This window comes from Rhodanobacter sp. sgz306013 (assembly GCF_057031145.1).
On record NZ_JBXCIJ010000004.1, the window covers coordinates 395,284 to 451,108 of the forward strand.

The 55,825-nt window shown below is 68.9% G+C and carries 51 protein-coding genes (2 of these 51 running past the window's edge); 29 read left to right on the forward strand and 22 right to left on the reverse strand.

Annotated elements, in window-relative coordinates:
- The 6 genes from AC2EWF_RS14760 to AC2EWF_RS14785 all read left to right on the forward strand — a co-directional run.
- Window positions 1–291 carry the 3' portion of a chemotaxis protein CheW gene (locus tag AC2EWF_RS14760; protein ID WP_483640135.1) on the forward strand. It extends 255 nt beyond the left edge of the window, so 291 of the gene's 546 nt are visible here — the last part of the coding sequence; the start codon falls outside the window, past its left edge; its stop codon occupies window positions 289–291.
- Window positions 292–418: 127 nt separating this feature from the next.
- Window positions 419–2,449, forward strand: a complete 2,031-nt coding sequence (locus AC2EWF_RS14765; protein ID WP_483640136.1) for a methyl-accepting chemotaxis protein — start codon at window positions 419–421, stop codon at window positions 2,447–2,449.
- Window positions 2,450–2,521: 72 nt separating this feature from the next.
- Window positions 2,522–8,455 (forward strand): Hpt domain-containing protein, encoded by a 5,934-nt coding sequence (locus tag AC2EWF_RS14770; protein ID WP_483640137.1) that lies wholly within the window; start codon window positions 2,522–2,524, stop codon window positions 8,453–8,455.
- Window positions 8,448–9,989, forward strand: a complete 1,542-nt coding sequence (locus tag AC2EWF_RS14775) for a chemotaxis protein CheB (protein ID WP_483640138.1) — start codon at window positions 8,448–8,450, stop codon at window positions 9,987–9,989. The genes AC2EWF_RS14770 and AC2EWF_RS14775 overlap by 8 nt, the downstream gene beginning before the upstream one ends.
- Window positions 9,986–10,486, forward strand: a complete 501-nt coding sequence (locus tag AC2EWF_RS14780; protein WP_483640139.1) for a chemotaxis protein CheW — start codon at window positions 9,986–9,988, stop codon at window positions 10,484–10,486. Before AC2EWF_RS14775 ends, AC2EWF_RS14780 begins: the two co-directional genes overlap by 4 nt.
- Before the next feature lie 29 nt (window positions 10,487–10,515).
- Window positions 10,516–10,650 (forward strand): MFS transporter, encoded by a 135-nt coding sequence (locus tag AC2EWF_RS14785; protein ID WP_483640140.1) that lies wholly within the window; start codon window positions 10,516–10,518, stop codon window positions 10,648–10,650.
- Window positions 10,651–10,669: 19 nt separating this feature from the next.
- Here the strand turns inward: AC2EWF_RS14785 and AC2EWF_RS14790 are convergent, their stop codons facing one another.
- A complete protein-coding gene (locus AC2EWF_RS14790) occupies window positions 10,670–11,404 on the reverse strand; it encodes a 16S rRNA (uracil(1498)-N(3))-methyltransferase (protein WP_483640141.1) in 735 nt (244 codons plus the stop codon).
- A 143-nt stretch (window positions 11,405–11,547) separates the two neighbouring features.
- Here AC2EWF_RS14790 and AC2EWF_RS14795 point away from each other — a divergent pair, with 143 nt between their 5' ends.
- Window positions 11,548–11,874 carry a hypothetical protein gene (locus tag AC2EWF_RS14795; protein WP_483640142.1) on the forward strand — a complete coding sequence of 109 codons (327 nt, stop codon included), beginning with the start codon at window positions 11,548–11,550 and terminating at the stop codon, window positions 11,872–11,874.
- Between the two features lie 27 nt (window positions 11,875–11,901).
- Here AC2EWF_RS14795 and AC2EWF_RS14800 read toward each other — a convergent pair whose 3' ends face one another.
- The gene (locus AC2EWF_RS14800; RefSeq protein WP_483640143.1) at window positions 11,902–13,266 is read right to left on the reverse strand and encodes an adenosylmethionine--8-amino-7-oxononanoate transaminase; all 1,365 of its coding nucleotides are present in this window, start codon (window positions 13,264–13,266) and stop codon (window positions 11,902–11,904) included.
- 65 nt (window positions 13,267–13,331) lie between these two features.
- Here AC2EWF_RS14800 and AC2EWF_RS14805 point away from each other — a divergent pair, with 65 nt between their 5' ends.
- The 6 genes from AC2EWF_RS14805 (at window position 13,332) to AC2EWF_RS14830 (ending at window position 18,029) form a co-directional block, all read left to right on the forward strand.
- On the forward strand, window positions 13,332–14,123 hold the full coding sequence (locus AC2EWF_RS14805; protein ID WP_483640144.1) for a type II secretion system protein N: 792 nt from the start codon (window positions 13,332–13,334) through the stop codon (window positions 14,121–14,123).
- Window positions 14,120–14,896 carry an inositol monophosphatase family protein gene (locus AC2EWF_RS14810; RefSeq protein WP_483640145.1) on the forward strand — a complete coding sequence of 259 codons (777 nt, stop codon included), beginning with the start codon at window positions 14,120–14,122 and terminating at the stop codon, window positions 14,894–14,896. Before AC2EWF_RS14805 ends, AC2EWF_RS14810 begins: the two co-directional genes overlap by 4 nt.
- A gap of 18 nt (window positions 14,897–14,914) precedes the next feature.
- Window positions 14,915–15,472 carry an ADP compounds hydrolase NudE gene (gene nudE / locus AC2EWF_RS14815; RefSeq protein ID WP_483640146.1) on the forward strand — a complete coding sequence of 186 codons (558 nt, stop codon included), beginning with the start codon at window positions 14,915–14,917 and terminating at the stop codon, window positions 15,470–15,472.
- A complete protein-coding gene (gene cysQ / locus AC2EWF_RS14820; protein WP_483640147.1) occupies window positions 15,469–16,290 on the forward strand; it encodes a 3'(2'),5'-bisphosphate nucleotidase CysQ in 822 nt (273 codons plus the stop codon). The genes nudE and cysQ overlap by 4 nt, the downstream gene beginning before the upstream one ends.
- A gap of 52 nt (window positions 16,291–16,342) precedes the next feature.
- On the forward strand, window positions 16,343–17,149 hold the full coding sequence (gene mazG, locus AC2EWF_RS14825) for a nucleoside triphosphate pyrophosphohydrolase (protein ID WP_483640148.1): 807 nt from the start codon (window positions 16,343–16,345) through the stop codon (window positions 17,147–17,149).
- Between the two features lie 106 nt (window positions 17,150–17,255).
- Window positions 17,256–18,029 carry a DUF4097 family beta strand repeat-containing protein gene (locus tag AC2EWF_RS14830; RefSeq protein WP_483640149.1) on the forward strand — a complete coding sequence of 258 codons (774 nt, stop codon included), beginning with the start codon at window positions 17,256–17,258 and terminating at the stop codon, window positions 18,027–18,029.
- 366 nt (window positions 18,030–18,395) lie between these two features.
- Here AC2EWF_RS14830 and AC2EWF_RS14835 read toward each other — a convergent pair whose 3' ends face one another.
- The 5 genes from AC2EWF_RS14835 to AC2EWF_RS14855 all read right to left on the reverse strand — a co-directional run bounded on the left by AC2EWF_RS14835 (window position 18,396) and on the right by AC2EWF_RS14855 (window position 24,549).
- Window positions 18,396–19,526: an SLC13 family permease gene (locus AC2EWF_RS14835; protein ID WP_483640150.1), complete on the reverse strand. Its 1,131-nt coding sequence runs from the start codon at window positions 19,524–19,526 to the stop codon at window positions 18,396–18,398.
- The gene (locus AC2EWF_RS14840) at window positions 19,523–19,723 is read right to left on the reverse strand and encodes a glycine zipper domain-containing protein (protein ID WP_483640151.1); all 201 of its coding nucleotides are present in this window, start codon (window positions 19,721–19,723) and stop codon (window positions 19,523–19,525) included. Before AC2EWF_RS14840 ends, AC2EWF_RS14835 begins: the two co-directional genes overlap by 4 nt.
- A gap of 51 nt (window positions 19,724–19,774) precedes the next feature.
- The gene (locus tag AC2EWF_RS14845; RefSeq protein ID WP_483640152.1) at window positions 19,775–20,404 is read right to left on the reverse strand and encodes a glutathione S-transferase family protein; all 630 of its coding nucleotides are present in this window, start codon (window positions 20,402–20,404) and stop codon (window positions 19,775–19,777) included.
- 46 nt (window positions 20,405–20,450) lie between these two features.
- On the reverse strand, window positions 20,451–22,934 hold the full coding sequence (locus tag AC2EWF_RS14850) for an ABC transporter permease (RefSeq protein ID WP_483640153.1): 2,484 nt from the start codon (window positions 22,932–22,934) through the stop codon (window positions 20,451–20,453).
- Window positions 22,935–23,847: 913 nt separating this feature from the next.
- Window positions 23,848–24,549: an ABC transporter ATP-binding protein gene (locus tag AC2EWF_RS14855; RefSeq protein ID WP_483640154.1), complete on the reverse strand. Its 702-nt coding sequence runs from the start codon at window positions 24,547–24,549 to the stop codon at window positions 23,848–23,850.
- Here AC2EWF_RS14855 and AC2EWF_RS14860 point away from each other — a divergent pair.
- The 3 genes from AC2EWF_RS14860 (at window position 24,548) to AC2EWF_RS14870 (ending at window position 26,982) form a co-directional block, all read left to right on the forward strand.
- Window positions 24,548–25,165 (forward strand): arylesterase, encoded by a 618-nt coding sequence (locus AC2EWF_RS14860; RefSeq protein ID WP_483640155.1) that lies wholly within the window; start codon window positions 24,548–24,550, stop codon window positions 25,163–25,165. The two genes, AC2EWF_RS14855 and AC2EWF_RS14860, sit on opposite strands and share 2 nt — an antisense overlap.
- Before the next feature lie 88 nt (window positions 25,166–25,253).
- The gene (locus AC2EWF_RS14865; RefSeq protein ID WP_483640156.1) at window positions 25,254–25,985 is read left to right on the forward strand and encodes a response regulator transcription factor; all 732 of its coding nucleotides are present in this window, start codon (window positions 25,254–25,256) and stop codon (window positions 25,983–25,985) included.
- A 13-nt stretch (window positions 25,986–25,998) separates the two neighbouring features.
- On the forward strand, window positions 25,999–26,982 hold the full coding sequence (locus tag AC2EWF_RS14870) for a sensor histidine kinase (RefSeq protein ID WP_483640157.1): 984 nt from the start codon (window positions 25,999–26,001) through the stop codon (window positions 26,980–26,982).
- Window positions 26,983–27,089: 107 nt separating this feature from the next.
- Here the strand turns inward: AC2EWF_RS14870 and AC2EWF_RS14875 are convergent, their stop codons facing one another.
- Entirely contained in the window at window positions 27,090–28,448 is a 1,359-nt protein-coding gene (locus tag AC2EWF_RS14875) for a 3-oxoacid CoA-transferase (RefSeq protein WP_483640158.1), read from the reverse strand.
- A 168-nt stretch (window positions 28,449–28,616) separates the two neighbouring features.
- On the opposite strand from AC2EWF_RS14875, the gene AC2EWF_RS14880 reads away from it, so the two are divergent.
- From AC2EWF_RS14880 to AC2EWF_RS14890, 3 genes are all read left to right on the forward strand, one after another.
- Complete coding sequence (locus tag AC2EWF_RS14880) at window positions 28,617–28,988, forward strand: BlaI/MecI/CopY family transcriptional regulator (protein ID WP_483640159.1); 372 nt, start codon at window positions 28,617–28,619, stop codon at window positions 28,986–28,988.
- A complete protein-coding gene (locus AC2EWF_RS14885) occupies window positions 28,975–30,270 on the forward strand; it encodes a M56 family metallopeptidase (RefSeq protein ID WP_483640160.1) in 1,296 nt (431 codons plus the stop codon). The genes AC2EWF_RS14880 and AC2EWF_RS14885 overlap by 14 nt, the downstream gene beginning before the upstream one ends.
- A 70-nt stretch (window positions 30,271–30,340) precedes the next feature.
- On the forward strand, window positions 30,341–31,399 hold the full coding sequence (locus AC2EWF_RS14890) for an isoaspartyl peptidase/L-asparaginase family protein (RefSeq protein ID WP_483640161.1): 1,059 nt from the start codon (window positions 30,341–30,343) through the stop codon (window positions 31,397–31,399).
- Window positions 31,400–31,481: 82 nt separating this feature from the next.
- On the opposite strand, the gene AC2EWF_RS14895 is transcribed toward AC2EWF_RS14890, so the two are convergent.
- From AC2EWF_RS14895 to AC2EWF_RS14905, 3 genes are read right to left on the reverse strand one after another with little or no spacing between them, the layout of a single operon-like run.
- A complete protein-coding gene (locus AC2EWF_RS14895; protein WP_483640162.1) occupies window positions 31,482–32,072 on the reverse strand; it encodes a response regulator transcription factor in 591 nt (196 codons plus the stop codon).
- A gap of 46 nt (window positions 32,073–32,118) precedes the next feature.
- Window positions 32,119–33,393: an ATP-binding protein gene (locus AC2EWF_RS14900; protein WP_483640163.1), complete on the reverse strand. Its 1,275-nt coding sequence runs from the start codon at window positions 33,391–33,393 to the stop codon at window positions 32,119–32,121.
- A gap of 14 nt (window positions 33,394–33,407) precedes the next feature.
- Complete coding sequence (locus AC2EWF_RS14905) at window positions 33,408–34,955, reverse strand: peptide MFS transporter (RefSeq protein WP_483640164.1); 1,548 nt, start codon at window positions 34,953–34,955, stop codon at window positions 33,408–33,410.
- 220 nt (window positions 34,956–35,175) lie between these two features.
- Here AC2EWF_RS14905 and AC2EWF_RS14910 point away from each other — a divergent pair, with 220 nt between their 5' ends.
- From AC2EWF_RS14910 to AC2EWF_RS14925, 4 genes are read left to right on the forward strand one after another with little or no spacing between them, the layout of a single operon-like run.
- Complete coding sequence (locus AC2EWF_RS14910; protein WP_483640165.1) at window positions 35,176–35,550, forward strand: diacylglycerol kinase; 375 nt, start codon at window positions 35,176–35,178, stop codon at window positions 35,548–35,550.
- Window positions 35,551–35,607: 57 nt separating this feature from the next.
- Window positions 35,608–36,228, forward strand: a complete 621-nt coding sequence (locus AC2EWF_RS14915; protein ID WP_483640166.1) for a LemA family protein — start codon at window positions 35,608–35,610, stop codon at window positions 36,226–36,228.
- Between the two features lies 1 nt (window position 36,229).
- Window positions 36,230–37,111, forward strand: coding sequence for a TPM domain-containing protein (locus tag AC2EWF_RS14920; protein ID WP_483640167.1), 882 nt, complete (start codon window positions 36,230–36,232; stop codon window positions 37,109–37,111).
- Between the two features lies 1 nt (window position 37,112).
- Entirely contained in the window at window positions 37,113–37,616 is a 504-nt protein-coding gene (locus AC2EWF_RS14925; RefSeq protein ID WP_483640168.1) for a TPM domain-containing protein, read from the forward strand.
- Window positions 37,617–37,797: 181 nt separating this feature from the next.
- On the opposite strand, the gene AC2EWF_RS14930 is transcribed toward AC2EWF_RS14925, so the two are convergent.
- Together AC2EWF_RS14930 and AC2EWF_RS14935 are read right to left on the reverse strand one after the other, a co-directional pair.
- Window positions 37,798–40,866, reverse strand: coding sequence for a TonB-dependent receptor (locus AC2EWF_RS14930; RefSeq protein ID WP_483640169.1), 3,069 nt, complete (start codon window positions 40,864–40,866; stop codon window positions 37,798–37,800).
- A gap of 620 nt (window positions 40,867–41,486) precedes the next feature.
- Window positions 41,487–43,445: an alpha/beta hydrolase family protein gene (locus tag AC2EWF_RS14935; protein WP_483640170.1), complete on the reverse strand. Its 1,959-nt coding sequence runs from the start codon at window positions 43,443–43,445 to the stop codon at window positions 41,487–41,489.
- A 143-nt stretch (window positions 43,446–43,588) separates the two neighbouring features.
- On the opposite strand from AC2EWF_RS14935, the gene lgt reads away from it, so the two are divergent.
- A complete protein-coding gene (lgt, locus tag AC2EWF_RS14940) occupies window positions 43,589–44,491 on the forward strand; it encodes a prolipoprotein diacylglyceryl transferase (RefSeq protein ID WP_483640171.1) in 903 nt (300 codons plus the stop codon).
- Window positions 44,488–45,282, forward strand: a complete 795-nt coding sequence (locus AC2EWF_RS14945; protein WP_483640172.1) for a thymidylate synthase — start codon at window positions 44,488–44,490, stop codon at window positions 45,280–45,282. The genes lgt and AC2EWF_RS14945 overlap by 4 nt, the downstream gene beginning before the upstream one ends.
- Here the strand turns inward: AC2EWF_RS14945 and AC2EWF_RS14950 are convergent.
- Window positions 45,260–46,279, reverse strand: coding sequence for a hypothetical protein (locus AC2EWF_RS14950; protein ID WP_483640173.1), 1,020 nt, complete (start codon window positions 46,277–46,279; stop codon window positions 45,260–45,262). The genes AC2EWF_RS14945 and AC2EWF_RS14950 overlap by 23 nt on opposite strands.
- Before the next feature lie 103 nt (window positions 46,280–46,382).
- Here AC2EWF_RS14950 and AC2EWF_RS14955 point away from each other — a divergent pair, with 103 nt between their 5' ends.
- Window positions 46,383–46,871, forward strand: coding sequence for a dihydrofolate reductase (locus tag AC2EWF_RS14955; protein ID WP_483640174.1), 489 nt, complete (start codon window positions 46,383–46,385; stop codon window positions 46,869–46,871).
- 28 nt (window positions 46,872–46,899) lie between these two features.
- A complete protein-coding gene (locus AC2EWF_RS14960) occupies window positions 46,900–47,853 on the forward strand; it encodes a Nudix family hydrolase (protein ID WP_483640175.1) in 954 nt (317 codons plus the stop codon).
- 70 nt (window positions 47,854–47,923) lie between these two features.
- Here AC2EWF_RS14960 and yjgA read toward each other — a convergent pair whose 3' ends face one another.
- Both yjgA and AC2EWF_RS14970 read right to left on the reverse strand, forming a co-directional pair.
- Window positions 47,924–48,457, reverse strand: a complete 534-nt coding sequence (gene yjgA / locus AC2EWF_RS14965; protein WP_483640176.1) for a ribosome biogenesis factor YjgA — start codon at window positions 48,455–48,457, stop codon at window positions 47,924–47,926.
- Window positions 48,454–48,708 (reverse strand): DUF1653 domain-containing protein, encoded by a 255-nt coding sequence (locus AC2EWF_RS14970; RefSeq protein WP_483640177.1) that lies wholly within the window; start codon window positions 48,706–48,708, stop codon window positions 48,454–48,456. The genes yjgA and AC2EWF_RS14970 overlap by 4 nt, the downstream gene beginning before the upstream one ends.
- 119 nt (window positions 48,709–48,827) lie before the next feature.
- Between AC2EWF_RS14970 and pmbA the strand changes: the two genes are divergently transcribed.
- The gene (gene pmbA / locus AC2EWF_RS14975) at window positions 48,828–50,195 is read left to right on the forward strand and encodes a metalloprotease PmbA (RefSeq protein ID WP_483640178.1); all 1,368 of its coding nucleotides are present in this window, start codon (window positions 48,828–48,830) and stop codon (window positions 50,193–50,195) included.
- Between the two features lie 88 nt (window positions 50,196–50,283).
- Complete coding sequence (locus AC2EWF_RS14980; protein WP_483640179.1) at window positions 50,284–50,661, forward strand: DUF4870 domain-containing protein; 378 nt, start codon at window positions 50,284–50,286, stop codon at window positions 50,659–50,661.
- Between the two features lie 54 nt (window positions 50,662–50,715).
- On the opposite strand, the gene AC2EWF_RS14985 is transcribed toward AC2EWF_RS14980, so the two are convergent.
- The 6 genes from AC2EWF_RS14985 to dnaE all read right to left on the reverse strand — a co-directional run.
- On the reverse strand, window positions 50,716–51,612 hold the full coding sequence (locus tag AC2EWF_RS14985; RefSeq protein ID WP_483640180.1) for a polyprenyl synthetase family protein: 897 nt from the start codon (window positions 51,610–51,612) through the stop codon (window positions 50,716–50,718).
- A complete protein-coding gene (locus AC2EWF_RS14990; RefSeq protein WP_483640181.1) occupies window positions 51,596–51,853 on the reverse strand; it encodes an exodeoxyribonuclease VII small subunit in 258 nt (85 codons plus the stop codon). Before AC2EWF_RS14990 ends, AC2EWF_RS14985 begins: the two co-directional genes overlap by 17 nt.
- A gap of 95 nt (window positions 51,854–51,948) precedes the next feature.
- Window positions 51,949–53,253, reverse strand: coding sequence for a tRNA lysidine(34) synthetase TilS (tilS, locus tag AC2EWF_RS14995; protein WP_483640182.1), 1,305 nt, complete (start codon window positions 53,251–53,253; stop codon window positions 51,949–51,951).
- On the reverse strand, window positions 53,250–53,987 hold the full coding sequence (locus AC2EWF_RS15000) for an NYN domain-containing protein (protein ID WP_483640183.1): 738 nt from the start codon (window positions 53,985–53,987) through the stop codon (window positions 53,250–53,252). The genes tilS and AC2EWF_RS15000 overlap by 4 nt, the downstream gene beginning before the upstream one ends.
- An 86-nt stretch (window positions 53,988–54,073) precedes the next feature.
- On the reverse strand, window positions 54,074–55,030 hold the full coding sequence (locus AC2EWF_RS15005; protein ID WP_483640184.1) for an acetyl-CoA carboxylase carboxyltransferase subunit alpha: 957 nt from the start codon (window positions 55,028–55,030) through the stop codon (window positions 54,074–54,076).
- A gap of 314 nt (window positions 55,031–55,344) precedes the next feature.
- Window positions 55,345–55,825, reverse strand: partial view of a DNA polymerase III subunit alpha gene (dnaE, locus tag AC2EWF_RS15010; RefSeq protein WP_483640185.1) — the final stretch only. The gene runs 3,068 nt beyond the window's last position; only the last 481 of its 3,549 coding nucleotides appear in the window; its start codon lies beyond the right edge, outside the window; the stop codon is at window positions 55,345–55,347.

The window sequence follows — 55,825 nt, forward strand, 5'->3', positions numbered from 1 at the left end:
ATGCCGGTGGTGGATTTCGGCCGCTTCCTGTTCGACGAGCGTACGCCGCAGACCGATCGCTCCCGCCTGCTGGTGGTGCGCCAGGGCGGTGGCAGCGTGGCCCTACTGGTCGACGAGGTGTTCGGCCAGCGCACAGTGGATGCGGAGCAGCGGCGTGCGGCAGGTCAGGAAGACGACCCGCGGCTGGCGCGCTTCGCCGAGCAGCGGGTGGGTGAAGGGGAGCAGCAGATGGCGATACTCAGCATGAGCCGGCTGGTGCGGGCGCCCGATTTCCGCCAGGCCGCGGCCTGACCCGCGGCGGCCACATGCAGCAGGTCCGGCGCCGCCAAGGGCCGGAAACTCCAAGATGACAGGTCCAGGACCCGTTCCCGCCCATGCTGGCGGGGCCGTTCCGGTGAAGTAGACGGACGAGGTGAACATGAGCACTACAGGGGGCGTCGGCAAGGAGCGCGGGAATACCGCACTCATTGTCCTGTTGCTGGTCGCGATTGGCTTCGCGGCACTGGATTTCTGGCAGCTCAACGTGAAGAACGGCGAGGATCGCCAGGCGGTCGCGCTGACCACCCAGATCCAGGTGCTGTCGCAGCAGACCGCGAAATTCGCGCTGGAGTCGTCCGACGGCAATGCCGATTCGTACAAGGAGCTGGAAAGCACCCGCAACGCGATCGACTCGGCGGTGCGCAAGCTGAACAAGGGCGACGCGGCCACCGGCATGCACGCCTATGCCGACAACAACACGTCGCCGGTCGGCCGTGCGGCCAGCGCGCTGGACGGCGCCTGGAAGCAGCTCGACGGTGACATCGGCAAGATCCTGCAGAACAAGGCCGTGGTGCTGGATTCCGGCCAGCGCGCGGCCGCCGTGTCGCAGCAGATGCCGCTGCTCAACTCCAGCATGGACCAGGTGGTCAACATCCTGCAGCAGCGCAACGGCAGCGCGGAGCAGATGCTGGGCACCTCGCGCCAGATGCTGTCGGCCGACCGCATCATCCGCCGCGTGCAGGAAGTGCTGCAGGGCGGCGACAACGCCCAGGCTGCGGCCGATGGCCTGCAACGCGACGCCCAGCTGTATGGCAGCGTGCTGCAGGGCCTCATCGAGGGCAATCCGGGCAGCGGCGTCAAGCCGATCGGCGATGCCAATGCACGCAAGATCCTGACCGGCATGCAGGACGATTGGGGCAAGCTGGCCGATCCGCTGGCCAAGCTGGTGTCCGCATCCGGCAACCTCGCCACGGTGAAGCAGGCCGGCAACAAGGCCTCGCTGGATTCGCAGTCGGTGCTGCTGCGCGCGAACGACCTCGCCGAGCAGATCGGCAAGCTGCCGCTGCGCCGCCTGTTCCCGAACGTGTGGTGGGGCCTGCTGGCCGCGATCGGCGCAGTGGCGTTCGCCCTGCTGCTGGTGGTCAGCCTGGTGCGCGACCAGCGCCGCCGCTTCGCCGAATCCACCTCGCTCAACCAGCGCAACCAGGAGGCGATCATGCGCCTGCTGGACGAGATGGGCGCGCTGGCCGAAGGCGACCTGACGGTGAAGACCACGGTGACCGAGGAGATCACCGGCGCGATCGCCGACTCGGTGAACTACGCCATCGACGAGCTGCGCACCCTGGTGACGACGATCAACGAGACCTCCGAACAGGTGTCCTCGTCGGCGCAGGAAACCCAGACTACCGCGCGCCATCTGGCTGACGCAGCCGAGCAGCAGGCGCAGCAGATCAGCACCGCCACCGGCGCGATCAACGAGATCGCCAGCTCGCTGGACCACGTGTCGAAGAACTCCGCCGAATCGGCCGACGTGGCCGAGCGCTCGGTGCAGATCGCCTCGCACGGCGCCGAGGTGGTGCGCGAGACGATTTCCGGCATGGACTCGATCCGCGACCAGATCCAGGAGACCTCCAAGCGCATCAAGCGGCTGGGCGAGTCCTCGCAGGAGATCGGTTCGATCGTGGAACTGATCAACGACATCGCCGAACAGACCAACATCCTGGCCTTGAACGCGGCGATCCAGGCGGCCTCGGCCGGCGAGGCGGGCCGCGGTTTCGCGGTGGTGGCGGACGAAGTGCAGCGATTGGCCGAGCGCTCCACCAGCGCGACCAAGCGCATCGAGACCCTGGTGCAGACGATTCAGTCCGATACCAACGAGGCGGTGAACTCGATGGAGCAGACCACCGCCGAGGTGGTGGCCGGCGCACGCAAGGCGGAGGACGCCGGCAGCGCGCTGGGCGACATCGAACGCGTGTCGCACGACCTGTCCGCGCTGATTCAGAACATCTCCAGCGCGGCGCGTCAGCAGTCGGCGGCGGCGACGGACATTTCGCAATCGATGAACGCGATCCGGGAGATCACCTCGCAGACTTCGCAGGGCGCCAGCCGCACCGCGGATTCGATCGGTACCCTGGCGCAGCTGGCCAGCGACCTGCGGCGCTCGGTGGCGCACTTCAAGCTGCCGGGATGACAGCGATCTTTATGACTGGGGCAGTCTCGATGGTGGCGCGGCCCCGTGCCGCGTGACCGCTGAGGGAAGTGCATGAGACTTCAAGACAACATTGATTTCACGACCCTGCAGTGGGTTCGTCCCGAGCTGGAACAGACGCTCGCGGATGCCCGCGAAGCGCTGGAATCCTACGTCGACAACCCGGGTAGCGATGGGACCATGCGCGCCTGCGCGAGCGGCCTGCACCAGGTGCAGGGCACGCTGCGGATGGTGGAGTTGCCGGGCCCCGCGATGGTGGCCTCGGAGATGGAAGCGCTTGCGATCGCGCTGCTGGAAGGCCATGTCGCGCAGCGCGAGGAAGCCTATACCGCGCTGATGCGCGGCATGATGCAGCTGCCCGACTACCTGGAGCGCCTCGCGGGCGGCCACCGCGACGTGCCGGTGGTGCTGCTGCCGCTGCTGAACGACCTGCGCGCCAGCCGCGGCCAGGAGGCCCTGCCCGAATCCGCGCTGTTCCGCCCCAACCTCGACGCCTTCCTGCCTACCCAGGCGCCCGCCGCGATGAGCGAGGCGCAGGCCGAGGCGCGCCGCGGCGAACTGGTCGAGCTGCGCCTGCAGTTCCAGCAACACATGCTGGCCTGGTTCCGCGGCCAGTCTCAGGCGCAGCCGCTGGCCGGCATGCGCAAGGCGCTGCTGGCGATCGCCGCACGCTGCTTCCACGTGCATGGCCGGCGCCTGTGGTGGATTGCCGCCGGCGTGGTCGAAGGGCTCGAGCGCGGCATGCTCGCGGCGCATGTGGCCGAACTGCGCCAACTGATCGGCAAGGCCGACCGCCACATCCGCCAGCTGATCGAACAGGGCGAGGACAGCCTGCGCGGCGGCGAAGCCGATGAGTTGTGCAACCGCCTGCTCTACATCGTGGCCCAGTCGCGCCAGCACAGCCCGCACATGGAGCTGCTGCGTCGTACGTATGCGCTGGACAGCCTGCTGCCTGACGCCGACGAACTGGAACACGCCCGCGGCTCGATGGCCGGACACAACCGCGCCCTGCTCGACTCGGTGGCCAAGGCGCTGAAGGACGACCTGCTGCGCGTCAAGGAAGCGCTCGACCTGTTCCAGCGCCAGCCAGGCGCCGATGCGGCCTCGCTGGAGCCGCAGTGCGAGCTGCTCGGCCGCGTGGGCGACACGCTGGGCATGCTGGCGCTGTCGGTGCCGCGCCGTGTGGTCGAGGAACAGCGGCGCGTGCTCGACGAGATCGTCAACAAGCTGCGTGCGGTCGACGAAGACGTCCTGCTCGACGTGGCCGGCGCGCTGCTGTACGTGGAAGCCTCGCTGGACGACCACATCGAGAGCCTTGGCGCGGGCGAGGAGCCGCATGACGGCGCCGTCGCGCCAGGCCTGCCGCGCAGCGAGGTGCAAGGCATCCTCAGCACGGTGATGCAGGAGGCGATCCGCAACACCGAGAAAGTGAAGGAGGCCATCGTCGCCTTCGTCGAATCCGGCTGGGAGCATGACGGGCTGACCGCCGCTCCGGCGCAGATGAGCGAAGTCGCCGGTGCCGCACGCATGCTTTCTGCCGAGCGCCCGGCCGAGCTGGCCGAGGGCATCGGTCGCTTCATCCACAACGAACTCCTGGCCGACCGCCGCGTGCCGAGCAGCGCGCAGATGGACCATCTGGCCGACGCGCTGGCGGCGCTGGAGTACTACCTGGAGGCGGCGCGCGAGCATCGCGGCGGGCTGGCGCACATCATCGACGTGGCCGAACACAGCCTTGGCCAGCTCGGCTACTGGCCGCTGCCGGCCGAGCGGCCGCTGGCGGCCGCGCCGGCCGACACGGCGGCGGTCGAGGCGCCGGAAGGCGGCGAGGAAGCCTTGTCCGAGCCGGTGAGCCTGTATCCCGGCAGCGACGCCAGCCAGCTGTTCGTCGCGCCGGAAGCACCGCGCGAGGCGCCGGCACATGACGTCGACGGCCTGCGCTACGCGCAGACCGAAGCCACCGCGCCGCCATCGGCCGGCAACGATACCGACTGGATCGAGATCGAGGAGGAGGTCGAGGAACAGGTGCCGGCGAACGCCGCGCACGCTGTCGCGTTCCGTTTCGACCACCACGCCGAGGGCATCGACGACGACATCCGCGAGATCTTCCTTGAGGAGATGCAGGAGGAGATCGACAACCTGCGTGCTGCCGAAGGCAGCTGGCTTGCCGATCCCGCCCGGCTGGACGCGCTGACCCCGATCCGTCGTTCCTTCCACACGCTCAAGGGGTCCGGCCGCCTGGTCGGCATCTCCGCGCTGGGCGAGTTCGCCTGGCGGGTGGAGGACATGCTCAACCGCGTGCTCGACCACACGATCGAGCCGCATGCCGGCGTGCAGGCGCTGGTGCGCCACGCCATCGATGCACTGCCGCAGCTGCTGGCCTCGCTGAAGGGCGAAGGCGCGCCGCACGCGCCGGTCGAGGCGATCCAGCAGACCGCCAGCCGACTCGCCGCCGGCGATGCGTCCGCGCGTGTCGAAGACCATGCGCCGGCCGCGATGGAAACCGTGCGCCGCACCGTGCGCCGCCGGGTGCCGCGCCTCGACGCCGCCGTCGCGGCGATTCCGACCGCAGGCCTCACCGACACGCACAGCGTCCCGGCGCCGGAACCGGCCGAGCCGCCGGTGTCCCTGGCCATCTCGCCGCTGCCTTCGGTCGATCCGGTGTTGCTGGAGATCCTGCGCAGTGAGGTTGCGCAGTACCTGCAGGCCATCCGCACCGCGATCCATCGCAACAGCGGCGAATTGCCGGTAGGCGAGGACCTGCTGCGTGCCGTGCACACCCTGCACGGCGCAATTGCGATGGTCGAGATTCCGTTGCTGACCCAGTTGCTGTCGCCGCTGGAGAGCCTGCTCAAGCGCGTGCGCAGCGCCGGGCTCGCGCTGCCGGTGGAGGGTGTGCGCCTGCTTGATCGTTCGGCCGACGTGGTCGACCACGTGATGGCCCAGTTCGACGTGGCCACGCCGCAGCTGCCGAACGTCGACCTGCTCACCACCCAGCTGATCGAATTGCGCGACCGCTATCCGGAGTCGCAGGTGGCGCACGTCGGCATCGAAGCCCATGGCGAAGCAGCACCGTCGCCGGCCGATGCCGCGGCCCCAGCCGACGCCACGGAGCAGCCCGGGGCGCTTGCCGCCGCGGAGCATCTGGCGCCGGTGGCGCTGCCGGAGGATGGCGCGCACGACGACTATGCCAGCGAGCTGATGGCTGCGCTTGGCGCCTTCGAACCACAGGCGCCGGGCCCGGACGAACGCGAAGCATCCGAGCGCGCCGAGGCCGAACACGCCGAAGCCGAGCAGCGTGCCCGCGCGGCCGCGGAACAGGAAGAGGCCGAGCGCGCTGCCGCCGAGCAGGCGGCACAGGCGAAGGCCGAACAGGAGCAGGCCGAGCAGGAGCGCCTCGAACAGGAGCGTGCCGAGCAGGCCCGGCTGGCGCAGGAGCGCGCCACCCGTGAAGCGGCCGAAGCGCAAATGCGCGCGGCGGCGGAAAAGGCCGCGGCCGAGCAGCGTGCTGCGGAAGCCGCAGCGGAACAGGCCCGGCTGGATGCGGAACGCGAGACCGAGGCCGCCCGTGCGGCCACGGTCGATCACGCGGCGCCCGCCGCCGCCATGGCGGCCCCGGATGGTGGGCTGTCGATCGATGCCGACCTGCTCGAGGTCTTTGTCGAAGAGGCGCGCGAGATCCTCGATCACGCCGACGGCGTGCTCGCCCAGTGGCATGCCGAGCCGGCCGCGGCCGGGCATTTGGCCGAGCTGCAGCGCGACCTGCACACGCTCAAGGGCGGTGCGCGCATCGCCGGCCTGATGTCGGTGGGCGACCTAGCCCACGCGATCGAGACGCTGCTGGAGAAGCCGGTGGCCGATGCCGCCCAGGCGATCCCGCTGATCGGCGTGCTGGAAACCAGTTTCGACCAGCTGCACACCATGGTGCAGCATGTGGCGCAGGGACAGACGCCTGCCTATCCGAAGGCTGCGATCGACCAGTTGCTGACGCTGGCCGGCGAGCAGCAGTTCGCCGACGACGCGTCGCTGGCCGCCCGGGTAGCGCCGTCGCGGGCACAGCCCGTCACGCCGCTGCCCGAGCTGCTGCCTGCGGAAGACGGCGTGGACGCACCTTCCGCGCAGGAGCAGATCCGCGTCCGCGCCGAACTGCTCGACAGCCTGGTGAACCATGCCGGCGAGGTGGCGATCTACCGCTCGCGCCTGGAGCAGCAGGTATCCGGCTACCGTTTCAACCTGGTCGAGCTGGACCAGACCGTGCAACGCCTGCGTAGCCAGCTGCGCATGCTGGAAATCGAGACCGAAGCGCAGATCATCGCGCGCTTCCAGCGCGAGCATCGCGAGGCGGGCAGCTCCACCGTGTTCGATCCGCTGGAGCTGGACCGCTTCTCGCAGCTGCAGCAGTACTCGCGTGCACTGGCCGAGTCGGTATCCGACTTGGTGTCGATCCAGGGCATGCTGGACGAGCTGACCCGCCAGGCCGAGACCCTGCTGATCCAGCAGTCGCGCGTCAGCACCGAGCTGCAGGACGGCTTGCTGCGCACGCGCATGCTGCCGTTCGACACGATGGTGCCGAACCTGCGCCGCACGCTGCGCCAGGCTGCCCAGGACGAAGGCAAGAGTGCACAGCTTTACGTGGACGGTGCCCACGGCGAAATGGACCGCAACCTGCTCGACCGCATCAAGGCGCCGTTCGAGCACATGCTGCGCAATGCCGTGGCGCACGGCATTGAGTCGCCGGCCGAGCGGCGCAAGGCCGGCAAGCCGGCCGAGGGCGCGGTGCGCATCCGCGTGGCGCGCGAGGCCACCGAGGTGGTGGTGCGCGTCAGCGACGACGGCCGCGGCCTCGACCGCGAGGCGGTCCGCAAACGTGGCGTGGAGCGCGGCCTGATCCGCGCCGACGCCCGCCTGAGCGACGACCAGGTGCTCGCGCTGATCACCCAGCCAGGCTTCTCCACCGCCAGCACGGTCACCCAGCTGGCCGGCCGCGGCGTGGGCATGGACGTGGTGGCGAACGAGATCAAGCAGCTGGGCGGTTCGCTGGCGATCGAGTCGCAACCGGGGCAGGGCACCACCTTCGTGCTGCGCCTGCCGTTCACCCTCGCGGTGACCCAGGCGATCCTGGTGCGCATCGGCGAGAGCACGTTCGCGATCCCGATGACCTCGGTGCAGGGTGTGGCGCGGATCAGCCCCGACGAGCTGGCCGCCAAGCTGGCCGAGTACGAGCCGGCTTTTGCCTATAGCGGCGAACAGTACGGCATCCACGACTTGGCCGAGCTGCTCGGCCTGCCGCCAGGTGCGGTGCCGGAAGGCGAACAGCCGCCGCTGCTGCTCACCCGGTCCGGCGACCTGCGCGCGGCGATCCGCATCGACGCGGTGCTCGGTTCGCGCGAGATCGTGGTGAAGTCGGTCGGCCCGCAGGTGAGCTCGGTGCCCGGCGTGCTGGGCGCCACCATCATGGGCGACGGCTCGGTGCTGGTGATTCTCGATCTGGCGCCGCTGGTCCGCCACGGCGTGGTGCGTCGCGAACAGCGGCTGGCCGACGGCCTCAGCGCGGTCGAACTGCCGATGGTCGAGGAGCAGCGCGTGCGGCCGCTGGTGATGGTGGTGGACGATTCGATCACCATGCGCAAGGTCACCGGTCGCGTGCTGGAGCGCCACGAATACGAGGTGAGCACCGCGAAGGACGGCGTCGACGCGTTGGAGAAGCTGCACGAGCGCGTGCCTGACCTGATGCTGCTGGACATCGAAATGCCGCGCATGGACGGCTACGAGCTGGCGACCCACATGAAGGCGGACCCGCGGCTGCGCGAGGTGCCGATCATCATGATCACTTCGCGCACTGGCGAGAAGCATCGCCAGCGTGCATTCGACATCGGCGTGGATCGCTATCTCGGCAAGCCCTACCAAGAGGCGGAGCTGCTGACGCAGATCGGCGAGGTGCTGGAGCAGCGGGCAATGGCGCTGCTCGCGCGGGAGCCACACCATGCTTGAAGCGCGACCCGCGGTGGCGCTGCTGTTCGACGATGCCGAGCTGGGGGGCCACCTACGCCAGGTACTGCAGGAACACGGTGCGCGGATCGTGCACGAAGGCACCGTCGCGGGTTTCGACGCCGCGGTGCTGGGGCAGCTCGATCCCGACGTGCTGGTGGTGAATCTCGACGAGGAAGACGATGCGGCCTTCGACCGTCTGGTGGAGTTGGTCGATGGCGAGCGGCCACGCCTGGTATTCAACGACGCCCGCGCCAGCCGTGCGCTGAGCGGCTGGGACCGCGCGCGCTGGGCTCGCCACCTGGCGGTCAAGGTGCTGGCCAGCGGCGACGTGGATCCGCCGCGGCCGCCGGATGCGCAGGCGGTGGAGGCGGCGCCGATGGCGGGGTTCGCGTCAACCGGGACGCAGCCGGTCGAGCCTGATCCCGAGCCCACGTTCGAGTCGGCCAGCAACGAGGCGCCCGTGCCGGACCTGCCGGAACCGGTCGCGTCGTCGTTGCACGAGGATGGCGCAAACGAAGCGCAGAGTCGCGCTGCATCGGTCGATCTGGAGGCCGAGCTGGCCGCCCTGCTCGCCGCCGACGAACCGCTGCCGGACGAAGACACCGCGCCGCCCGCGCCACGCCAGGAACTGCCGCTGCACGACGGCGATTTCAGCTACGCCCTGTCCCTTGACGAAGAGCTGCCCGAGGCGCCGGCCGAAGCCGCGGCGCCGGTGGCGGCGACCAAGGCGCCGGCCGCCCCGGAAAGCTGGGCGCTGGTCGACGACGATGCCGCCGTGCATGCCGAGCCTGTGCCTGCAGGCGCACAGGATTTCGGCATCGAGAAGATGAGCGCCGCCGATTTCCTCGCGCCCGACGTCGAGGCGGCGGCCGAGGAGTTCCAGCCGACGATGAGCCTGGAACTGGTGTCGATAGAAGAGGCGGTGGCGCCGCAGGCCTGGGAGCCGAAGGAAATGCTGCTCGACGAGCTGGGCAGCGTGCCCAGTCGGGTGGTGCTGCTGGGCGCCGCCATCGACAGCCTGGATGCGGTATGCGACTTCCTCGCGACGCTGCCCGCCACTGCGCGGCACACCATCTTTCTGACCCAGCACTTCGGCGGCCAGCCGGTGGCATCCGTACTGCAGCTGCTGGCGGCCCACTCCAGCCTGCCGGTGCGGCTGGCGGCACACGGCAGCCGCGCGCGCAGCGGCGAAGTGCTGCTGGCGCCGGCCGAGAGCCAGGTGCAGCTGCGCCGCGACGGCAGCGTCGAGCTGCGCAACCACGACGATGCGCAGGAGTCGTCGATCGACGCCAGCTTCACCATGGCGGCGAACGTGTTCGGACGCGACGCGCTGGGCATCGTGTTCGCCGGCAACTCCACCGACGCGGTGGCCGGCGCGCAGGCTATCCATGACCGAGGCGGCCAGGTCTGGGTGGAGGCCGCCGACGCCGAGCACCACGCCGACATGGTCAGCGGTCTCTTCGCCGAACGGCTGGTGAGCTATTCCGGAACGCTGCACGAACTGGCGGCGCACCTGATCGAGGTCTATCCATGAGCGATACGTTGCTGCCCCGCGAAATCCGCTGCGTGCTGGTGCCGGCCGGCAACCTGCGCCTGCTGTTGCCCAATGCCACCGTGGCCGAGGTGATCACCCAGCCCGCCCACGAAACGGTGGATGGCGCGCCCGACTGGCTGGTCGGGCGCATCACCTGGCGCGGCTGGCGCGTTCCGCTGGTTTCGTTTGCCCGGCTTGCCGGCGCAGGCGAGGGCGACGCCGAGCTGACCGTGCGCGTGGCCGTGCTGAAGGCGCTGGGCAGCCATCCGAAACTGCCCTTCGTCGCGGTGCTCACCCAGGGCTTCCCGCGCCTGACCACGCTGAACGCCGAGCTGATCATTCCCACCCACGATGGCAATGCGTTGCCGCCCGGCGTGCGCGCCCAGGTGCTGGTGCGCGACGACGTGGCGGTGATCCCCGACCTCGAAGGCATCGAGCACGAATTGGTGCGGCTGCTGGCGCTGGACGAGGAAGCGGAACTGGACGGCGCGGCCTGATGGAGCGCCGGCCGGCACGTTCCGGCAGCGTGCTGTTCCTGCTGGCGGGCCTGATGTTCTTCCTGGCGGCGATGGTGGGCGGGCAGCCCGCGTTTTATGGTGTGGGCGCAGCGTTCATCGGCATCGCGGCCGCGTTCCGGTTCCGCGGCCGCGGCGGGAAATAAGCGCGGCGTTTCTCTCCGCTCAGAAATCCCCGTGCAGCGCCTGCAAGGCGGCCAGCGCCGCCAATCCGGCGGTCTCGGTGCGGAGTATCCGCGGCCCCAGGCGCAGGCCGCGGAAACCGGCGTCGTGCAGCGCGACCGTGTCGCGTTCACCCAGGCCACCTTCCGGGCCCACCACGAGCAGGGCGCCGGAGCCGCCGGGACGCAGCTCCCTCGCAGAAGATTGCGCCTCGGGCAGCAGAGCCAGCCGCAGCGCGCCGTCGTCGGCCAGTGTCGCCAGCCAGGCCGGCAAGGTCTGCGTGGGGAGGATCTCGGGCAGGCTGGCGCGACCGCATTGCTCGCAGGCGCTGGCCGCGACCGCGCGCCAGTGCGCCAGGCGCTTCTCCGCGCGGGCCGGGTCGAGCCTTACCTCCGAGCGTTCGGTGAGCAGGGGCACGATGCACACGACGCCAAGCTCGGTGGCCTTCTGCACGATCAGGTCCATCTTCTCGCCGCGCGCCACGCCCTGGGCGAGGGTCAGTCGCAACGGAGATTCGCGGGGCACGGCCTCACGGCCCTGCACCTGCACGCGGACCTCGCGCTTGCCGACGGCAAGGATCGTGGTGGCGTAGTCCGCGCCGTCGCCATTGAACAGGGTCAGCGGGTCACCCGCCACGAGCCGCAGCACGCGCGCCACGTGTTCGCCGGCCTGTGCCGGCAGGGCTAGCTCGGCGCCGGCGGCGAGTGGCTGGTCAACGTGGATGCGGATGGTGCGCATGCGACGGCTTCACGGCAAAACGCAAGCATAATCGAGCCGTTTCGCAAGCTGAATGCCGATGCGCCGGATGGCCGGCATGGCTTGCCTGCCGTGCAGCGCCGGCGCAGGATGGAAAAGCCACAGGGCGGCAGGAGGTAACCGCCATGCCCAAAACCACCATGTTTTCACTGGCAGTAGCGTTCGGCCTTGGCGTCAGCGCCGTGGCGGCTGCGCAGGCGGTGCAGCCTGCGCCGCCTGCCGAATCGGCGGCCGGGCCGAAGGCCGCCAGCCAGCCGGCTGCGCGGCGGGGCCCGGTGATCAAGCTGGGCGACCGCAACTGCATCCGCGACACCGGCAGCCTGATCCCGGCGAAGCGGGGCCAATGCCTGCAGGGCGTGTTCGGGCGCAGCTACAGCGCGGGGGATCTGCGCAACACCGGCCAGCCAAAGACGGCCGACGCGCTGCGCATGCTGGATCCGGCGATCCACTGATCGGCGCCGCCGGGACGCCGTGCCAATTCAGTCCGCCACGGCGCGCGCGATGCCCGCCGTGGCCACCGCCACCAGGTGGTCGAGCTCCGCCTCGCTGGTCACGTAGGGCGGCATGAAATAGATCACGTTGCCCAGCGGGCGCAGCAGCGCCCCATGCTGCAGGCCGTGCAGGTACACGTGCAGGCCGCGGCGGTCTCCGGCGGGGAACGGGCGGCGCGTGGCCTTGTCGGCGACCAGCTCCACCGCGGCGATCATGCCGGTCTGGCGCACCTCTGCCACGTGCGCATGCTCGCGCAACGGCTCCAGCCGGCGGGCGAGATGGGCGGCCAGTGCGCGGTTGCGTTCCAGCACCGGCTCGTCGCGGAAGATCGCCAGCGTGGCCAGCGCCGCGCTGCAGGCCAGCGGATTGCCGGTGTAGCTGTGCGAGTGGAGGAAGGCCTTGCCGGCGCCGTATTCGGCGTAGAACGCCTGGTACATCGCGTCCGTGGTGAGCACCGCCGACAAGGGCAGGGTGCCGCCGGTAAGGCCCTTGGAGAGGCACATGAAGTCCGGCGAGACGTTCGCCTGCTCGCACGCGAACAAGCTGCCGGTGCGGCCGAAGCCCACCGCGATTTCGTCGGCGATGAAGTGCACGGCGAACTCGTCGCACAGCCTGCGCAAGCCCGCGAGGTAGTCAGGGTGGTACATGCGCATGCCGCCCGCGCATTGCACCAGCGGCTCCACGATCACCGCGCAGGTCTCGTGGGCGTGGCGTTCCAGCAGCGCACGCAGTTCGCCCAGCCGGCGCACCGCGACCTGCGCCGGCGTCTCGCCCGGGGCACCCTCGTAGGCGTCGGGCGAGGGTGCCAGGATCGGCGTGAGCAGCAGCGGCGCATACGTCTTGCGGTACAGCGCCACGTCGCTCAACGACAGCGCGCCCAGGGTCTCGCCGTGGTAGCTGCCGGTGAGCGCGATGAAGCGGGTCTTCTCGCCGTGGCCCTGGTTGAGCCAGTAGTGGAAGCTCATCTTCAGCGCCACTTCGATCGCCGCCGAGCCGTTGTCGGCGAAGAACACCTTGTCCAGGCCGGGCGGCGTGATGCGCACCAGTTCCTCGGCCAGCTCGATCGCGGGTGGATGGGTGAAGCCGGCGAAGATCACGTGCTCCAGCGTCCGCGCCTGTTCCGCCAGCGCGGCGGCGATGCGCGGGTTGGCGTGGCCGAACAGATTGGTCCACCAGGAACTGATGCCGTCGAGGTAGCGCCGTCCCTCGGCGTCGATCAGCCACGCCCCCTCGCCGCGCACGATCGGCAACAGGGGGACGGTCTCGTGGTCGTGCATCTGGGTGCAGGGGTGCCAGATGTGCTTGAGGTCGCGGGCGGCGAGCGTGGCGTTGCGGTGGGCAGGGTTCGTCATCCGGTTATGATCGACTTGCGTTGACGCGCGCTCAAGTGCGCGCAGGAAGCATCCGGATCACTGGCTTGAAAACCCTGAAGAAAATCCTGCTCGCTGCGGCCGTGCTGCTGTTGGCTGCCGCGGCCCTGGTGTGGTGGCTGCCTGCGCGTTGGGCCCTGCCGCTGTTGCAGCCCTCCTTGCACGGCCTGCGCCTGCAGCAGGTGGGCGGCACGCTGTGGGACGGCCGCGCCGGGCAGGTGCTGGCGCCGGACGGCCACGTGCTGGGCCGGCTGCAATGGCAGTTGTCGCATCGCGCCCTGTTCGGACAGGTCGGACTGCAGATCGACTTCGACGGACCGCAATTCGCTTTCCACGGGCGCCTGCAGAAACTGCCCGGGGGCCAGGTGGACTGGAGCGGCCTGCAGGCACGTGTGGACCTGTCCGCGCTGGCCGATCCCCGCCTGCGTCTTCCGCTGGGCCAGCCACGGGGCGAACTCGCCTTGCACGCCGGGCATGCGCTGCTGCAGGGCGGCTGGCCGCTGGAGATGCAGGCCGGCTTGCAGTGGCGGCAGGCCGTGCTGCGCACAAGAGACGGCAACGTGGCGCTGGGCGACCTGCATGGCCAAGCCGCCGCGCAGGACGGGGTGATCCATGCACAATGGCAGGACGACGGCCAGGGCCCGCTGCGTACCATCGGCGAGCTGCAACTGAGCCCGCTGGGCTGGCGCCTCACGGCCGAGCTGCAGCCGCGGAACGACGATCCGGGCTTGCGCCGCTGGCTCGCCGCGCTGGGCCGGCCCGGCACGGACGGCACGGTGCACGTCGACCGCCGCGGTGGCCTGGCCTTCGCATCCAACATGGGGAAAACCGCACGATGAAAGCCGAAACCGCCGCGCTGGCCCTGGCCGCCGCCCGCGAAGCCGCCGCCGCCGCCGCCGAGGTGATCCTGCATTACTGGAAACGCGGGGTGGAGGTGGAGATCAAGGGCGACGCCACGCCCGTCACGGTGGCCGACCGCGAAGCCGAGCAGGCGATCCGCAGGATCCTCGCGGCGGCCTTGCCCGGCGCTTCGATCTACGGCGAGGAATATGGCCTCGACGGAGCCCGCGACGGCCTGCTGTGGCTGGTCGACCCGCTGGACGGCACCAAGAGCTTCGTGCGGCGCACGCCGTTTTTCTCCACCCAGATCGCCTTGATGGACCGCGGCCAGCTGGTACTGGGCGTGTCCAGCGCGCCGGTGTACGGCGAGACGATGTGGGCGAGCCTGGGCGAGGGCGCCTGGTTCGAAGGCGAACGCGTGCGCGTAGCCGACACCTCCGGTTTTGCGCAGGCTTCGGTCTCCATCGGCAACGTCAAGACGCTCACCGCCGACGAGCGCTGGGGCATGCTGGGCGCGATGATCCGCGACTCGAACCGCATCCGCGGCTACGGCGACTTCTGCCACTACCACCTGCTGGCGCGCGGCTGCCTCGACCTGGTGATCGAGTCCGACGTGAACATCCTCGACATTGCCGCGCTGGCGGTAATCGTGCGCGAGGCCGGCGGCGCGTTCACCGATCTGGACGGCCACGCGCTTGCGCTGGACACGCGCAGCGTGCTTGCCGGCGTGCCGGCGATCCACGCCGAGGCACTGCAGCGCCTGCGCCGCTGAGGCGGTTACAATCGTCCGATGCCCAAGCCGCCCATCATCCACGCCACGCGCGATGTCGAGCACAGCCGCTTCCTGCGCACCGAGCAGGTCGACCTGGAATTCTCCAACGGCGAGCGGCGCACCTACGAGCGGATGAAACCCGGCGGCCTCGGCGCGGTGATCATCGTGCCGATGCTGGACGCGGAGACCGTGTTGCTGGTGCGCGAATACGGCGTGGGCCTGGACCGCTACGAGCTCGGCCTGCCCAAGGGCCGGCTGGACCAGGACGAGACCGCGGAGCAGGGCGCCAACCGCGAGCTGAAAGAGGAGATCGGCTACGGCGCGCGCAGGCTGAAGATCCTGCACAACCTCTCGCTGTCGCCCTCGTACATGACCCACATGGCGCACGTGGTGCTGGCGCAGGAGCTCTATCCCGAGCGCCTGCCCGGCGACGAGCCCGAGGAGCTGGAAGTGGTGCCGTGGAAGCTCGCGGAGCTGCACAGCCTGGTGGCGCGCGATGACGTAACCGAGGGCCGTTCGATCGCCGCGTTGTTCATGGCCCGCGAGTACCTCGCCGGCCGGATGCGACGGCCGTGAGCGCGCCGTTCGAGCACCCCTTGCTGCGGCAGGTCGGAACGCTGGCGCGCCGTGCGGGCGAGGCGATCCTGGAGGTCTACCGCCAGGACTTCGACGTCGAACTGAAGGACGACCGCTCGCCGCTCACCGCCGCCGATCTCGCCGCGCAGCGGGTGATCGCCGAGGGACTGGCACGGATCGAGCCCGCCCTGCCGGTGGTGTCGGAGGAGGCCAGCCAGCAACCGTGGGAACAGCGGCGTACGTGGGCGCGGCACTGGCTGGTCGATCCGCTCGACGGTACCCGCGAGTTCGTCAAGCGCAACGGCGAGTTCACCGTCAACATCGCGTTGATCGAGGACCACCAACCGGTGCTGGGCGTGGTGCTGGCGCCGGTCACCGGCGATCTGTACGCCGCCGCGCGCGGCATCGGCGCATGGTGGCAGGCGGAAGCGCTTGGCGACTGGGAGCGCATCGGCAGTCGCGAGCTGGCGCAGCCGGCGATCGTCGCCGGCAGCCGCTCGCACGGCGGCGTGCAGGAGGACGTGTTGCGCCGCCTGGTCGGCGAGGACCACGTGCTCCAGCCGCTGGGATCCTCGTTGAAGTTCTGCCTGCTCGCACGTGGCGGCGCGGACGTCTACCTGCGCCGCGGCCCCACCAGCGAGTGGGACACCGCGGCCGCGCAATGCGTGCTGGAGGAAGCCGGCGGCGCCGTGCTCGACCTGCATGGCCGGCCGCTGCGCTACGGCCGCGGCGAATCGATTCTCAACCCCGAATTCATCGCCGTCGGCGACGTCGGCCTCGACTGGCCCGCCAAGCTGCGCGACGCCGGGCTGCCATGAAACCTGCGGGCTCCTACCCGTTTCCCGTTCCCCTCCGCCCGCTCCCGACCCCGTGAACGACAAGCCTGCACGCGCCCTTGCCGACCTGCTTGCCATCATGGCGCGCCTGCGTGACCCCGAATGCGGCTGTCCATGGGACCTGCAGCAGGACTTCGCCAGCATCGCGCCCTACACCATCGAGGAAGCCTACGAGGTGGCCGATGCGATCGACCGCGGCGACTTCGGCGAGCTGCGCGAGGAACTGGGCGACCTGCTGCTGCAGGTGGTGTTTCACGCGCGCATGGCGGAGGAGCGCGGGCTGTTCGACTTCGCCGACGTGGCGCAGGCGATCAGCGCCAAGATGGTCCGCCGCCATCCGCACGTGTTCGGCGAGGTGAAGTACGCCGACCTCGACGCGCAGAAGCGGGCCTGGGATGAGCTCAAGGCGGCTGAGCGCGTCGCCAGGGGCGAGGCGCACGACGGCAGTGCCCTGGCCGGCATCTCGCGCGGCCTGCCGGAGTGGAAGCGCGCGACCAGGCTGCAGCAGCGCGCCGCCGAGGTGGGCTTCGACTGGCCTGACCATCGTCCGGTGCTGGACAAGCTGGCCGAGGAAATCGACGAGGTACACGCGGAGTTCGAGGCCGGCGCGGATCCGGCGCGGCTGGAGGACGAGATCGGCGACGTGCTGTTCGTGGTCGCCAACCTCGCGCGCCACGCCGGCGTGGATTTTTCGCGGGCGCTGCGCCACGCCAACGCCAAGTTCGAGCGACGCTTCCGCCGCATGGAGCAACTGGCCGCCGCGGAAGGCGACATGCTGGCCACCCGCGACCTGCCCGCGCAGGAGCGCCTGTGGCAGCGCGCCAAGCAGGACGAGCCCTGATCCCTGCGATCGCTCCATATTGCGGCGATCAACGGGCGACAGGCTTGCAACCTTTTTCCGGCGGCCGGCATCAGAACCGGTCGACACCCATCCGAGGAGCCCCGCCATGCGCCGTACCGCCCTTGCCCTGCTGTTGCTCGCCCCGCTCTCCGCTTTCGCCGCCGACCACTGCAAGTACCAGGCGCCGCGCAACCTGCAGCTCGACCTCGCCGGCGTGCACGGCGTGCAGATCGACGTCAACAGCTACGACCTGCACGTCAACGGTGCGCCCGGCGCCAAGCAGCTGGTGGTGAATGGCCGCGCCTGCGCCTCCGACCAGTCGCTGCTGGACAAGCTGCAGATCACCCAGCGCCGCGAGGGCGACCAGCTCATCATCGAACTGGGCGGCCAGAACACCTACTCCTTCCATCTGTTCGGCAGCTCCTACACGGATCTGCAAGCCAACGTGCAATTGCCGCCGGAGATGCCAGTGACGGTGCGCGTGGGGTCTGGCGACGCGTCCGTGGCCGGGCTGCAGCAGCTGCGCAGCATGGTGGGTTCCGGCGACCTGCACGTCAGCAGCATCAGTGGCGCCTTCAGCACCAGCGTGGGCTCGGGCGACGTCGACGCCAGCGAGGTCGGCAGCCTGCAGGCCGGTTCGGTGGGCTCAGGCGACTTGAAGGCCAGTGGCATCAAGGGCGATGCCCGGGTGGGCAGCATCGGCTCCGGCGACGTCACCTTGCGCAATGTCGGCGGCAGCGTGCATGTCGACACGCTGGGCTCGGGCGACCTTGGCGCGCACGACGTGGGCGGCGATCTCAGCCTCGGCGCCAAAGGCAGCGGCGACGTCAACCACAGCGGCGTGAAGGGCAAGGTCAGCGTGCCGCGCGACGACGACTGACCGCGCTCTGTTTTTCCCTCTTTGCCGGGGGCATCGGTTGTTCTGCTTTTTTGCAAGTTTCAGAGCGGTTTCGTGCGCCTGTCGGCGCCCGAGCTACTTTCTCTTTGCGTGCCCAAAGAGAAAGTAGCCAAAGAGAAACGGCACCCCGATGCGGCGCTCTCCGGGCATCCTGCCCTCCGCCCTGCGGGCCAGCTTCGCTGTTCGCCGCCGCTCCTGCGGCGGCGTGGGCCAGCAAAGAGAGGTAACTCGGGCGCCGGCAGGCGTCCGAAACCGCTTTGCTCCTCGCGGCAGATGAGCGAAACCACCCCGCCATCTGCAAAAGAAAACACGCACGGAAACACCGTGAGCCGAATAGCTGACTGGGGGCTAGCCCAGCCAGCGCCACGCCAGGTAAACCAGTGGCGCGCACACCAGCAAGAACGGCACCGACACCTGATGGAACAGTCGCAAGCCGTGCGGCTGTTTCGCCAGCCGTAGCGCGATCAGGTTCGCCAGCGAACCGATCGCCAGCCCGAAGCCGCCCACGTTCACCGCCACCGCCAGCGCGATGGCGTCATGAGAGCGTTCCAGCAGCAGCACCGTGGCCGGCACGTTGCTGATCAGCTGCGATGCCACGACGCCGCTGGCGTAAAGCATCAGCGGCCGGTCGAGCGCGAGCCGGTCCAGGCCGCGCGCCACCAGCGGCAGCTCGGCAAAGTGCCCGAGGCCGATGAAGATCGCCGCGAAAGTGGCCAGCAGCAGCCAGTCGATGTACGCCAGACTGCGCCGCGCCAGCAGCGCGAACGCCAGCACCAGCAGCGAGGCGCCGGCCACCGCATGGCCGTATTCCATGGCCAGCACCATGGCCGCCAGCGCGGCGAGCGAGCCCGTGGCCAGCGGCATGGCCACCGCGTGGCCGTCCACCTGGGCAGCCTGCAAGGTCACCCGGCCCCCAGGCAGCCAGACCAGCGCGAGCAGGGCCACCAGCGCGAACATCACCACCGCTGTCGGCAGCATCGCCAGCGTGAAGTGCAGGAACGGCAATTGTGCGTGCTGCCACAGCAGGAGGTTCTGCGGGTTGCCGATCGGACTCAGCGTGCTGCCGGCGTTCACCGCCAGCGCTTCCAGCACGACCATGCGCGCCACCGGCAGGTTGGAGATGGCGCCGATCGCCAGCGTCAGCGGCACGATCAGGAACAGGCTCACGTCGTTGGTCAGCACCATCGCCAGCAGGGCGGTACTGGCCGCCAGCAGCAGGCCCAGCCCGCGCAGCGTGTGCACGCGCGTCACCAGCGCGCCGGCCGCATGCTGCACCAGCCCGCTGTCGCGGATGCCCTGGATCGCCACCAGCAGGCCCAGCAGGCCCGCCAGGGTGGGGATCTGCAGCCAACGCCGGTAGCTCGCCGCCGGTTGCGGATCGAGCAGGGCCAGCGCCAGCGCCAGTGCGGCGAACAGCAGCAAAAGCCATTCGGATTTCAGCTTGGCCCGCCAGTCGCTGGCGGCGGCGACGGGCGTCACTTGCGGTCCTGCTTGTCGTTCTTGCCTCCGCCGGCACCCATTGCGGTGCCGATGACGATGCCCAGGGCTATGCCCACCGCAAGGTTGTGCATCGCCACGCCGAGCCCTGCGCCGATGGCCACGCCGATGGCGATGCCGATGCCAATCTTGCGTTGGCGTTCGGGATCGGGCTTGCCGGACGGATTCTGGTCGGCCATGGTGCATCCTCGGGAGTGCGGATTATCCGAAATGAGGGCGAGCAGCTCGCGTCACCATTCGCTCAAGCCCTCGATCTCGTACAGCCGCTTCCAGCTGGGCCGCGTGCGCACCAGGTCCGCCAGCCGCTTCAGCGCAGGCCATCCGGTGGCGGGGCGCGGCATGTTGCGCGACCAGCGCATCAGCATGGTCAGCAGCAGGTCGGCGCCCGAGAAATCGTCGCCCAGCAGATAGGGCCCGTTTGCCGCGAGCTGGGCGTCGAGCAGGTCCCACACCGCGGCGATCTTCGCCTGCAGTGCGGCGCGGATTTCCGGCGTGTGCTCCGGCGTGCCGAGCTCGGCGGGGTAGAACCAGAAGCGGTACGACGACATCAGCGTGTTGCTGAGATACACCGTCCACTGCAGCCAGGCTTCGCGCTCCGGCGTGCCGGCGGGCGGAATCAGCTTTGCCTCCGGGTGTCTCTCGGCCAGCATCTGCAGCAGCGCCGCCGATTCGGCGCGCGGCCGGCCGTCGATCACCAGGGTGGGCACCACGCCGCGCGGGTTGAGTTTGAGGTATCCGGCATCGTGTTGCGCGTCCTGGTCGAAATCGACCAGCCGCAGCTCGTACGGCGCGCCGATTTCCAGCAGCGCCAGGTGCACCACCATGCTGGCCGTGCCCGGTGAGTAGTAGAGGATGTACACGAGGCCTCCGCGCCGAAGAATGATTCCGCCGATGGTGAGGGTTCGCTCACCCTTCCCGCAACAGGCGCATCGGCGAGGTGCGCGTCACCTTGCGGGTGCCCACCAGTCCCAGCAGCATCACCACGAACGCGCAGCCCATGGCGCCGAGGGCCAGCGGCCAGGGCGGCGGCGCGAACCCGTCGATGTGGAACACGCTGCGGCCCAGCCACAGGCCTGCAACGGCCGAGCCCGACGCGGCGGTGAGGCCGGCGATCAGGCCGAGCAGGGCGAACTCGCAAGCGGCGGCCACGCGCAGCTGCGCGCGCCGGGCGCCCAGGGTACGCAGCAGGGCTGCCTCGTGACGGCGCTCGGCGGCGCTGGCGGCCAGCGAGGCGGCCAGCACCAGCGCGCCGGCGAGCAGGCTGAAGCCCAGGATCCAGCGCACCGCACCGGCCACGCGGTCGACGATCTGGCGGATGCGGTCCAGCAAGTCGTCCACGTCCACCAGGCTTAGGTTGGGGTAGCCGCGCGACAGCTGCGCCATCGCCTGGGCGTGGCCGCGCGGCAGGTGGAAGCTGGCCAGCCATGTATGCGGCAGCGCATTCGCGTGCGCGGGGTCGAGCAGCAGGAAGAAGTTGACCCGGAACGAGCTCCAGTCCACCTGGCGGAAGCTGGTCACCGTCGCATCGATGCGCCCCTCGCCCACGTCGAAGCTCATCGTGTCGCCCAGCTTCAGCGCGAACATGTCGCGCCACATGCGGTCCACCGACACCTCGGCCTGTGCAGGGTGCGCATCGAACCAGCGGCCGGCGATCACCCGGTTCGCGGGCGGCAGCGCAACGGCCCAGGACAGCCGCAGCTGGCGGTCGGCCCAGTCCTTCGCGCGCGGGTCGGCGAAAAGCTGGCTGTCGATGGGCCGGCCATTGACGCCGGTGAGCTTGCCTACGGCCAGCGGCATCATGTTGAGCTGGTCGGCGCCGATGCGCGCCAACGCCCCGGCGAAGCCCGGGCGCTGCTCGTCCTGCAGGTTAAGCGCGAACCAGTTCGGCGTGTCGGCGGGCAACTCGCGGCGCCAGCCGTCCAGCAGCGCGGGCGCCACCACCGACAGCAGCAGCAGCGCGGTGAGGCCCAGACTCAGCGCGGTGGCCTGCACCACGCTGAGTCCGCGCCGCCGCGCCAGCGCGGCCAGGCCCAGCCTGAGTGCGGGGTGAGCACCCGGCGCCACCCGCCGCGCCAGCCACAGCAGCAGGGTCGCCAGCAACGCGGCCACCAGCGCCACGCCGGCCAGGCTGGCTGCGAGGATGCCGGCGAGCTTCAAGGAGCCGCTCTGGCTCCAGATCAGCGCCAGTGCCACCAGCGCGGGCAGCAGGTACAAGGCATCGAAGCGGCGTACCCGGCGCGCCACGCTCTGGCGGAAGACCGCCACGGGCGGCACCTCAGCCAGGCGCAGCAGCGGCGGCAGCGCAAAACCCGCGAGCACGGCCAGGCCCATGGCTGCGGCGCCGAGCGCGGGCAGCAACGGCAGTTCAGTGGGAATGCCGCCGAACAGCGTGCTGGCAAACTGCCAGGCCAGTTGCGCCGCCCCCAGCGTGAGAAGGGTGCCGGCCAGCGCCACCGGCACGGCCAGCGCGGCGAGCGTGAGCAGCAGCAGGCCCAGCACGCGCCGGCGTGGCGTGCCCAGCGCGCGCAACAGCGCCACCTCGGGTGTCTTGCGCCGTGCATAGCGTTGCGCGGACAGCGCGATCGCCACCCCCGCGAGCAGGGCGGCCAGCAACGCGGTGAGGTGCAGGAAGGCGCCCGCGCGATCGAAGGCCGTGCGCATGCGCTCCTGGGTCTGTTCCGGCGTGACCAGCTCGGCACCCTGGGGCAGGCTCTGCCGCTGCGCCCAGGCGCGCCAGCGGCCGACCGCCTCCGGCGTGCCGGCCAGCAGCAGCCGCTGATGCGCGCGGCTGCCGACGCCGAGCAGACCGGCCTGTTCGGCGTCAGACAGGTTCATCAATGCACGCGGGGCCAGCGTCACCAGTGCGCCGCCATCGGGCTGCTGCACCAGTTGCGCCGCTATGCGCAGCTCCCTGCCGCCCAACTGCAAGGTATCGCCCACCTGCAGCGCAAGCGCCACCATGGCGCGATGGTCGAGATAGACCGTGCCGGCCGCAGGGCCGTGGCCGCTGCGTTGCCGGCCGTCGGCAGCGGCCAGCACCAGCTTGCCGCGCAATGGGTACGCCCGATCGATGGCTTCGACGTCGAGCAGCTGGCTGCGGCCATGGGCGAAGGCCACGCTGGGGAAGCCGGCGGCGCGGCTGACGACGAGGCCATCGCGGCGCGCCTCATCGGCAAAGGGGCCCGGTACGCTCTGTGGCGCCGAGATGCCGATGTCGCCGCCGATCAGTTCCGCCGCACTGGCGAGGATGCCGCGTTCCACCCGCGTCGCCAGCGTGGCCACCACGCCCAGCGCCAGCACCGCCAGCAGCAGGGAGCCGGCCAGGGTACGCAGTTCGGGCAGGCGCCATTCACGGCGCAGGTTGCGGAGGGCGAGGCGCAGGAGCTTCATGGCTGCACTCCGCTGGACGTGAGCGCGACGTGCTGCGCGCGGCGCGCCTGTGCTTTGCCTCCTCCTGCCCTGACGGATTCATTGTCGGGGGAGAGGGCGGAGGCGCGGGGAGCTTTTGCTTTTGTGCTTGTGCAAGGAACAAAGCGGTTTCGTCCACCTGCCGGTGGCCGAGTTACTTTCTCTTTGAATGGCCAAAGAGAAAGTAACCAAAGAGAAAGGCCACCCCGGTTGGCGCTTGCCGTCCATCCCTGGACGGCAAGTCCGTGAGGCGGTGCCGGGCTTTTCGAGCGGGCATCGTGCCCGCGCGAAAAGGCGAGACCGTCCGTGGTCTCGCCCGCTGCGCGGCCTGGTCGTCCCCGCCTCACCGCCGCCCAGGGGCCCCCGAAGAGCAGGCGCACATCGTGCGCGCCAGAAGCGACAGCAACAGCAACAGCGGAGCGCTGCGAGCTTGCAGCTCGTCGTCTCCCTCCCCTATGTGCAGGGGAGGGCTGGGGTGGGGTGCTCCTGCTTTTGCGCGCAGGAGCCCGCTGCTCTGCCGGGGCCCCTATGGCGCGGCGGGCGGGTGGAGGAAAGTCCGCAGGATGGCCCGAATGGATTCGGGCCAGTTTTCCGCCGGCACACGGAGGTGCCGTCGGAAAACCCCGTAACCTGCCCGCGCACCCGCAGCCCATGGATGGGCGTGGGGCGCGCCATCGGGGTGGACTTTCTCTTGGGTTACTTTCTCTTTGGCCATTCAAAGAGAGAGTAACTCGGGCGCCGGCAGGCGCACGAAACCGCTTTGAAGCCGACGAGACCGCGGAAGCCAAAGCCCCTCTCCCCCTATCCCTCTCCTCGCTCCTCAAAGCCTCGTGTGCCCGCAGGCGGGAGAGGGGATCGGTACCTGTCGAGGCGAGGGCCACGCGGATGCGCGCGCTCATGCGCCCACCGCCGCCGCGTGCGCCACCACGCGCCCCTCCTCCAGCTCGATGCGCCGCTGGCAACGCGCCGCCAGCTGCGTGTCGTGGGTGACCAGCACCAGGGTGGTGCGGTGGTCGCGGTTCAGGGCGAACAGCAGGTCGGCGACGTGGTGGCCGGTGCGCTGGTCGAGGTTGCCGGTGGGTTCGTCGGCGAACAGCAGGCGCGGGCCGTGCACGAAGGCGCGGGCGATGGCTACGCGTTGCTGCTCGCCACCGGAGAGCTGCGCGGGATAGTGCCGGCGCCGCGTGGCGAGGCCCACCGCGTCCAGTGCGGCCCGCGCCTTGGCGCGGGCCTGGGCGTCGCCCTCCAGCTCCAGCGGCAGCATCACGTTTTCCTCGGCGCTGAGCGCGGGAAGCAGGTGGAAGGACTGGAACACGAAACCCACGAGGCGTCGGCGCAGGTCGGCGCGGGCCTCCTCGTCCAGCGTCTCCAGCGCGTGGCCGTCCAGTCGGATGCCGCCGCTGCTCGGCGTATCCAGCCCCGCAAGCAGCCCGAGCAGGGTGGTCTTGCCCGAGCCGGAGGCACCCACGATGGCGAAGCTTTCGCCCGCGGCAACGCGCAGGCTGACGCGGTCGAGGATTTGCAGCCGCCCTTCGGGCCCCTCCACCGACTTGCTAACATCGCGGGCTTCCAGGACAAGGTCGGGCGTGTCGCTCATGCGTCGTTTCCTGTGCTTGCTGCTGTGGTTGGCCGGCGCCGTGGTCGCGGTTCAGGCCGCGCCGGCACGTACCGTGCTGGTGATGGGCGATTCGCTGTCCGCAGCGCACAACATTGCGACGGAGCAGGGCTGGGTGCATCTGCTGGAAGTCCGTCTGGGCAAGATGGTGCCGCCATGGGCCGTGGTCAATGCCAGCATCAGCGGCGAGACCTCGCTGTCCGGGCGCAACCGCCTGCCGGCGCTGCTGGCCACTTACCGCCCGCGCGTGGTGGTGATCGAGCTGGGAGCGAACGACGGCCTGCAGGGCCTGCCGCTGCACCAGCTGCGCGACAACCTGATGGCGATGGTCTCCGCGGCCCAGGCCACGCATGCCAAGGTGTTGCTGCTGGGCATCGAGCTTCCGGTGAACTACGGACCGCAATATCGCGACGGCCTGCGCTCGATCTATGCCGATCTGGCGAAACAGAAGCACGTGGCCTTGCTGCCGTTCCTGCTCGACGGCGTTGCGCTGGATCCGGCCCTGATGCAGGCCGATGGCCTGCATCCGACGGCCGCCGGCGAACCGAAGGTGCTGGAAAACGTGTGGCATGTGCTGCAACCCCTGTTGCGTCCGTGAGCTGAACGTTTCCATGCGGCGTTCACGCCTCCATCACTCCATGCCCGGTTAGCTCTTCACATTTGTGAAGCCAAGCAGGAGGAGCGACATGAGCGGACACGACGAGCAGGCCGGCCTGATTCTGCTGGTGGAAGACAATCGCCAGATCGCCGAGACCGTAGGCGAATTCCTGGAACGTTGCGGCTATTCCGTGGACTACGCGGCCGACGGCGCCAGCGGGCTGCATCTCGCGGTCACCAGCAGCTACGACGTGATCGTGCTGGACCTGATGCTGCCCGGCATCGACGGCCTCGAGGTGTGCCGCAAGCTGCGCCGCGAGGCGAAAAAGGCCACCCCGGTGCTGATGCTGACCGCGCGCGACACGCTGGAGGACAAGCTGATCGGGCTGGAGGCCGGCGCCGACGACTACCTCGTCAAGCCGTTCGAGGTGCGCGAACTGGAGGCGCGCCTGCGCGCCCTGATCCGTCGCGATCGCCGCCAGGTTTCCGCCGAGGTGCTCAACGTGGGTGACATGACGCTGGACACCGCCACGCTGCGGCTGACTCGTGCGGGGCAGGAACTCACCGTGTCGCCGATCGGCCTGAAGCTCCTGGCGATCCTGATGCGCGAGTCGCCGCGCGTGGTGAGCCGGCGTGACATCGAGCGCGAGATCTGGGGCGACATGCTGCCCGACTCCGACACGCTGCGCTCCCACCTGTACAACCTGCGCCGGGTCATCGACAAACCGTTCGCGCGGCCGCTGCTACATACCATCCACTCGGCCGGCTACCGGCTCGCGGACCTCGACGCGGAAGTGGCTACGGCTGCCCACATGGCCTGATGCATCAACGTAGATGAATGCAAAAGAAGTGGATGGCGCTGCGATCTTCCGCGCCGGTGCCTTCCGGCGCCGCATCGCCTGGGTGTTCTCGCTGCAGTTCGTAGCGGTGGCGATCGTCTGCGTGATGGGCGCCTATGACCAGGCGCCCCTGCCGGCGGCGATCGCCGTGATCGTGATCGTCACCGGCCTGGGCTGGCTGGCCACGCGCCGCGAATGGCGTTCGGTGAGCGCGCTGGCGCGGCTCATCCGCGAGTGGCACGACGGCTTGTCCGATCCGGCCGCGTTGCGCCCCGAGCGCCTGCCGCAGGACGCCGATGCCGACCTTGTCGCGCTGGCATACGGCCTGCATGGCTTCGCCTCGCGCATCGCCGACTATGGCCAGCGCGAGCGCAACTTCACCCGCGACGCCAGCCATGAACTGCGCACGCCGCTCACGGTGATCCGCATGGCGGTCGACATGCTCGCCGACGAGCCCGGTCTCGGAGAATCCGGGCAGCGCTCGGTGCGGCGCATCCACCGCGCCACGCGCGAGCTGGAGGCGCTGGTCGAGGTGCTGCTGATCCTCGCGCGCGAGTCCGATCCGGGCGGCAGCGCCGAGCGGTTCGTGGTGAACGACGTGTTGCGGCGCGAACTGGAAACCGCACGCGACCTGATGGCGGGTACGCCGGTGGAACTGCAGCTGGAGGAGCCGGCGTGCTTCGCCCTGCACGGTTCCGTGCGCGCCTTTTCGGTGCTGTGCTGGCAGCTGATCCGCGATGCCTGCCAGCATGCCGATGCGGGCCGCGTGGTGGTTACCGTGATGCCCGGTGCGATCACCGTGAGCCATGTGACGGGTGCAGCCGGATCGATCCGCGCCGGCGACGAGCGGCTCAGCTTCGAACTGGCGATCGCCCAGCGCATCAGCGACCGCTTCGCCTGGCCGCTGGAACTGCATGCGCCGGGCAAGCCGGGTGTGGCCCGCGTGCGTTTCCCGGATACCTTGCCAGTGGCGGCCTGAAACGCGACGAGAGCGGGGCGCAGCCCGTGTGTGCATGCCCTGCTGCTTGATCGAAGCAAAAGCATCCGCGCACAGGGTGCGCAGCCGCAGGGTTGCCGCGGGCCTGATTACTGCCCGAGCGCCGGACTCACCGTGAACGCGCAGCCGGTCTTCGCCTTCACTTCGTCCAGCGTCACGCCCGGGTTGAGTTCGACCAGGGTGAGGCCCTTGCCCTTGGCCACCTCGAACACCGCGAGGTCAGTGATGATCAGGTCCACGCAGGCCTTGCCGGTGACCGGCAGCTCGCACTGTTCCTTGATCTTGGGCGAACCGTCCTTGGCGCAGTGCTCCATCAGCACCACCACGCGACGCACGCCGCTGACCAGGTCCATCGCACCGCCCGGGCCCTTCACCATCTTGCCGGGCACCATCCAGTTGGCGAGATCGCCGGTGACCGAGACTTCCATGCCGCCCAGGATGGCCAGATCGATGTGGCCGCCGCGGATCATCGCGAACGATTCGGCGCTGGAAAAAAAACTGGAGCCGGGCAGAGTGGTGACGGTCTGCTTGCCCGCATTGATCAGGTCGGGGTCGATCTGCTCTTCGGTGGGGAACGGGCCGATGCCGAGCAGGCCGTTCTCCGACTGCAGCACGACGTCCATGCCTGCAGGGATGTAGTTGGCCACCAGCGTGGGGATGCCGATGCCGAGGTTCACGTAGAAGCCGTCGCGCAGCTCCTTCGCTGCGCGCTGAGCCAGCGCGGTGCGCATCGGGCTTTCCTTGCCGGTGTTGGCGCCAGCGATGGTGCGGAATTCGATGCGCTTTTCGTACGACGGCCCCTGGATGATGCGGTCGACGTAGATGCCCGGCACGTGGATGTTGTTCGGGTCCAGCGTGCCCACCTCGACCAGCTCCTCCACTTCGGCCACGCAGACCTTGCCGCAGGTGGCGATCATCGGGTTGAAGTTGCGCGCGGTCTCGCGGAACACCAGGTTGCCGAGGCGGTCGCCCTTCCATGCCTTCACGATGGATACGTCGGCGCGGATGGCTTCCTCCAGCACGTACTCCCTGCCGTCGAACACCTTGGTCTCCTTGCCCTCGGCCAACTGGGTGCCGAACGCGGTGCGCGTGTAGAAGCCGGGGATGCCCGCGCCGCCGGCGCGCAGCTTCTCGGCCAGGGTGCCCTGCGGCACCAGGTGCAGTTCCAGTTCGCCGGCCAGCACCTGCCGTTCGAACTCCTTGTTCTCGCCCACGTAGGAGGCGTACACCCGCTTCACCTGGCGCGTCTTGAGCAGCGGTCCCATGCCGAAATCGTCCACGCCGGCGTTGTTGCCCACGATGGTCAGCCCCTTGGTGCCGGCTTCCAGCAACGCACCGATCAGGTTCTCGGGGATGCCGCACAGGCCGAAGCCGCCTGCCGCGAGCGTCATGTTGTCGAACAGCAGGCCGTCGAGCGCCTTGGCCGCCGTTGCGTAGACCTTGTCCATTGCCTTGCCTTCATGCAGGGGAGTTGGCTGCCAAGGATACGACGGATTGGTTCCAGGCCGTGTTGTACGAAGGTAGCAGGGCTTGCCGCGGCCACGGCGGCGGGCGCTTGACGGCAATCATTTACGCGTGTAAACATTATTTCACTTACACGCGTAAACGGTGGCGTCATGGCGATCAGCGAAGCCGAAGCAGTGGTGATGGAAGTGTTGTGGCGCGGGTCACCGCGCAGCGCCGAGGAGATCCTCGCCGAGGTCGGACCCGCGCAGGACTGGCAGGAAGGCACGGTGAAATCCCTGCTCAACCGCCTGCTGAGGAAGAAGGCGGTGAGGGCGGAGAAAGATGGCCGCCGCTACCTCTACACGCCCCTGCTGAGCCGCGAGAAATACGTCTCGCAGGAGAGCAAGGGGTTGCTGGACCGGCTGTTCGACGGCCGCGTGGCGCCGCTGGTGGCGCACTTCTCCGAGCAGCGGAAGCTCACGAAGAAAGATCTCGCCGAACTGCGCAAGCTGCTCAAGGAGCTCGACGATGGGCAATCTTGAGTTGCTGGGGGCGGAATGGGCATCGCGCAGCTGGCTGGCACTGCTGGCCTTCACCGCCGCAATGCTGATGGTCGCCGTCCTGCGCAAGCCGTGCCGCCGCTGGTTCGGCGCGGAGCGCGCCTTCCACCTGTGGCTGCTGCCGCCGCTGGCGTTGCTGGCCAGCCAGCTGCCGCATGCGGTCGCGTCTTCGAGGCCGCTGCCGCCGCTGGTGTACACGATCACCTCGGCGGTCGGCGCCGCGGCGCCGACCGCCGATTTTTCCAGCGGTTTCGATTGGCGTGTCGGTGCGCTGCTGCTGTGGCTGGCCGGCTGCATTGTCGTGCTCGCGCTTGCAACACTGGTGCAACATCGCTATCGACGCCGGTTGCGTGGGGCGACGCCAATCAGCGGCACACCATCGGGTCGGCCGGTGCTGCGCGCCGCCAGCGTCGATACCGGCCCGGCCCTGGTCGGCGCATGGCGCAGCCGCATCGTGCTGCCTGCCGATTTCCGCGAACGCTACGACGACATCGAACAAGCATTGATTCTCGCCCACGAGGCTGCGCATGCGCAGCGCGGCGACGGCTGGTGGTGCCTGTTCGCGCAGATGCTCGCAGCGCTGTTCTGGTGCCATCCTCTGGCGTGGTGGGCGCTCGCGGCACTGCGCCACGATCAGGAGCTGGCGTGCGACGCCGTGGTGCTGCGCGAACATGGCATGCAACGGCGCAGCTATGCGAATGCGATGTTGAAAACCCAATCGGCTGCGCTTGCGCTGCCGGTGGGCTGCACGTGGTCCCCCCGTCACCCTCTCACGGAGCGTATTGCCATGTTGAACCAGAAGCCCATTCCCGCCCTGCGTCGTCGCGCAGGCAGCGTTGCCCTGATGGTGGTCGTTGGCGCGGTGGCAGGAGCAGCCTATGCAGCGACGGTGCCACCGGCAGCAAAAGGGAGCCCGTTGGTGACGCCGGATCGCTACTCCTTGGAATTGACCGTGTCGTTCGACGACAACCCCGCCCAGCACCTCAAGAAAATGTGCCTGAAGCCGGGGGAGTACACGAATATCAATGGAGTCAGTACCGGTGTGCCGCCATGGAGCGGGCGCGTTGCGGTCGTGCCGGCTGCAAAAGGGCAAATCGAAGTGCGCACCCAGTTGAGCGGCGGCAGCCTGGACCAGGCGGTGGCCCCGATCGTGCGCACTATGCCGGGACAGCAAGCCACTATCGAAACAGGTCGCCGCGCCGAGGGCGGGAAAGGGGGCTTCACCGGCATCAAACTCACCATGACGCCCAACATCGGCTGCTGAGCTCCGTCACGCAGGGGCGGCAGGCTGGCTCGCTATACTTTCCCCCGTTGATCCTCAGGGAAAGAGCCCCGTGAAGCCGCGCCGCCTGTTGCCTGTCCTCGCCGCCTTCGGAGTCGCCGCGATGAGTCACGCCGCCGTACCGCCCGTGCTGGTGATCCACGGCGGCGCCGGGGTGGTCAAGCGCGAGCTCACGCCGGCGAAGGAGAAAGCGATACGCGCGGCGCTGACGAAGGCGCTGGAAAGCGGCTATGCGCAGCTCAAGGCCGGCAAGAGCGCGGTGGATGCGGTGAGCGCGGCGATCGTGGTGCTGGAGGACGATCCGAACTTCAACGCCGGCAAGGGCGCGGTGTTCACCCACGACGGCAGGAACGAGCTGGACGCGGCGATCATGGACGGCGACACGCGCCGTGCCGGCGCGGTGGCCGGCGTCGAGCGCGTCAGGAACCCGATCCTGCTCGCGCGCGCGGTGATGGAGAAGACGCCCTACGTGATGCTCTCCGGCCAGGGCGCCGAAGCATTCGCGCAGAGTATCGGCATGCCGCTGGTCGATCCGTCGTACTTCCGCACCGAGGAGCGCTGGCAGCAGTTGCAGAAGGCGCTGAAGGAAGACGATGCAGGCAAGCCGCACGAAGACGAGGAGGCCGCGAAGCACTTCGGCACCGTGGGCGCGGTGGCGCTGGACGCGCAAGGCCACCTTGCCGCCGGCACGTCCACCGGAGGCATGACCGACAAGCGCTGGGGTCGCATCGGCGACTCGCCGATCATCGGCGCGGGCACCTATGCAAACAGCGACTGCGCGGTGTCGGGTACAGGCTGGGGCGAGTACTACATCCGCACCGTGGCGGCGCATGCGATCTGCATGCAGGTGAGCCAGATGCGCGTGCCAGTCAAGCGCGCCGCGGCGGTGGTGATCAACCAGGAGATCCCCGCGCTGGGCGGCAACGGCGGCGCGATCGCGCTGGATGCGCACGGCAACATCGCGATCCCGTTCAACACCGACGGCATGTACCGCGGCTGGATCGATGCCAGCGGCGTGCCGCACGTGGCGATCTACGGCGACGAGGACGACGGCAGCTCCGCGCCGCCCGCGCCGGCTGCCAGCACGGACGATGCCGGCGACGAGCCGTAGCAGTGCACTCCGTGCACCAATCGCGCTCGGTCGGGGCCTGCCAAAAAGATCTCGTGCACAGGGTGCGCCCTCCTATGGCTGCTCAAGCCTCGCCATCGGGCCGTTCGCGCACCGGGTGCTTGCCCAGCTTGCGCTGCAGGGTGCGCCGGTGCATGCCGAGCCGGCGCGCGGTCTCGGAGATGTTGCCGCTGCATTCGGTGAGCACGCGCTGGATGTGCTCCCACTCCAGCCGCCGCAACGCCAGCGGCGCCTCGGGAGCGTCGGGCAGGTCCTCGTCGTCGCCTTCCGCGCCGTTGTCGCCGTCGAGCAGTGCACGCACCACCGCGTCGGCGTCCACCGGCTTGGCCAGGTAGTCGTGCGCACCGCGCTTGATCGCCTCCACCGCGGTGGCGATCGAGGCATAGCCGGTCAGCAGCAGGATGCGCATGTCGGGCACCAGCGTGTGCAGCTCGGGAATGAGGCGCAGGCCGTTTTCCTCGCCGAGTTTCAGGTCGAGCACGCAATGGCGCGGCTGGTGGCGGCGCGCCAGCATGCGCGCGTCGCCGAGGTTAGTGGCGGAGATCACGTCGAAGCCGCGCGAGGTCAGTGCACGACTCAGCACGCGCACGAAGGTGGCATCGTCGTCCACCAGCAGCAGGGGGCGTGCGGAGGAAGGATGGGTTGGCTCGTTCATGCAGGGGTTCCGGCGGATCGACAGCGCCCATTTTGCCGCACGCGGCTCAACGCCGCGAAATCACCGCCAGCGGCAGGCGCAGGCAGACCACGGCGCCGTCGCCGGTGTTGCGCGCCTCCAGCTCGCCGCTGAGGCGCTCGGCGGTGGCCACGGCGAGGGTGAGGCCGATGCCCAGGCCGGTCTGCTTCTGCGACTGGCCCAGCCGCGCGTTGCCTTCGGTGCTGGCGAAGCCCGGGCCGCGGTCGATCACCAGGAATTGCAGCCACTCGCCTTCGCGTTCCACCTGCAGCAGCACTTCGCGCGAGTCGCGCAGGGCGGACGCGTCGGCGGCGTTGTTCAGCAGGTTCAGCAGCGCGTGGCGCAGGCCGGGCGGCACGCGCAGCGGCAGGCGCGCGGTGTCTTCGTCCAGCTGCTGCTCCAGCTCGGCTTCGGGGCGCAGCAACTGGAAGCGCTCGGTGCAGCCGTGCAGGAACTGCGCCACGTCGATCCGCTCGGGCTCCTGCGAGAGCTGAGCCTGGCCGAAGGCCACCATCTCGCGCAGGATGTCGCGGCAGCGGTCCACCTGGCCTTCGAGCAGGCTGAGGTCCTCGGCCAGTCCGGCGTCGCCGGCATGCTCGCGGCGCAGCTCGGGCAGCAGGGTGCGCATGGTCGACAGCGGCGTGTTGAGCTCGTGCGCCGCGCCGGCGGCCTGGGTGGCGATGGCGAGGATGCCCTCGTCGCGCAGCGCGCGCTCGTGCACGCGTTGCGTCGCCAGCTGCTGCATGCGCAGCGCGCGTGCGAGCCGGTTGATGAAGAAGCCCAGCAGCAGCGCCATGATGACGAAGTTCACGCCCATGCCGATCACGTGCAGCGAATAGCCGTGGTCGTGCATGCCATCCAGCACCGGCAGCGGCACGTACCAGCGCAGCAGCAGTAGATAGGCGGCGCCGGCGATGGCGGCCACCGCGAGGATGGCGCGGATCGACAGCGCGGCGGCGGAGAGCGCGATCGGCACCAGCAGCAAGGTGACGAAGGGGTTGCTGGCGCCGCCGGTGAAGTACAGCAGCACGCCCAGCACCAGAGTGTCGACGCCGACGTGGGCGATGGTCTCCGACTCGCTCACCGGCCAGGGCCGGCCCAGCCGCCACGCCGCCAGCACCGAGAACACCGCGAGCAGGCCGATGCAGGCCAGCAGCGGGAGCAGCGGTATTGCCAGCCGCAGCCAGAGCGCGCAGACCAGCACGGCCACGCTCTGCCCGCCGATCGCGCACAGCCGCAGCCAGGCCAGCGCGCGCGTCAGTGCAAACGGGCCGATGCGGTTCTTGATCGGGCGATGCGACATGCGAGCCGGCCGGATCAGGGCGTATCGAACTCCTCGCTGCGCACGGCGGGCAGCGGTTCGTGATGCTCGGCAGCGCCGGCATGGCTGGCCGACAGCTTCGTCATCAGCGGCAGCACGGCCAGCGCGATTGCGGTGCAACCGACGCCGACCATGCCGAGCTTGTTGAACAGGTTGGTATAGATGTCCAGCGACTGCACCGGGTTGGAGAGGCCTTCGGGGATGTGCGCGTAGTTGGCCACCACGCTGCCCAGGTACTGGGAGATGCCCACGGCGACGTAATAGGCGCCCATCATGAAGCCGCCCATGCGCGCCGGCACGTAGCGGGCAATCATCGCCAGGCCCAGGCCGGACACCAGCAGCTCACCCAGCGAATACAGTCCGTAGCCCCAGACCATGGTCCACGAGGATACTTGGCCGTTCACCGCCCAGATCGCGCCGATGCCATAAATGAAGAAGCCAGCCGCCACCGCGCCGAAGCCCCAGGCGAACTTGGCCGCCACCGAGGGATCCTTGCCGATGCGGCCGAGCCCGTTGTAGATCCACACAAGTACCGGACTGAGCAGCACGATCCAGATCGCGTTGAGGTTCTGGTACTGCTCGGGGATCCAGGTGATATGGAAGAAGTACATGTTCATCGCCAGGTTCACGTTCTTCTGCGCGAACAGGTTCAGCGAAGTCGCCATCTGCGCATAGAAGATGAAGAAGAAGATGGTCTGCACGGTGAGCACCAGGGCCGCGATCAGGCCGGCACGCTCGGTGTGCTCCGCACTGCGGATCAGGTGCACGAAGATGCCGAGGATCACCAGGCCGGCGAGGTAGACGCAGATCTTGGCGGCCAGCAGGCTCTGCAGAATGAAGGCCACCACCAGCACCATCAGCAGCGAGGCGCCCAGGAGCGCGAGCGCGCGGGCCGGCTTCACCGGCTGCGCGTCCGCCGGCGCGCCGATGTGCTCCAGGGTACGGTGCATCAGGGAGTAGTTGACCAGGCCCAGCACCAGTCCCACCGCACAGGCGCCGAAGGCAGTGTGCCAGCCCCAGCTGTCGCCGTAGTGGCTGGCCACGTGGTCGCGGATCCATGGCGTGGCGGTCATCGAGAGCATCGAGCCGACATTCACCGCCATGTAATAGATGGTGAACGCGCTGTCGATCTTGGTGTCGTCGCCTTCGTAGATCTTGCGCACCAGATTGCCGGCGTTGGGCTTGAAGAAGCCGTTGCCCACCACGATCACGCCCAGCGCGCAGTACAGCAGGGTGGGGTTGCCCGACGGTATCCACAGCATCGCATAGCCCAGCGTCAGCACCATGGCGCCTACCAGCATGGTGCGGCGGGTGCCGATCAGCTTGTCGCCGACCCAGCCGCCGATCGCGGGCGTGGCGTAGATCAGGGCTGCCGCCGCACCCCATACTAGGTTGGCGCGGGTGTCGACGAAGCCCAGCTTCTTCATCATGTAGGTGACCATCAGCACCTGCATGCCGTAGAAGCCGAAGCGCTCCCACATCTCGATCAGGAAGACGGTACTGAACGACCGTGTTTGCGAAACGGGTGGATTCTGGGTTGCCATGCATCGATTCCGAGCTGAGGAGTACAACGGCCGCGCGGGCGCGACCGGCGAGTCGTGGCGCCGAGCGCAGCCACAACCGATGAAGCGTACCCCATCCATTACGCCGGCTTCGCTGCGGCGCAATATCGCGGCGCACGGTCGCAGAGCGTCAGCCGGCCTGTGGCATCATCGCCGTCCGATCCCGCAGTACGGGGCGTCATTTGCCGGAGATTGCTTCCTCATGCCCAGTCACGGATTCCGCGGCAATCCGCGCCAGCTCTGGAACGCCTTCCGCTGGTCGATGCTGGGCCTGCGCGCGGGCTGGCGGCACGAGGCGTCGTTCAGGCTGGAGGCGATGCTGGCGGTGGTGCTGATTCCGCTGGGCCTGTGGCTGGGGCAGGGGGCGCTGGAGAAACTCGCCCTGGTGGCGCCCGCCTTCCTGGTGCTGTCGGCCGAATTGCTCAACTCCGCGATCGAGGCCGTGGTGGACAAGGTCAGCCCCGAATTCCACGAGCTGGCCGGCCGCGCCAAGGACATGGGTTCGGCCGCGGTGTTCCTGCTGCTGGTGCTGATGGTGCTGAGCTGGATGCTGGTGCTGGGCGGCCGCTTTCTCTGATTGCGCGGCCCGGCGTGGAATGCTGCAATGATCGCCTCACCGGAACGGAGACCTGCCATGAAACTGCTGCGCAATCTCGTGCTGTTGCTGCTCGCCGTCGCCCTCACCGGCTGTGGCTACAACGCCATGCAGCGGCAGGACGAGGCGGTCAAGGCCGCGTGGTCGGAAGTGCTCAACCAGTACCAGCGCCGCGCCGACCTGGTGCCGAACCTGGTGGCCACGGTGAAGGGCTATGCCCAGCACGAAGAGAAGGTGTTCACCGAGGTGACCGAGGCGCGCGCCAAGGTGGGCAGCATCCAGGTGACGCCGGAGCTGGCGAACGACCCCGCCGCGCTGGCGAAGTTCCAGGCCGCGCAGGGTCAGCTGGGCAATGCGCTGTCGCGCCTGATGGCGGTGAGCGAGAATTATCCCAACCTCAAGGCCGACGGCCTGTTCCAGAACCTGCAGGCGCAGCTGGAGGGCACCGAGAACCGCATCACCGTGGCGCGCCAGCGCTATGTGCAGGCGGTGCAGCAGTACAACGGGCTGATCCGCACTTTCCCGAACAACCTCACCGCCAAGATGTTCGGCTACACCGTGAAGCCGAACTTCAGCGTGCAGAACGAGCAGGCGATCTCCACCGCGCCCAAGGTCGACTTCGGCGGCGCTGCGCTGGCTCCCGCCGCCTCGGCCCGTTGAGATGACATCGCGCGGCCTGCGGGCGCTGTGGGTGCTGTTGGCGGCGTTGCTGCTGCCGGCGCTGCTGCTTGCCGACGCCGCGGTGCCGAAGCTCGCGCGGCACGTCACCGACCTCACCGGCACCTTGAGCGCGCAACAGGTCGACCAGCTCGACGCGCGGCTGGTGGCGCTGGAGAAGGCCAAGGGTGCGCAACTGGTGGTGCTGATGGTGGGCAGCACCAAGCCGCAGGACATCGACAGCTACTCGCTGGACGTGTCGATGGCGAACAAGGTGGGCCGCAAGGGCATCGACGACGGCGTGCTGCTGCTTATCGCCAAGGACGACCATCAGGTGCGCATCGAGGTGGGGCCGGGGCTGGAGGGGGCGATTCCCGACGCGGCCGCGGCGCGCATCATCCGTGAGTACCTGGCGCCGAAGTTCCGCACCGGCGACTACGACGGCGGCATCAGCGACGCGGTGGGCGCGCTCACCCTGCTGATCGACGGCGAGCCGCTGCCGCCACCGGTGCAAGGCTCGCCGCACGAGCACCGTGGCCTGGATCTCAACAGCCTGCTGGGTGTCGGTTTCTTCGCGTGGATCTTCCTGCGCGGCGTGCTCGGGCGCACGCATGCCTTCGTGCGCGCACCGCTGGGCGGGCTGGTCATCGGCGGCCTGTTCTGGCTGATGGCCTCGGTGGGCATGGGCATTTTCGGCGGCATCGTGGGCGGCCTCCTGATGTTGCTTCCTGCCGGGGCGGGCCGCTCGATCGGCGGTGGCGGCTGGGGCGGTTTCGGCGGCTGGGGGGGCGGGGGCTTCGGTGGTGGCGGTGGCTTCGGCGGCGGTGGCGGATTCAGCGGAGGCGGCGGCAGCTTCAACGGCGGCGGCGCCTCGGGGAGCTGGTGAGATGGCGCGCCTGCGACGCCTGCTGATGAACCTCGGCGAAGGCTGGTTCCAGCTCCGCCAGCGGTTTCCCGCCGGCCTGCTGGACGAGATCGCGGTAGCGGTGGCGGACGGCGAGCGCACCCATCGCGGCGAAGTGCGGCTGGTCGTGGAGTCGCGGCTGTCGCCGCTGGCCGTGCTGTCCGGTCTGGATGCGCCAACCCGCGCGCGCCAGCTCTTCGGCCAGTTCGGCATCTGGGATACCGAACACAACAACGGCGTGCTGCTCTACGTGCTGCTGGCCGAGCACCGCATCGAAGTCGTCGCCGACCGCGGCATCGCCCGCCACGTGGCGCCGGACGAATGGGCGGAAGTCTGCGCCCACATGCGCGACGCCTATGCGCGCGGCCAATGGCGCGAAGGGAGCCTGCGGGGCATCGCCGACGTGCATGCACTGCTGCGGCGGCACTTCCCCGGCGACGGCAAGCCGCGTCCCGACGAGTTGCCGGATCGGCCAGTGCTGCTGTGACCTTGGCCGGGCGGCTCGCAAACCGGGAGAGCCTGCAGCCTTGCACCGGTCGGCGCGGACAGGCCGGCACCGATATCTCCGCATGCAATGAATAGAAAAGCCGCCGGTTCGCTTCGGCGGCTTGGGGGAGTGCGCCCGGCACGAAGGACCGGCCGGGTGCAGGTTCCTCCGCAACGACAGCTTAGAAGTCGTAACGCGCCGTGAAGCGAACCGTGCGTGGGCTGGAGTAATCCAGTACACGCATGTACAGCGGGTTCACCGTCGAGCGATTGCTGGCGTAGCGCGTGTTGTAGTACAGCGGCGTCTGCTTGTTGAAGATGTTGAATACGTCCATCTGCAAGGTGAGCTTGTTGTCCGCCCACGCCGGCGAGTACGCCACGTTCAGATCCAGCTTGTAGGTCCACGGCGTGTGGCCGCTGGTGCCGCGCGGCGTGTACACGTAGCCGGTGGAGCCGGCGATCGGCAGGCCGCAATAGTGGTAGTACGAGCCGTTGTAGACCTTGGCCGTCGGGTCGGGCCAGAAGCTGGTGCAGCTGAGCGGGCGTCCGGAGGCGATTTGCGCAGTGGCGCCCAAACGCCATTCCTTGCTGAGCTGGTAGTAGCCGAACGCACGGATCTGGTGCTTGCGATCATTCGGCAGCGAGCCGTTTGCACCGACCATGAGCTGCGGCAAGTCCCAATCCTGCGTCGTCGACACGTCCGACTGGCCGCCGGTGCCGGTGTCCAGGTCCGAGGCCAGCTGGCCTTCCGTGTTGCCATAGTTGTGCGAGAACGTGTACTCGATCTTGCCGTACCAGCTGTCGGCAAACGGGTGCTCCACGAACATGTCCAGTGCCGCGTACTTGCGCTTCAGCCGGGGGAAGCCCAGCTGGGCGTTGGAGTAGGTCACCTCGGTGAAGCTGCCATCGGCCTGCTCTTCCAGGAAGGTGTTCGCCACACCGGGGTTGAACAGGAAGCAGCGACCACCCAGTGCCGGCGTGCAGGTGTCGTCGATCGCGCTGCGCAGCTTGCGCACCGTGGCCTTGGCGCCGACGATATAACTCGGCGAAAGCTGGTACTCGGCGCCCAGGATGTACTCGTCCTGGAAGTGCGACTTCATGCCCTTGGCGGCTACCGTGCGCGGATCCGGTGCTTCGCCGCACTCGAGGTTGGACGAGATCGCATTGGTGTTGCCGCAGGTGTAGCCCTTGCTGCGGTCCACGGCGACCGGATTGAGACCCGTGGGCGCTCCGGTCTTCGGGTCGACGCCGGTGTAGGTGAAGTATTCGCTGGTGATCAGCGAGCCGGAGGCGCCGCGCACGGCGACGTTGTTCGGCATGGCCAGGTGGTAGCGGCCCGCGTTGGCGAACACCTTCAGCATGGAGTCGCCGAACACGTCCCACGACACGCCCAGGCGCGGTGCCAGCTGGTGACGCTGGGACGCAAACGACTGATTGTTGCCGTTGTAGTTGGTGAACTGTTCGTTGCGCAGGCCGAGCGAAAGCAGCACGCGATCGTTCACCTGCCAGCGGTCTTCGACGTACTGCGCGGACTGCTGGGTCTTCACGTTGGCGAGCTGGGTGCTGTAGTAGCGCTCGACGTAGTAGCCCTGCGATCCCAGGCCGCCCGCCGCGGCCGGCGAGCCGACGCCGTGGCCCGCGTCGATCGGATCCCCCGGCTTCGCCTGCCAGCCGTAGATCCAACCGTAACCGCCCGGGTAGGCGCTGCCGGTCAGCGACAGCGCCGTCTGCTTGTCCAGGCCCACGCGGATGTCGTGATCGCCGATGCGGTATTCGAGGTCGAGGCGGCCGCCGTAGGTCTTGTCGTGCGCCTTCGGCACCAGCACCTTGGCGGTGGTCATCTGACAGCTTGTGTAGTTCAGGCCCGGCGCCTGCGTCAGCGAGCTGGAGGAGATGTACGGGCAGCTGGCGTCGTAGTGCCAGGGGGCGTTGTAATGGTCGATTTGCTGGGTGCCGTACAGCGCGGTCAGGGTCAGGCTGTCGGTGAGATAGCCGGTGTACTTGCCGACGTACAACTCGCCGCCGTCCTTGGTATAGGAACCGCCGGTCTGGGTGTCGGTATGGCTGTCGCTGACGTAGCTGTAGGGCGAGTATCTGGCGTCGTACTGTGTCTTGTCGGAGACACCCGTCAGCTCGAGGATGTTGCTGTCGTTGATGTTCCAGTCGATCTTCGCCGTCCAGCGCGGCTTCTTGTAGGAGTAGTCGTTCCAGCTTTGCGCAAGCTGCGAGGCCGAGGAGTTCGAGTAGTAGCGGACGCTGCTGCCTTCCTGGCGATTCATTTCCAGGTCGGCGTAGAAGAACAGCTTGTCCTCGATCAGCGGTCCGCTGACATAGGCGCCCACCGTGGACGTCCAGTACTGCGCATGCGCGCGATTCAGGTAAAGCGTGCCGTCGGTCGGCGCCTTGGTGCCGGGGCCATAGAAACCGGTATTCGCGAAGTTGATGTTCTGCGGGGTGGAGCGCAGCGATTCCGGTGACCAGACCGAGTAGACGCCGGCCTTCCATTTGTTGGTGCCGCGCTTGGTCACGATGTTGATCACGCCGCCGGTGGAACGGCCGAACTCGGCGCCATAGCCGCCGGTGAGCACCTGTTCTTGGTCGATGGCATCGAACGGCAGGTTCGAAAAACCGATCGAACTGAGCGGGTTGGTGGTCGGATAGCCGTTGATGTAATAGGCGTTCTCGGATGCGGCGGAGCCACCGAAGCTGGGGGCAGCGGCATAGCTGGAGCCCTGGATGACCCCGGGTGCCAGCAGGGCGACGGACGAGATATCACGGCCCACCGCGAGTTTCGACAACTGCTCCGCCGTCATCACGGTGCGGGTGTCGACCGAGGAGACGTCGATTGCCGGCAGCGCGGAAGCCACCACCGAGACGCCTTCCAGCGTCCTGGCGGCGCTGGCCGGTGCGCCGAACGAAACTTCCGTGCCGCCTGCGATGGTCACCATTACATGGTCGCGCGAGCTGACGGCCTGGCCGTTGTTCTGCAGCGTGACCGTGTAGTCGCCGACCGGCAGCGAGCTGATGCGGTAACGGCCTGCGCTGTCCACAGGGATCGAGCGCTCGAAGCCGGTGTTGACGTTGCGGATGGTCACGGTGTCGCCGTGCTGCCCCGAGACCTGGCCGAAGATGGCGCCGGTGACGTTCTGCGCCAGCGCTGAAGTGCCGACCAGGCCCAGCCCCAGGCCGAGGCTCAGCGCCAGGGCCGTGCGACGCAGCTGGCGGGTCGAGAAGGAAGTGCAATTGCTCATTTAGTACGTACTCCCCAAGTGGTTCCGGCTGGGCCGGAGGACTTCCCCAAAGCTGAAAGCGACGCAGGTTCATGCGGTTGCGCACGCCTGACGCTGCATCAACCCTGGCTAGCTGCAGGCAGCTGGCCACACGGGTGGAGTACGGGATTCGTCGAAGGCGCTCGCATGTTCTTGCGTTGGCATCGCAACATAACTTGCTCATAACGGAGATTCAACAATATCTTGCGATTCGCCTGCGTATGTCGCGGCGCCTTGCCCGGGCTGGGTCGCCGCCCTGGCGGGTCCCTCGCACAGCGGCATTCGCCTCGCTTGCAGCGGGATGGGGCGGTATTACCGGGAGAAGGCAGTGACTGGCCGCACCGCGGGAGCGCACGGAAGCGGGCGGATCGATGGCATGCGATCCGCGGCTTGCGCGTTGCCCGTTCTTTCGTTCATCCGCGCGCGGCGGAGGCATGCGCGGCAACGGCGCAACATGCCTCGAGGTGGTTGGCGAACGGTGGGCGAGGGTGGTCCGTGGCCCGCACCCGGCGGGCGGACGACCGCACGGCGGCGCGGCCTGGCGCGTGCAACAAGGAAGGCGCCGAAGCGCCTTCCTGTCGCGGATCAGGCGGGTTGCGGGATCAGGGCGGAGTGGCGCCCTTGCCGATGTACTTGGCCAGAAAGTCCTGGATGCGGTTCAGGCGTTCCACGTTGTTGGCTTCGGTATAGAAACCATGGCCTTCGCCGGGTTTGGCCATCCATTCGTAAGGCTTGTGCGCGGCATCCAGCGCGGCACGCATCGCCTTGGCCTGGGCGAACGGGGCGCGCTGGTCGGCTTCGCCGTGGATCAGCAGCACCGGCACGTCGATCTGCGCCGCGAGCTGGTCGGGCGAGTTGGCGGACAGCACGGCTGCGTCATTGCCGATCACGTTGGCGAGGTAGTTCCTGCCGGAAGCCCGCTCCCGGATGTCGCCCTTCTTGTACATCATCGCCAGGTCGTAGATGCCGGCGTAGCCGACCGCGCACTTGAACAGCTTCGGCGCGCGGATCACCGACATCAACGCCGAGTAGCCGCCGAAGCTGCCGCCGTACACGCAGACCCGGTCGGGGTCGGCGTATTGCTGCTGTTCGGCCCACTTCACGCCATCGATCAAATCCTGCTGGATGCGCGTGCCCCACTTGAGGTAGCCGTCCTGTTCGAAGTTCACACCGCGGCCGCCGGAACCGCGGTAGTTCACCTGCAGCACCAGGTAGCCGCGGCTGGCAAGGAATTGCGCGTCCCAGTCGAAGAACCAATCGTCGCTGACGCCATGCGGGCCGCCGTGCGGCAACAGCACCATCGGCAGCTTTTCCATCGGCACGCCGTTGGGTACGGTGAGGATGGCTTCCAGCTCCATGCCGTCGGTGGCCTTGAAGCGCATCGGCACACGCTCGGCCATCTTCGCCGGATCGATCCACGGCGCCGCCGCGAACAGCTTGCGCACCTTGTAGTGCTCGGTGTCGATCAGGTAGTACGTGCCCGGATCGCGGTCGCTGCTTACGGAGAACAGCAGCTCGCGGCCGTCCTCGCTGTAGTTGATGAAGTCGACGAACTCGCCGGGGAATTTCTGGCTGATCGCCATGTACAGCTTCGCCGCCGGCAGGGTGGGATCGACGTAGATCGCGCGTGGGGTGCCGGTCGAGGTGATGACCGCGAACGGCTGCAGCGGCGGCGCGGTCCACTGCGTGTTGCCGATGCTCCCGAAGTCGTCCTTCGCCAGCAGTTTGCGGTCGGCGCCGTCCAGTTGCTGTTCGATCAGCTCGCTCGGGCCGCCGCTGGCGCTGTACTTTGCATAGACGTGTTGGCCGTCCGGGGCCGTGGCGAACGGGGCGAAGAGCTTGCCTGTCTGCGCCTTGCCCAGCTGCGCCCAGCCGTCGCCGATGCGCTGGTAGGCCACGTACTCGAAGTGGGTGTTCGTGCCGAAGGCGAATTCCGCCTTGCCTTCGGGACTCACCAGGAAGCTGAGTCCGCCCACGCCTATGTCCCCGATCATGTGGCGCACGTTGCGCACGGCGTCGATGTCGTACAGGCGGCTGTGGTTCTCGTCGTTCCAGAGCTGGGCGCCGAGGTAGAAATGGCCGTTGGCCTGCGGCGGCAACCCGTCGATCGAACCCCAGCCGTCGTCGGCCTGGCGGGTGTCCCCGCGGCTGCCGTAGCCAGCCTGGTAGCCGTACAGGTAGTCCTGGTGGCTACCGTCCACGTTGGTGGCGAGGATCTCGCCGGTGCCCACGGGCCGGTCGATGGAGCCGAGCAGCTTGCCTTTCTCCACCACCAGCCGGGTCGGGCTGACCCAGGCCACGTTGATCGGCAACTCGGTTACCGGCATGCGCAGCATGCTGACCGGCCGGCTCATGTCGGCGACATCGAAGATCACCAGCGCATGGCTGCTGCCGTCCTCCATGCGCAGCGCGATGTGCCGGCCGTCGGGCGACAACCGCGGCATCGACATGTTGGCGTGGCGGGCGAAACTTTCCACCGGAATCAGGTCGGTTGCCGCCGCGACGACGGGCAACCCCAGGCACGCCGCGAGCAGCGCGGCGCCCAACTTGCGCAAAGACATCATCCTTGCTCCCCCTGTTGGCATGACCCGGTCGTGGCGGATGCTCCCCTGCACCTTGGCTGACCGGACCCCGGGCAGTCTAGCCGCCCTGTCGCGCCTTGTCCCGGTACACTGGCGGCCTTGCCTGACTGACCCCTGACCGCATGACGCAGCCCCTCGTCGTCGATATCAATCCGATCGCATTCCATCTCGGCCCGGTGCAGGTGCACTGGTACGGGTTGATGTACCTGGTGGGATTCTTCAGCGCCGCAGCGCTGGGCGAGTACCGGCGCCGCAAGGGTCGCCTGCCGGTGACGCGCGATGCGCTGGGCGACCTGTTCTTCTACGGCATGATGGGCGTGATCGCGGGCGGCCGGATCGGCTACATGCTGTTCTACTACGCCGGCGGCCTGCGCTGGATCTGGACCGATCCGCTGGCGCTGTTCAAGGTATGGGACGGCGGCATGAGCTTCCACGGCGGCCTGCTCGGCGTGCTGGCGGCGGGGCTGTGGTGGTCGCGCAGGCACAAGCTGCACTTCATGGATACGGTGGATTTCGTGGCACCGCTGGTGCCGATCGGCCTGGGCCTGGGCAGGCTGGGCAACTTCATCAATGGCGAGCTGTGGGGCAAGCCCACCCACCTGCCGTGGGGCATGATCTTTCCCCACTCGCATGGCGAGGACGTGACTTACGTGGCCACGCATCCGGCCTGGCAGGCACAGCTGGCGCAGTTCGGTGGCCTGGTGCGCCAGCCTTCGCAGCTGTACGAGATGGCGCTGGAAGGCGTGGTGATGTTCGCCGTGCTGTGGCTGGTGTCGATGAAGCCGCGGCCGCGTTACCTGGTCTCCGGCCTGTTCGCGCTGATGTACGGCTGCTTCCGTTTCGCGGTGGAATTCGTGCGCCTGCCCGACATCCAGCTCGGCTACCTCGCGTTCGGCTGGCTCACGATGGGGCAGATCCTGTCGTTGCCGCTGATTGCCGTGGGCATCTGGCTGCTGTGGCTGTCGCGCCGCGCGCCCACCCTGCGGCTGTACGAAGTGGCGATGCCGGTCAAGGACGGCAAATGAAGGCTTATCTCGACCTGCTGCGCCACGTGCTGGAGCACGGCACGGAAAAAGCCGACCGCACCGGCACCGGCACGCGCAGCGTGTTCGGCTGGCAGATGCGCTTCGACCTCGCCGAAGGCTTTCCGCTGGTCACTACCAAGAAGCTGCACATCAAGTCCATCGTCCACGAGCTGATCTGGTTCCTGCGCGGCGACACCAACATCGCCTACCTCAAGGAGCACGGCGTCAGTATCTGGGACGAATGGGCCGACGCGCGCGGCGACCTCGGCCCGGTCTACGGCAAGCAGTGGCGCGCCTGGCCCACGGCCGACGGCGGCGCGGTGGACCAGATCCGCTGGGTGGTGGACGAGATCCGCCGCAACCCCGATTCGCGACGGTTGATCGTCAGCGCCTGGAACGTCGGCGAGCTGCCGAAGATGGCGCTGATGCCCTGCCACACGCTGTTCCAGTTCTACGTGGCGGACGGAAAGCTTAGTTGCCAGCTCTACCAGCGCTCGGGCGACATCTTCCTCGGCGTGCCGTTCAACATCGCCAGCTATGCCTTGCTCACCCACATGGTGGCCCAGGTCTGCGGGCTGGGCGTGGGCGACTTCGTGCACACGTTGGGCGATGCGCACCTGTACAACAACCACATGGAGCAGGCGCGGCTGCAGCTCTCGCGCGAACCGCGACCGTTGCCGCGGCTGGCGCTGAACCCCGACGTGCGCCGGTTGGAAGACTTCCGTTTCGAGGATATTGCCATCGAGGGCTACGATCCGCATCCGGCGATCAAGGCGCCGGTGGCGGTATAGCGGCGGTCCTGCAGCCGCGCGCGCAGCGGAAGTAGGCGGTGGCGTGCGGGTAGTCGATGGTCATCACGAAGTGCTCGAAGACGTTGCCGCCGACGGCTCCCGTCACGGCGCGGTCCATGTACTTCGACATGCCCTTGGCGCCGAAATTGCGGTCAGGACGTTCGGTGAACCAGACCGGGCCCACCGACCAGCCGCCGATCTCCACATCCGGCACCTCGATCATGCGTGAGGCGGCTTTCGGGCCGAGCAAGTCGTCGCCTCCTTCCACCACGCGCCAGCCTGGATGTGTCTTGTGCCAGCGCTCCAGCACGCTGCGGGTGATGTAGCTGGCGACGCCGTAGCCGTTGACCGTAGGTGTTCCGCTGGCCTGCTTGCCCGCTGCGGTGGGATGCGCGGTGGCGCCGGTATCCAGCAACATATCCAGCGGCTGGTCGTCCACCCGGATGACGATGCGGGCAAAGCCGTCGGTTGGCCGACCGTCGCCGTCGCGCGGAAAGCCCAGCGGGACGGGATGTGCGGCGCGATCCGGACGCCAGGCCGAGCCTTGCAGCGTGAGGCGCTGGGCGGGATAGTCGAAAGTCCACACATGGCGGGGCAGATAGCCGGCGCCGAGCTGGCCGTCGTCGGGGGTGACATCGCCGCGCGGGTTCACCAACACCACAGCGCCACAGAAGCCGGAATCCGGCGGCGGCAGGGCGTGGCCGGGGCGATAGTCCGGGAGCGGGGCCACGGTCAGGTGGCTGCCGCCCGAGGCGCAATCGCGGGTTTGCAGGTGCAGCCGGTTCGCCGCGGCTCCGCTGATCCAGTACAGGCCGCCGCCACCGCCGCCGCCGGTATCGACCACCAGCTTCAGCCGCTGGCCGTCGCGGGTTTCGGGCACCGCATAGAAGTGCCCGGCTTCATACACGGTCGGCATCACTTGGGGCGCGGTGCCTGCCGTGGCCGCCGGATCGGCGGCCAGCGCCGCCGCGGCGAGGAGTCCTGCTGCGATAACCATGCTCGTCATCCCCACGAATCGCTACAATAGGCGGTATTGTGAGCCGCCGCGCCGCGCCGCCGCATATGCCGTTAGATCCCGTGACTTCCTGCCTGGAGCCAAGATGGCCATTTCGCTGATCGCCGCGCTTGACGAGAACTTCGCCATCGGCCGCAAGGGACAGCTGCCCTGGCACCTGCCGGACGACCTGCGTTGGTTCAAGCAGCTCACCACGGGCAAGTACGTGCTGATGGGCTACAACACCGCGGTGTCGATTGGCCGTGCGCTGCCGGATCGCACCAACCTGGTGTTGTCGCGCCGGCACGAGGCGCCGTTTCCCGGCCAGGTCACCGTGCGCTCGATCGACGAGGCGCAGGCGCGCTGCGACCACACCGGCCTGATGGTGATCGGCGGCGGCCAGGTATTCCGCGAGGCCTTGCCGCTGGCGCGCAGGCTGTACCTCACCTGGGTCAGCGCGGCGATCGACGGTGCCGACACCTTCTTCCCAGGCGTGCATTTCAGCGAGTGGACCGAGGTTTCGCGCGTGCACCACAAGAAGGACGCGGAGCACGCCTACGATTTCGACATGGTCGAGTACGTGCGCGGCAGTTGAGCCCGGATACCTGTTCCAGGATTCCCCGGTGAGCACCGCGCCGCTGCACGTGCTGGCCGGTGCGCTGCTCGATGGCGAGGGACGCGTGCTGCTGGCCGAGCGCCCCGCGGGCAAGCACCTCGCGGGCTTGTGGGAATTCCCAGGCGGCAAGCGCGAACCCGGCGAGGCGCCGCTGGCGGCGCTGGCCCGCGAACTCGACGAGGAGCTGGGCATCGCGCTGGTCGAGGCCGCGCCGCTGATCCGCGTGCCCTGGCGCTATCGCGAACGCGAGCTGCTGCTGGACGCCTGGCGCGTGACACGGTGGCGCGGCGAGCCGCGCGCGCTCGAGGGGCAGGGGCTGCAATGGCGCCTGCCGATGCAGGTGGAACCGGCCACGCTGGCGCCGGCCGACCGCGCGATCCTGCAGGCGCTGCGCCTGCCGCCGCATTACCTCATCACGCCGGCCGACGTGTTGCCGGCGCAGCGCGACGCGTGGCTCGGGCGGATCGCCCGCGCCATCGAAGCGGGCGAGCGGCTGCTGCAGCTGCGCCTGCCGCATTGGCCGCGCGATGAAGTGCGCGGGTTCGCCGAGTCACTGTTGCCGCTGGCGCGCAGGCGCGGCGCGCGGTTTCTGCTCCATGCGGATATCGAGGGCGCGCAGGCACTCGGCATCGGGGTGCATCTGACCGGTGCACAACTGGCCTCGCTGGAAGAGCGGCCGCTCCCGCCGCAACAGGCCGTCGGCGCCAGCTGCCACGATGCCCTGCAACTGGCTCAGGCGCTGCGGTTGGAGGCGGATTTCGCCACCGTATCGCCGGTGATGGCCACCGCCAGCCATCCGAAGGCGCAGCCGCTGGGCTGGACGGCTTTCCAGACCCTGGCGGAAGCAGCCGCGATGCCCGTGTATGCGCTGGGCGGCATGGCGCCGGCACAACGGGCGCAGGCGCATGCAATGGGCGCGCAAGGCGTGGCGGGAATACGCGGGTTCTGGTCCGCATCGTAGGAGCGCACCTTGTGCGCGAAAGCTTTCCGCTTCGATCAAGCGCCAGAGCATTCGCACTGGGGGCGCGCTCCTACGCGTCGTCTTCCGGGAGCGATTTCAGCAGCTGGAACAGTTCGCGATAGGCGCGCGGCGGCTTGTTCGGCGCGGCCTTCTCGACACGCGCCTGGCGGATCAGCGCGCGCAGGTGCTGGCGATCGATTTCGGGATGCTGCTCGATCAGTGCGGAGGTCGCCTCGTCGCCGTCCTCGCCCAGCAGGCGCTCGCGCAGCGCTTCCAGCCGGTGCATCGCGGCGGTTTCCTGGCGCTGGCGGTCGCGGTTCTCGCCCAGCGCGGCGCGCACCGCGTCGAAGGCGGTGCTGTCGTGGCGGCGCATCAGTTTGGCGAGGAAGGCCAGTTCGCGCTTGCGCGCGATGTGCGAAGTGATGCGGCGCACGTGGGCGATCTCGTCGCGCACGTCGTCGGGCAGCTCCAGCTTCGCCAGCCGCGCCGGCGGCAGTTCGACCAGTTGGCCGGCCAGCTCCAGCACGGCCAGCGCATCGCGCCGTTGCTGGGTGCGGGTGGGACCGTAGTCGTGCCCGGGGTCGTCGGTGTAGTTGCGATTCATGGGTTTTCCAGCGGGCCCGGGTTTTCGGGCAAGCCAAGGTCGGCCTGTTCCAGTGCGAAGCGGGGTATCCGCGCGCCATCCACCAGCAGGCTCCCGGCGAACATCGCCGCAGGGCGCACCCACAGGCCGTGCTCGCCGTACAGCGCCTGGTACACCACCAGCGACTCTTGCGTCTCGCTGTGACGGGCGGTGCCCAGCACGCGGTAGCGCTGGCCTTTGTAGTGGCGGTAGAAGCCGGGAACGACCGACATGCGCGGGCTCCGCGAGGCGTTGCGGGTGGGCCGTGACGCCCCCATCTGGAGACGGCACGGCGCGGATCGTGCATTCTACCCGTTTGAATCCGGCCCGTTGATTTGCCTGAGAGCCTCCCGTGAGCGAGATCGCCGCCCGTACCGACCGCAGCCTTGAAGACCTGGATCGTCTCGCCGAGCTTGCCGGCGACGTGATACGCCGCGCCAGCGCCGCCGGCGCCAGCGCCGCCGAGGTGGCCGCCAGCATCGACACCGGGCTCAGCGTGAACGTGCGGCTGGGCGAGGTGGAGACGGTAGAGCACACCCGCGACCGTGGCTTCGGCCTCACCGTCTACTTCGGCCGGCGCAAGGGCTCGGCCAGCACCGCCGACCTCCACCCCGATTCGATCCAGGCCACGCTGGACCAGGCCTGCGCCATCGCCAGGTTCACCGAGGAAGACCCCTGCGCCGGGCTGGCCGATGCCGGGCGCATGGCGACCGATTTCCCCGACCTCGACCTGTGGCACCCGTGGGCCATCGACACCGTGGGCGCGATCGAGCTGGGCCGGTGCATCGAGCAGGCCGGCCGCGCGCATGCGGGCATCACGAACTCCGACGGTGCCGGCGTGCAGATGGGCGAGAGCCTGTCGGTGTACGCGAACTCGCACAGCTTCGTCGGGCGCGAGCGCGGCACCCGGCATTCGCTGTCGTTGTCGCTGATCGCGGGCGAGGGCGAGCGCATGCAGCGCGACTACTGGTATGACAGTGTGCGCAGCGCCGACGATTTCATGGGCGCGCAGGCGCTGGGGGACAAGGCCGCCGAACGCACGCTGGCGCGGCTCGACGCGCGTGGCCTGTCCACCCGCGAATGCCCGGTGCTGTTCGCGCCGGAGATCGCACGCGGGCTGGTCGGCCATCTGGTCGGTGCGGTGAGCGGCGGCGCGCTGTATCGCCGCGCCAGTTTCCTGCTCGACCATGCCGGCAAGGCGATCATGCCGTCGTGGCTGTGCATTGACGAGAGGCCGCGCCTCAGGCGCGGCCACGGCTCCGGCAACTTCGACGCGGAAGGCGTGGCCACGCGCGACAGCGCGCTGGTGGAAGGCGGCGTGCTGGCGCGCTACGTGCTGGGCAGCTATTCAGCGCGCAAACTCGGGCTCGAATCCACCGGCAACGCCGGCGGCATCCACAACCTGGTGGTGGCGCCGGGTGCCGCAGACGGCGAAGCCAGCGATTTCGCCGGCATGTTGCGCCGGCTGGGCACGGGCCTGCTGGTCACCGAGGTGATGGGGCAGGGCGTGAACACGATCACCGGCGACTATTCGCGCGGTGCGGCCGGCTTCTGGGTGGAGAACGGCGTCATCGTGCATCCGGTCGAGGAGATCACCATCGCCGCGAACCTGCGAGACATGTACGCGGGCATCGTGGCGACGGGCGCGGACATCGACCCGCGCTCGCACATCCTCTGCGGCTCGATCCTGCTGGGCCGGATGACAGTGGCGGGCGAGTGATTCCTGCGGCATGCTGCGCAGGCGTTTGACCCGTCCGCGCAACGCCGGCCGTCTGCCGCGCGCGGTCCACCCATCGGGAGGATTGCCCATGAGTACACCGTCGGACCAGATGCCGCCGTCACCGTCCGTCGCCACCGAGGCGAGCAGCGACGATCGCAACCTGGCCATGCTCACCCATCTATCGGGCTTCATCTTCAGCGTGATCGTGCCGCTGATCGTGTGGCTGATGCACAAGGATCGCGCCGACAAGGCCTATCTGGTGAAGGAGGCCAGGGAGGCGCTGAACTTCCAGATCACCGTGCTGATCGGCTACGTGATCTGCTGGATCCTCACCATCATCGTGATCGGTGTCCTGCTGACCTGGCTGCTGTGGCTGGCGAACCTGGTCCTGTGCATCGTCGCCGCGGTCAAGGTCAGCTCGGACGGCAGCTACCGCTATCCGTTCGCCTTGCGGCTGGTGAACTGAATCGTGGTCTGACCGGCACGAAAGGGCCCGCAGCGGCGGGCCCTTTCCGTTGCTTCAGCGATGGCGCTGCGCGGCGTAACGGGCCAGTTCGGCCAGCAGGCCGCCGCCCGGCCCCAGCGGCGCGATGGCGTCGAGCGCGGTGGCGGTGAGTTCGGCCAGCCGCGCGTGCGAGGCGTCGAGGCCGATGACCGAAGGGAAGGTGGGCTTGTCGGCGGCGGCGTCCTTGCCGGCGGTCTTGCCGATCACCGCGGATTCGCCTTCCACGTCGAGGATGTCGTCGCGCACCTGGAAGGCCAGGCCCACCGCGGCGGCGTAGCGATCCAGCGCCGCCAGGGTGGCCTCGTCCGCGCCGGCGGCCAGCGCACCAAGCTGCACTGAGGCGCGGATCAAGGCGCCGGTCTTGCAGGCGTGCATGCGCTCGAGCTCGGCGAGCGTGAGCCTCTCGCCTACCGCGGCGAGATCCAGCGCCTGGCCGCCGGCCATGCCCTCGGCACCGCAGGCGCGGCCCAGCGCCTGCAGCATGCGCATGCCGGTGGCAGGGTCCGGTGCCGCCCCGGGCGCGGCAAGGATTTCGAAGGCCAGCGCCTGCAAGGCGTCGCCGGCGAGTATCGCCATGGCCTCGCCGAACACGATGTGGCAGGTCGGACGGCCGCGGCGCAGTGCGTCGTCGTCCATTGCGGGCAGGTCGTCGTGCACCAGCGAGTAGGCATGGATCAGTTCCACCGCGCAGGCGGCGGCGTCGAGCGCGGCCTCGTCGTGGCCCAGTGCATGGGCGGCCGCGTAGACCTGCAGCGGGCGTAGGCGCTTGCCGCCGCCCAGCACGGCGTAGCGCATCGCACGGTGCAGTTCGACGGGAGCTTGTTCGGCATGTGGCAGGCAGGCTTCCAGCGCCTGGTCGGCGCGGCAAATCAATGCTTGCAGTGCCGGCCCCAGTTCAGTGTTCGGGTTCAAACGGTTCGGCGCTGTCGGGGGCTTCGGGGTCGAGCAGCAGGCGCACGCGCAGTTCGGCCTGCTCCAGCGCCTGCTGGCAGTGGCGGTACAGGCCGACACCGCGCTCGAAGGAGGCAAGCGACTCGTCCAGGCTCAGTTCGCCGCCTTCCATCTTCGCCACCAGCTGTTCGAGCTCGTCCAGCGAGTGTTCGAAGTCGGCGGCGGGTGGGGTCTTGGCGGCAGGGGAAGCGGTCTTGGCCATGGCCCGCAAAGCTAGCGCAGCGGCGGTCGGGAATCAATGCGACAGGCTGCCGTGGCAGTGGCCGAAGCGCCGTTTTGCGGGCGTTTCGACGGGCGTCACGCGCCGGGTTGCCAGCGTGGCAGGCTGCCCACGGCTTCGAACAGCTGCTGCCCGCGCGCGCTGACCCAGCGGTCGGCCACGGCGACCAATACGTCGTTTTCGAACAACAGCGGACAGGCGAGGCGTTGCCACGGCGGCAGCGCCGCCTGCTGGAACAGGTCGCGCAGCTCGCGGGTGTGCACGTCGCCCGCGGGCTTGATGCGCTCACCGCCCCGGCGCAGACGCACGGTGAGCGATGCGGGCAGGCGCAGGTGTTCATCCTGCAGGGAGAGCCGGCCACCGTCAGGCAGCGCGAGCGGTTCGCCCAGCCAGGCCGCCCGCCATGCCGGATCGCGTGCGAGCGGCAATGCGCGCGCCCACAGCCGCCCCTTCCACACATGCAGTTCGGTGTCCCGCCAGCGGATGCAGGGCGATTGGCCCGATCGGGCGGTGCACTGGCGCTCGATCTGCGCACGCTGCGCCGTGGTGGGGGCGGTGAGGCCGCGGGCGTGCAGCCAGTGGTCAAGCAGGGGGGCGCGCAGCGCGGGAGCAAGCGCCAGCCAGCCGCTGGCGTCGAGGCTGCCGTTGGCGGGATCGAGGAGTGCGTCGAACGCCGCCAGCCACTGCACGCGCAAGGCCTCGGCGGCAGCGCGGCTCAGCCAGGCGCTGTGCAGGATCGAGTCCACCGCGTGAGGCCAGTGCGCGGCGAGGCGCGGCAGGATTTCATGGCGCAGCTGGTTGCGTGCGAGCCGGGCATCGGCGTTGGCGGGATCGTCGATGCAATCCAGCCGGTATGCGGCGACGTAGTCCCGCAGGTGAGCACGCGAGATGGCGTGCAGCAGTGGCCGCCACAGCTGGCCGCAGCCCAGCAGGCGACGCTCGCGCATGCCGCCCAGGCCCTCCGGGCCGGCGCCGCGCAGCAGCTTCAGCAGCACGGTCTCGGCCTGGTCGTCCCGGTGGTGGGCCAGCAGCAGGGTTTCGCCGGGACGCAGATGCGTGGCGAAGGCGGCGTAGCGGGCGTGGCGGGCGGCGGCTTCCAGGCCTTCGCCGCGTCGCCTGCCGACCTGCACGCGCGCGACTTCGCAGGGCAGGTCGAGGCTGGCGCAGAAGCGGCGGCAGTGTCCTGCCCATGCCGCACTGTCCTCGTGCAGGCCATGGTCGACGTGCAGCGCGCGCAGGCCGCGGAGGCGCGCCTCGGGCAGTCCCGCCAGCGCGTGCAACAGGGCGCTGGAGTCCGGGCCGCCGCTGTACGCCACGCACAGCGGTCCCGGCGGCGCGCCGGCCAAGGCGGAGCGCAGGTGCGCGCGCAGTGCCTCGCTCACTTCTTGCCGGTGCGTGGACGCACGTAGAGGTGTTTGCCGTTGCCGATCTGGCGCTCTTCGGTCTCGAACAGGCCGATACCCTTGATCAAGCCGCTGAGCTTGGCGTAGCCGTAGTTGCGCGAGTCGAAGTCGGGCGATTGCTTGCTGATGATCTGGCCGATGCGGGCCAGCTGCGCCCAGCCGGTGTCGTCGTCCGAGGTGGCTTCGATGGCGTTGCGCAGCAGGTTCACCAGGCGGGTGTCGCCGCGCAGCTCCTTCGCCGAGCGCGGCTTCGGCGCGCTCGCGGGTTCGGCCTCGGCGATGCCGGCCAGCACCTCGGTGTAGATGAACTTGTCGCAGGCGGTGCGGAACGGTTCGGGCGTCTTCTTCTCGCCGAAGCCGTAGACGGTAAGCCCCGATTCGCGGATGCGGGAGGCGAGCCGGGTGAAGTCGCTGTCGCTGGAAACGATGCAGAAGCCGTCGAAACGGCTGCCGTAGAGCAGGTCCATCGCATCGATGATCATCGCCGAGTCGGTGGCGTTCTTGCCCACGGTGTAGCGGAACTGCTGGATCGGCTGGATCGAGTGGCGCAGCAGCGCGTCCTTCCAGCCATTGAGATCCGGCTTGGTCCAGTCACCGTAGATGCGCTTGACGTGCGCGGTGCCGTACTTGGCGACCTCGGCGAGCAGGCCTTCGACGATGGCTGGACGCGCGTTGTCGGCGTCGATGAGTACGGCGAGCTTGTCATGGGCCATGGCGGTTCCCGGCGGCCGGAGCATGCGGCCGATGGTAACGCCGCGCGCGCTGTCGTGCCGAGGGCCGTGGCCCTCAGTACAGGTACTTATTCCTGGAACGCGCCATGGCCGCGCAGGCGCCGATAGCGCTGCTCCAGCAGGTCCGCCGTCGGCATCGCCTGCAGTTCGTCGAGCTGGTTCATCAGCACGGCCTTCAGGCGGATCGCCATCGAGCGCGGGTTGCGGTGGGCGCCGCCCAGCGGCTCGCGGATCATCCTGTCGATCAGGCCCAGCTCCAGCAGGCGCGGGGCGGTGAGGCCCAGCGCCTCGGCGGCGTCCTTGGCGCGCTCGGCGCTGCGCCAGAGGATGGTGGCGCAGCCTTCCGGGGTGATCACGGAATAGGTCGAGTACTGCAGCATGTTGATGCGGTCGCCCACGCCGATCGCCAGCGCGCCGCCGGAACCGCCCTCGCCGATCACGGTGCAGATGATCGGCGTCTTGAGATCGGCCATCTCCAGCAGGTTGCGCGCAATCGCCTCGCTCTGGCCGCGTTCCTCGGCACCGATGCCGGGGTAGGCGCCCATGGTGTCGATCAGGGTGAGCACAGGCAGGCCGAAGCGCTCAGCCATCTTCATCAGGCGCAGCGCCTTGCGGTAGCCCTCCGGGCGCGGCATGCCGAAGTTGCGCCGGAGCTTGCCCTTGGTGTCGCGCGCCTTCTGGTGGCCCACGATCATCACCGCGCGGCCGTTGATCCGGCCCAGGCCACCCACGATGGCGCCGTCGTCCGCGTACATGCGGTCGCCGGCCAGCTCGTGGAACTCCTCGCACATCACGCCGATGTAGTCCAGCGTGTACGGCCGCGCGGGATGGCGCGACAGCTGGGCGATCTGCCACGAGCTTAGGTTCTTGAAGATGTCGTTGGTCTTGAGCTTGAGCTTCTCGCGCAGCCGGCCGACTTCCTCGTCGATGTTCAGCGCCTGGCCGTTGCTGGTATGGCGCAGCTCCTCGATCTTCGCCTCGAGCTCGGCAATGGGTTGTTCGAAATCGAGGAAGTTGGGATTCATTCGCCGAGGTTCATGGCACGGAAGCCCGGCAGTATACCGGGCGCGCAAAAAACGAGGGAACGGGGGCGTATGGGCGTCTCCGCGCTCCGGGCGGAGCGAGCCACGGCACATGGATGTGCCACCTGCAGCCAGGCGCTAGCGCCTGGCTGCGGAGGCTTGGGCAGCAGAGCTGCCCAAGCCGACTCCCGGGCCGCCAGGATGGCGGATCCGGGAGATCGGAACAGGCTTCGGCCTTGATGCAGGCGTACGCGAGATCGTGGCCGTCCGCGAAAAGATCCATCGCGCACAGTGCGCGCCCCTACATGTGCGGTGTATCACTTTTCGCTGCGGACAAGCCGCAGCTTGGCCGCCTGCACCCCCGGCAGCGCCCGCACGGCCCGCAGCAGGTCGGGAATGGCCTCCACCCGCCAGTCCTCGCCCAGCTCCAGGTCGGCCTGGGCCACGGCGTTGTGGTACCCGTGCAGGCTGATGCTGGTGCGGCCGCCGCGGTAGCCGGCCAGGGCCTGGCGCAGCTGCTCGGGAAAGCCGGGGCCGATGCCGTTGAGCTTCACCTGCAGCAGGCGCGCGTGGCGGCGGCAGGCGTCGGCCAGGGTGGTGGCGCTGCGGGCGCGCAGCTGGAAGCCGCCGCCGGAGAATTCGTCGATGCGCAGGCCGCCCTCGACGATCAGCATCTCGTCGCGCACCAGCAGTGGCGCCACCTGCTGGTACAGCTCGCCGAAGAAGCTCACCTCGATGGCGCCGGTGCCGTCCTCCAGCCGCACGAAGGCATCGCTGTCGCCGCGCTTGCGCACCGCC

What these genes read in the sequence shown, in the direction of transcription:
- AC2EWF_RS14810 (WP_483640145.1), top strand. Translation starts at nt 14,120, where the DNA reads ATGAAAGCCGAAACCGCCGCGCTGGCCCTGGCCGCCGCCCGCGAAGCC.
- AC2EWF_RS14970 (WP_483640177.1), bottom strand. Translation starts at nt 48,708, where the DNA reads ATGTCGGTCGTTCCCGGCTTCTACCGCCACTACAAAGGCCAGCGCTAC.
- AC2EWF_RS14910 (WP_483640165.1), top strand. Translation starts at nt 35,176, where the DNA reads ATGCCCAGTCACGGATTCCGCGGCAATCCGCGCCAGCTCTGGAACGCC.
- AC2EWF_RS14955 (WP_483640174.1), top strand. Translation starts at nt 46,383, where the DNA reads ATGGCCATTTCGCTGATCGCCGCGCTTGACGAGAACTTCGCCATCGGC.
- AC2EWF_RS14880 (WP_483640159.1), top strand. Translation starts at nt 28,617, where the DNA reads ATGGCGATCAGCGAAGCCGAAGCAGTGGTGATGGAAGTGTTGTGGCGC.
- AC2EWF_RS14885 (WP_483640160.1), top strand. Translation starts at nt 28,975, where the DNA reads ATGGGCAATCTTGAGTTGCTGGGGGCGGAATGGGCATCGCGCAGCTGG.
- AC2EWF_RS14875 (WP_483640158.1), bottom strand. Translation starts at nt 28,448, where the DNA reads ATGGACAAGGTCTACGCAACGGCGGCCAAGGCGCTCGACGGCCTGCTG.
- AC2EWF_RS15005 (WP_483640184.1), bottom strand. Translation starts at nt 55,030, where the DNA reads ATGAATCCCAACTTCCTCGATTTCGAACAACCCATTGCCGAGCTCGAG.
- nudE (WP_483640146.1), top strand. Translation starts at nt 14,915, where the DNA reads ATGCCCAAGCCGCCCATCATCCACGCCACGCGCGATGTCGAGCACAGC.
- yjgA (WP_483640176.1), bottom strand. Translation starts at nt 48,457, where the DNA reads ATGAATCGCAACTACACCGACGACCCCGGGCACGACTACGGTCCCACC.
- AC2EWF_RS14920 (WP_483640167.1), top strand. Translation starts at nt 36,230, where the DNA reads ATGACATCGCGCGGCCTGCGGGCGCTGTGGGTGCTGTTGGCGGCGTTG.
- lgt (WP_483640171.1), top strand. Translation starts at nt 43,589, where the DNA reads ATGACGCAGCCCCTCGTCGTCGATATCAATCCGATCGCATTCCATCTC.
- AC2EWF_RS14945 (WP_483640172.1), top strand. Translation starts at nt 44,488, where the DNA reads ATGAAGGCTTATCTCGACCTGCTGCGCCACGTGCTGGAGCACGGCACG.
- AC2EWF_RS14980 (WP_483640179.1), top strand. Translation starts at nt 50,284, where the DNA reads ATGAGTACACCGTCGGACCAGATGCCGCCGTCACCGTCCGTCGCCACC.
- AC2EWF_RS14780 (WP_483640139.1), top strand. Translation starts at nt 9,986, where the DNA reads ATGAGCGATACGTTGCTGCCCCGCGAAATCCGCTGCGTGCTGGTGCCG.
- AC2EWF_RS14840 (WP_483640151.1), bottom strand. Translation starts at nt 19,723, where the DNA reads ATGGCCGACCAGAATCCGTCCGGCAAGCCCGATCCCGAACGCCAACGC.
- AC2EWF_RS14800 (WP_483640143.1), bottom strand. Translation starts at nt 13,266, where the DNA reads ATGACGAACCCTGCCCACCGCAACGCCACGCTCGCCGCCCGCGACCTC.
- AC2EWF_RS14895 (WP_483640162.1), bottom strand. Translation starts at nt 32,072, where the DNA reads ATGAACGAGCCAACCCATCCTTCCTCCGCACGCCCCCTGCTGCTGGTG.
- AC2EWF_RS14860 (WP_483640155.1), top strand. Translation starts at nt 24,548, where the DNA reads ATGCGTCGTTTCCTGTGCTTGCTGCTGTGGTTGGCCGGCGCCGTGGTC.
- AC2EWF_RS14830 (WP_483640149.1), top strand. Translation starts at nt 17,256, where the DNA reads ATGCGCCGTACCGCCCTTGCCCTGCTGTTGCTCGCCCCGCTCTCCGCT.
- AC2EWF_RS14775 (WP_483640138.1), top strand. Translation starts at nt 8,448, where the DNA reads ATGCTTGAAGCGCGACCCGCGGTGGCGCTGCTGTTCGACGATGCCGAG.
- AC2EWF_RS14865 (WP_483640156.1), top strand. Translation starts at nt 25,254, where the DNA reads ATGAGCGGACACGACGAGCAGGCCGGCCTGATTCTGCTGGTGGAAGAC.
- AC2EWF_RS14870 (WP_483640157.1), top strand. Translation starts at nt 25,999, where the DNA reads ATGAATGCAAAAGAAGTGGATGGCGCTGCGATCTTCCGCGCCGGTGCC.
- AC2EWF_RS14925 (WP_483640168.1), top strand. Translation starts at nt 37,113, where the DNA reads ATGGCGCGCCTGCGACGCCTGCTGATGAACCTCGGCGAAGGCTGGTTC.
- AC2EWF_RS14795 (WP_483640142.1), top strand. Translation starts at nt 11,548, where the DNA reads ATGCCCAAAACCACCATGTTTTCACTGGCAGTAGCGTTCGGCCTTGGC.
- AC2EWF_RS14855 (WP_483640154.1), bottom strand. Translation starts at nt 24,549, where the DNA reads ATGAGCGACACGCCCGACCTTGTCCTGGAAGCCCGCGATGTTAGCAAG.
- AC2EWF_RS14915 (WP_483640166.1), top strand. Translation starts at nt 35,608, where the DNA reads ATGAAACTGCTGCGCAATCTCGTGCTGTTGCTGCTCGCCGTCGCCCTC.
- AC2EWF_RS14905 (WP_483640164.1), bottom strand. Translation starts at nt 34,955, where the DNA reads ATGGCAACCCAGAATCCACCCGTTTCGCAAACACGGTCGTTCAGTACC.
- AC2EWF_RS14900 (WP_483640163.1), bottom strand. Translation starts at nt 33,393, where the DNA reads ATGTCGCATCGCCCGATCAAGAACCGCATCGGCCCGTTTGCACTGACG.
- AC2EWF_RS14990 (WP_483640181.1), bottom strand. Translation starts at nt 51,853, where the DNA reads ATGGCCAAGACCGCTTCCCCTGCCGCCAAGACCCCACCCGCCGCCGAC.
- AC2EWF_RS14950 (WP_483640173.1), bottom strand. Translation starts at nt 46,279, where the DNA reads ATGGTTATCGCAGCAGGACTCCTCGCCGCGGCGGCGCTGGCCGCCGAT.
- AC2EWF_RS14935 (WP_483640170.1), bottom strand. Translation starts at nt 43,445, where the DNA reads ATGTCTTTGCGCAAGTTGGGCGCCGCGCTGCTCGCGGCGTGCCTGGGG.
- AC2EWF_RS15000 (WP_483640183.1), bottom strand. Translation starts at nt 53,987, where the DNA reads ATGGCCCATGACAAGCTCGCCGTACTCATCGACGCCGACAACGCGCGT.
- AC2EWF_RS14765 (WP_483640136.1), top strand. Translation starts at nt 419, where the DNA reads ATGAGCACTACAGGGGGCGTCGGCAAGGAGCGCGGGAATACCGCACTC.
- AC2EWF_RS14790 (WP_483640141.1), bottom strand. Translation starts at nt 11,404, where the DNA reads ATGCGCACCATCCGCATCCACGTTGACCAGCCACTCGCCGCCGGCGCC.
- AC2EWF_RS14770 (WP_483640137.1), top strand. Translation starts at nt 2,522, where the DNA reads ATGAGACTTCAAGACAACATTGATTTCACGACCCTGCAGTGGGTTCGT.
- AC2EWF_RS14850 (WP_483640153.1), bottom strand. Translation starts at nt 22,934, where the DNA reads ATGAAGCTCCTGCGCCTCGCCCTCCGCAACCTGCGCCGTGAATGGCGC.
- AC2EWF_RS14930 (WP_483640169.1), bottom strand. Translation starts at nt 40,866, where the DNA reads ATGAGCAATTGCACTTCCTTCTCGACCCGCCAGCTGCGTCGCACGGCC.